This window comes from Streptomyces sp. NBC_01224 (assembly GCF_036002945.1).
Lineage (GTDB): Bacteria > Actinomycetota > Actinomycetes > Streptomycetales > Streptomycetaceae > Streptomyces.
This window is the reverse complement of the sequence record NZ_CP108529.1, coordinates 3904656-3961364: the sequence shown is the minus strand read 5'-3', so window position 1 is coordinate 3961364 and position 56709 is coordinate 3904656. Positions and strand designations below refer to the sequence as shown.

Sequence of the window (56709 nt, the reverse complement as noted above, 5' to 3'; positions counted from 1 at the left end):
TTCCTCGGAGTGCCGCGGGCGGGACGCGGTAACAGGTGCGTGGGATCAGTCGGTGTCGAGGCCGTCGATCAGGCGGTTGAGGAACCGGGTGAAAGTGGCTTCGGGGGTGAGGGTGCGTCCGGGGGCGGAAAGGGTCTCGGCGAGTTCCGGGTGGCAGCCGTCGGCAGCGACAGCGGCGAGGTAGCGGGCCTCGGCTGCGGCCCGGTCCGGGGATTGTGAGGCTGCGGCCTGCGCGATCTCGTGGGCGACGTGTCCGGCCACGAAAGCGGTGAGCTGGGCGAAAGCCTCCAGCTTCGCCGCACCGTCCAGTCCGGTGGGCCGCAGGACTGCGAGCGCGTGTTCCAGGAAGGCCAGCGTGTTGGGGCCCGGAACGCGACGGGTGGACAAGGCGGCGGGCAGCCAGGGGTGGCGCAGCATGTGTGCGCGCTGCAGGTGGGCGATGGTCTTCAGATCGGCACGCCAGTCGCCGCTGGGTGGGTCCGTGGCCGTCAGTTCGCCGCTGACGTGGTCGACCATCAGTTCCAGCAGTGTCCCCTTGTCAGGGGCGTAGCTGTAGAGCGACATGGCACCGGCTCCGACCTCGGCGGCCACCCGCCGCATGGTGACCGCTTCGAGCCCTTCGGCGTCCGCCAGGGTGACGGCTGCCACGGTGATCTCCTCCCGGCTGAAGGAGGGCCTGCGGCCCCTGCGGGGCTCGGTGGGACGCAGCCAGAGCTGTTCGGGGTCGACGCCTGCGGCGCCGGACCCCCCGTCACGGGACACGGTCTCGCGCTCCTTCACCTGTTTGTCGAGGCGGCTCTTGCGAAGGTCATCCAAGCATCCTCTATTCTCGTACACTGTACTGAATAGAGGAGGGGAACGATGCCACCACGCACGCCCGACGCTGTGGCCGGACCGGCCTGGGTGCCACCTGCCGGAAAACCGCCGCTGTCCTCACGGATGATGAGAGCGACCTGGCGGGGCCTGCCGGCGAAACGGCATGAGGTCGGATGGGAACCGGGGCTGGTGGTGCCGGCCGCCGACAGCAGCCCGTTGATCACTGATCACTACTTCCCGCGTGCGGAGGGCGACTTCCCAACCCTCCTGGTCCGCTCCCCTTATGGCCGCGGCCTGCCGTGGTCTCCCCAGTACGGCCTGCTCTTCGCCGAACAGGGCTTTCACGTGGTCCTGCAGAGCTGCCGCGGTACCGGCGGTTCGGGCGGTGCGTTCGACCTGTGGCGCAACGAGGCCGCCGACGGGCAGGCCACGGTGTCGTGGCTGCGCGAGCAGCCCTGGTTCAACGGAACGCTGGGGACCGTCGGCCCCAGTTACCTGGGCTACGTGCAATGGGCCCTTGCCCTGGACCCGCCGCCGGAACTGAAGGCAATGGTGGTGCAGGTGGGCCTGCACGATCCCTACGCCCTGTTCCACGCGGACGGTGCGCTACGCCTGGAGAACGCCCTCGCCGTCGGTATGGGCATGACCTACCAGCACCAGGGCATGGGACCGTTCCTGAGGGCGACGCTGCGTCTTCAGCGCCGCCTGCGTGACGTCACCACCGCGCAGCCCTTGCGCGGGGCGTACGTGTCCGCCCTCGGGGGCGAGGTGCCCTGGCTGGACGACGTCATGACGCACCCGGACCCCAAGGACGCGTACTGGCACGGCGCGTCGCTGGCGGAGCCGGCGGAGCGGCTCAGCGTGCCCACGAGTCTGATCACCGGATGGCATGACGCGCTGGTCGACCAGACCTTCGAGCAGCATGACCGGCTGCGTCAGGCCGACTGCGAGACCGCTCTGCTCGTCGGCCCCTGGACCCACACCTCCGCCCTGCAACAGGGGTGGCCCGAGGTGTTCGCCGAGAGCCTCGCGTGGCTGCGCGCGCACCTGTGCGCCGACCCCTCCGGCCTGCGCCCGACCGCGGTGCGCATGCACATCGGCGGCGAAAACGCCTGGCGGGACCTCGACGAGTGGCCGCCGGCCGCGGCTGCCACCTCGTGGTACCCCATCTCCGGCGGGCATCTCACCCAGCAGGCCTCCACGGACTCCGCACCCCTGACGTCATTGCGCTACGACCCGGCCGACCCCACCCCGTCCCTCGGCGGCCCACTGCTCTCCCGCACCGCCGGCCCACGCGACAACAGCACCCTGGAAGCTCGAGACGACGTCCTGACATTCACCAGCCCCCCACTGACCGAGCCCCTGGACATTCTGGGCCCAGTCTCCGCTCGGCTGAGCATCTCCACGGACACCGGCCACGCCGACGTCTTCACCCGCCTGTGCGACGTGGACCCACAAGGCCACTCCGTCAACATCTGTGACGGACTGGGCCGGCTTCGGACGACTGAACATGTGCAGTCGCAGGTCACCGTGCCGATGAGCTCCACCGCCCATCGCTTCGCCGTCGGTCACCGCATACGCTGGCAGATCAGCGGAGGCGCCCATCCGCGCTACGCCCGCAATCCCGGCACCGGGGAGCCGCCGGTGGACGCCACCACCTTCGCACCGGTGCGCATCGCACTCCACACGGACTCGGCATTGATGCTTCCCCGCAGCTCCGGGCTCACGTGATTCTCGGGCCTGCGGGAAACGGCTGACGGGCCGGGCCGCCAGGCCCGGCCCACTCCTCCGCGCCGTCCCCATCGCCCGTCCAGGTCAACGGCGTCCGGGTTGCCCAAGGGCCGCAGCCTCCGCCGGCGGGGAGAGAAGCGCGGAACCTGTGGCGGCCCACGTGGTTGAGGTTCGCGTGACGCAGCGGGGACTTCATCGCAGCACCGCCACGACCAGCGAGCCGCCGAGGACGCTGAGGCTGATGATGTACGCGATCTGCCGGGAGAGTTCGCTCACGTCCCGTCCTCCGGAGGCATGGCTTTGTGTTCCGGCGCGAAGCGAACGGGGAGGGGAGCGGTGTCGGCAGTCTCCGTCTGCTTCCGGTGCTCGGCGGCCAGCCGTCGCAGCATGCGGGCGAGGTCGCGCAGGTGCTGGTAGGCGCTGAAGACGAGGATGCCGTCTCCTGGTGCAGCCGCGAGGAGCTGGTCAACCTCCCATCGGGTGGCGCGCGTTGCAGTGGTCTGCTCGCGTTCGAGGGTCTCTTCGGCGAAGAGGCGGATGCGCCCTCGCAGCTCAGACGTCCACTCGTCGATCTCTTGACGGGTGGTGGTACCGAGCTGGAGTTTGAGGGCGCCATCGGCTGCTTGATGCGCGGTTTCGACGTCCAGGGGGACGTCGGTTGCGCTGGGACCAACGGCGTTCGCGGCCGGTCCCAATGGCCGACTGTTCATGAGGTCCTTCATGGGGGGCTCCTGGCCCTGGGGGCATGGGGGAGGGGTGTGCGCGCAGGGGTGGGCTGCGATTTGTCAGTCGCGCGGTGCTTTGGGCAGGCAACTGCTAGTAATCGTGACAGCGCTGCCGATACCGTGGAAGTGCTGCAGCGGTTTTCTGCGAGTGACTTTCTGCGCGAAGTCCTGTGCTGCAGCAGTGTGTTCATGCTCTCCAGTGGAGCCTTCTGCTGTGACGCAGAAGGCTCCTTGCGGCAGCGGGACATTTTCCATCACACTGGGTAACACGCCCTGGGAGGCAGAAGATGATCACGGATGTGGAGTCTGCGACGCCCGCCCTCTGTCGCCTTCAGTTAGGCCGCGAGCTCCGGCAGCTCCGGCAGGAAGCCGGACTCACGTCGACCCAGGTGGTTCGCACTCTGATCTGTAGCCCATCGAAGCTGACGAGGCTGGAGACGGGTGAGAACGCAGTGGTGGAGACAGCAGACGTAATGGCGCTCTGCGAGATCTATCAAGCAACCCCTGAGAAGCGGGCCTTGCTGCTCGGGTATGCGGCCGTGATCAAAACCAAGAAGGACTGGTGGCAGTCACCGGAGTACAGGCCGGCCATCGCGCCGACGTTCAAGGCGTACTTGGGACTGGAGGCCACGGCTGCGGCACTGCACAACTACGAGGGCGAGTTCGTTCCCGGTCTTCTCCAGACAGAGGACTACGTCCGAGCGATTCACCAGCGCGCACACGAGAGGCTTGCCGCCGACGAGATCGACAGACTCGTGGCGGTTCGGATGACGCGACAAGAGGCGCTTCACCGCGAATTGGGACCCCTCAAGTTTGCAGCGGTCATCAACGAGTCGGTTTTGTACCGTCAGGTTGGGGCACCGGCTGTCATGCGTGCTCAGATAGAGCACCTGGCAGAGGTGGCCACACAGCCGTCAGTGCGGGTTCAAGTCATCCCCTTCAGGGCGGGCGCCCATCCCGGTATGAACGGGGCCTTCACCTTGCTCCGATTCGACGATGCGCACCCCATCGTCTACCTGGAGAACCTTGGTGGTGCGTCGGTCACTCGGCGGCGCGCCGACGTGGGCCTGTACGAAGAGGCGTTCACCGACCTCCAGATTCTTGCTGTGGGACCTCAAGAGTCTCTTGGCATGATTAGAGAAGCGATCAAGGAGCACTGATTCACATGACCACTCACGCGCCGGCCGGTGCGCACTGGTTCAGGTCCAGCTACAGCAATGACCAGGGGGGGCAATGCGTTGAGGGCGCCCGGCTGGACGGATCAAGGATGGCCGTCCGCGACTCCAAGGACCCGGAGCAGGGGGTCTGCGTCTTCCCTGCCGCCGCCTGGCTCGCGTTCGTCGATGAGGTCAAAGTCAGCGACACCGTTGCCTGATGACGCCTGGCAAGAAGGCTCCTGTGGAAGGCTGGCAGGGGCCTTCGTTGCGTCAGGGGACCGGCAGGTGCCCAAAGTGAGTTCCTCGTCCGTGGAGTCCTCGATGCGGGTCATGCCGTACGCCGTGAACTGCTCGCGAGTGCGATGTTCGTAGGGTTCCTGCGGGGCCAGCGCTGTGACTGCATAGGTTCACTGGGTTCGGTGTTGCCCTGACCCGGTACTGAAGTCCCGGGTTTGTTGCTCGGGTCATCACTGGCGGTGATGGGTCTCTGGGCCGAGCTCGACCTCGTACCGTGACCGCCTCCACCGGGTCGCGGCAGTCACGACCCGGTGGCCCAAGACACGGCGGGCCGCGACGCGGTCGTGCACGACATCAAAAGATCCAAGAACCGGGGAAATCACCCTTCCCAACCCCACCCTGCCTCCCGTCACTCACACGGGTGAGGTTTGCCAACTCGACTGGATTCCGGACTGGTTGGCTGGCATAAGCTCGCCCCCACAACCACAGACATGCGACGGCCCCCGGCCAGGACAGCAATCCTGATCGAGGGCCTGACCACCGAGGAAGTAGGAGCTTCCCGATGGATACCCCGCAGATTAGCGCGCCCTCGCGCGCCCTGTCATCCGGTGTCGTACACATCAACACCCCGCACACCAGCCGCTTCACGGTCGTCGGCAACCACCTCACCCAACACGGTGAGCTGTCCCTCACTGCGATCGGGCTCGCCGCCCACATCCAGTCGCTGCCCGACGGATTCAGGATCGGCATCAGGTTCCTCGCCGACCGCTTTCCGGAGAGCGAGGCCCGGATCGCCGCCGCCCTGCGCGAACTGGAAGCCCACGGCTACCTGAAGCGCACCCGGGAGCGCATCCCCAGCGGCCGGGTCGTCACCCGCACGGTCTCCTACAACCAGCCCACCACCGATGCGAGCCCTGCCGCAGCGCCCGAACCTCGGCCCAGGCCCGTCCGCCCGGCCCCCGAGCCTCCGGCCCCGACGCCCGCACCGGCCCCTGCGCCCGTACCGGAGAAGGCCCCCGTGCCCCCGCCGGTTCGGAGAACACCCCCACACCCGTACCGCGCCCGTCGCTTCCCCAGCCGCAGGTCCCCGACCTCGACCGCCACCGCGCGGCCACCGACCTCCTCGCGGGCCTGCGCCGTCACGAGCCCCGACTGTTGCTGGCCGAGGGCGACGTCCGCCGACTGGCCCCCGCCGTCGCCGCCTGGCTCGAACGCGATGCCCACCCCGACGCCGTACGCCGCACTCTCGTCGCCGACCTGCCCGAGCCGCTGACCCACCCGGCGGGCCTCCTCGCCCACCGCCTCACCACCCTCCTGCCGCCCCCACTGCCCACCGCCCCGGTTCGGGAAGCCGCGCCACGCCCCGAGCCGCTTCAGAACTGTGACGGTTGCGACCGGGCCTTCCGAGCCCCGGAGCCGGGCCACTGCCGCGAGTGCCGATCCGACCTGAAGGAGGCCGCCTAGCATGAACGTGACGACCCTTGCCCCCGGGCACAGACGAGGAGCGCACGCCATGGTCAATGCCCCGGACGATGCCCAGCGGGACTCGATCCGCTACCGGGCCATGCGCGACATCGTCGAGCAGATGCAGGATGACGTTCCCGGAAAGTTCGAGATCACCAAAGAAGGGATCGTGCACGACATGATGGCCCCGGGGCGTCCCCATGAGCTGACCGCTGCCCGGGTGAGCCGTCGCCTGGAGAAGTCGATGCCGGACGAGATCGTGGCGCATACGGGGACGCCTGATGTCGAAGGGGCGCCGGAAGGCATCATGCGCCACCCCGACATCATGGTGATCGCCGAGGCCGACATGGAGGGGCAGGGATCCTTCGACCCCCGTACGCTCATCGCCGCCGTCGAAGTCGTCTCCCAGTCCAATCCGGACAACGACTGGGTGAGCAAGATGCGGGACTACCCACTGCTCGGTGTCCCCATCTACGCGATCTTCGATCCCCGCACGGGCACGGGTGCCGTCCTCTCCGAGATTCACCCGACGCCGGAAGGTCCGCGATACGCGATCCGCAAGGACTTCGTGTACGGCGAGGACGTCACCATCGGCGAGTGGACGATCTCGACCGACGCGCTCCCGCGTTACGCCTGACGCCCGCGCCGAGGCACCCGCCCGGCCCCGAACAGTCAGCCGGTGCGCGCCAGCCTCTTGGCGATCTTCTGTGCGTCCAGGGCCAGTTCGCGCAGCATGCCGCTGATCGGGTTGGTGAAGCCGGTGAAGTACAGGCCGGGTGCCTGCTTGGGCGTGCGGCCGCCGTGCACCACCGGGCGGCCCCGTGCGTCCAGTACGCCGAGGTGGCCGACCAGCCCCTCCAGGGCCCGCCGGTAGCCGGTTGCCGCGATCACCGCGTCCGGGGTGATCCCGTCCCCGTCGGCCAGCACCACCACGTCCTTGTCGAACGACTCGACGGCCGCCACCGGCACCACCCGGCCGCTCTTCACCGCGTCGATCAGCCCCACGTCCTGCACCGGAATAGCCCCGTCCTTGACCCGTGAGTACAGGCCGGTGTCCGGGCGTGGGAGGCCCTGGGTGGCGAGGTCCGGCACGGCGATCCTGGCCATCAGGCGCCCGGCCCGGTCGACCAGCCGGACCGGCAGCCTGCGGACCAGGATGCCGGTCGCCTGCGCGGGCCAGCCCGCCGTCGAGCGGCGCACGATGTGCGGCACGGTGCGCACGGCGATCCGAACCCGGGACGCCCCGCCCTCCACCAGGTCGGCGGCGATCTCGGCGCCCGTGTTGCCGATGCCGACGACAAGGACGTCCCTGCCCGCGTACGGGGCGGGATCGCGGTAGCCGGAGGCGTGCACCAGGTCGCCGGTGAAGGTGTCGCGGCCGGACCAGTCGGGGATGCGCGGGGTGTGGTTGTAGCCGGTGGCGACGACAACGGCCCGGCCGGTCAGCATCCGGCCGCCGGTCGCGGTCAGCTGCCAGCCGGCTCCGTCGGGGGCCCGGTCGATCCGGGACACCTCGACGCCCGTCACCACTTCCAGCTCGTGGTGCTCGACGTACTTCTCCAGATAGCACACCACATCGTCCCTGGCCACCCAGCGTCCGAACCGGCGTGGCATCGCGAGTCCCGGCAGCGCGGACCGGCGCCGGGTCGTGTGGAGGTGCAGCCGGTCGTAGTGGCGGCGCCAGGACGCGCCCACGTTCTCGGACTTCTCCAGCACCACCGCCCGTACCCCCTGCTCGCGCAGGGCCGCCGCGGCGGCGAGACCGCCCGGGCCACCACCGATGACGTACACGGGCCGGCCCTCGGTGAGGTCGATACGGGCCGGGGTGGGGCTACCGGCGGTAGGTGCGCTGTCGGGCATGAGTCGGAGCGTAATCGCGCGCTTACTTGATGGGTCTCGGACAAGACCGGAATCGGTTGCGAATTGATCACGGGTGTGTGGCTCTTGCATGCCTCCTGCGCGCCCCTTGCGCAAGTCTTCGCCATCAGGTGAACTGACGTACCGTCAGATTCAGGAGCGGGAGGCCCCATGCAGACGATCTGGCTCGGCAGCGCCGAGTGGCTCGCCGTCCTCCGGATAGGCCTCGGCCTGTGGTGGCTGGAGAGCTGGCGGCACAAGGACAAGAAGGGCTGGTTCGAGCGCGGTACGGGCATCGCCTGGGCCGCGGACGTGGCGGGCAAGCACCGGTGGACGGCCGTGCGTACCGGTTTCCAGCGGATCGTCGCTCCGCGCCCGAAGGTCATGGCCCATCTCGTCGTGTACGCCGAACTCGCCCTGGGTCTCGGCCTGGTAGCCGGATTTCTCACCCCTGTCGCGCTCGTCGCCGGACTCCTCCTCAACCTCCTCTACCTCGTGCTGATGATCCACGACTGGGCCGAGCAGGGGCAGAACGCGATGATGGCGCTCATCTCGCTCGTCGCGCTGCTCGCGATGTCCTGGCAGACCTGGTCCCTCGACGAAGCGATCGGACTCTTCCTGTGACCGTGGCCGCCGTACGTTTCGACCTCCCCGAGCCCGACGCCTTCACCCGCCCCTACTGGGATGCCGCCGCCCAGGGGCTGTTGCTGCTGCGCCGCTGCCGCGCCTGCGGGCGCGCGCACCACTACCCGCGCGAGTTCTGCCCGCACTGCTGGAGCGAGGACGTCACCTGGGAGCGGGCGAGCGGAGACGCCACGCTCTACACCTGGTCCGTCGTGCACCGCAACGACCTGCCGCCGTTCGGTGCCCGCGTCCCGTACACCGCTGCCGTCGTCGACCTGGCCGAGGGGCCGCGGATGATGACGGAGATCGTGGGATGTGAGGAATCCGGCCTCGCCATCGGCATGGCGCTGCGGGTGGCCTTCCGTCGGGAGGAGGGGGAAGAGGCCGTTCCGGTCTTCCACCCCGGAGACTGCTGAGGTTCCTGAGGCTGCTGAGTGCGTTTTGCGCGTGCTGGTCGCAGCCACTCGTCGGTGACTGCGACCAGCACATCGAGATCCACTTCTGGAACGCGCGAACGCGCGAACGCGCCCTAGTCCCGCTGTGCCGGCCCGAGGGTGGGTGGCTTCTGTTGGTCGCCGGCGGGGCTGACGTCGCCGCTCTTCCATCCGGGGTCGTAGGCGCAGGGCACGGTGGCGCCGCCGGTGAAGTACTCCCGGTCCGGGTACCAGGTGAAGGACATCCGCTCGGCCCCGTCGTCCCGCTGGACGAACAGGTCCCAGTCCTTGCCCTTCGCGCCCTCACGGTAGGACGTGACCTCCCAGCCGTTGTCCTTGAGGTGCCGGTGCAGTCGGCGGAGGCCGGAGACAGCCTGGCTCGCGGGCACGTGGTCCAGCGCCCAGCTGTGGCTCATCTGGTAGGCGCCGTCGACGGTCTTGTCCTCCAGCCCCAGCAGGCCCCCGTCGTAGCAGTAGTCGGAGCTGAACGTGTTCTCCGTGCTGACGCCGACGTCCTCGACTCCTGGTTCCACGGTGCGTTTGAACCCCACGAGGTCGTACGCCTCCTGGGAACGCTGGAAGGCGCGGCCGGCCATGTCCTCGGGCGTGACGCGGGGAAGGTCCGTCGACCCCGATGAGGCCCCAACGAGCACGGCGACCAGAACGAGAACGAGTACGACGACGAACGCGGCGCAGCCGCATCCGAGGGCCCCGAGGACGGAAGAGGGGGACCTGGACTCGGTCGGGGCGGGGGTGGCGTCGGTGGGTACGTTCTCCTCGGGCATACGGGGACGGTATGCCAACTGCGGAGCGCGGTGGATGGGTGCGATCACCCGGCAAGGAGTAGGTACGCGTACTCAGACCGACCGGCAAGTGGGGGCGGCGTCGCGGGGCTGGGCACGCGCGTCTGCCGCGTTTCGTCAGTCACCAACGCTCCGCGTCGACTCCTTCCTCCGCCTTGCAGCTGCACGCACCTAGCCCCGCTCCTTCACCCACCCCCCATTTGCCGGTCGGTCTCAGTTGATCCGCGTTCGTATGCTCGAAAGGCGACGGCTTGGGAAGCGGGGCCCGGCGCGAGTCGATGCGACTCAGGACTCGATGCTGCGCAGCTTGCGGCGTTCGCGGAAGTTCGGGTGGCGGACGACCACACCACCCATGCCGCAGGAGCCCGTCAGCCGGAGGAGCGGGGCGCCGGGCGTCCTCTCGTCCGTGGTCCTGTCCTTCAGGCCGCCGAGGCCGTGATCCAGGTTGCCGGTGTGCACGGTCCAGCCCTCCGGGATCACGATCTTCACCCCGGCCATCTCTCCGCGCACTTCCAGCGCGATCTCGCGCAGTCGGCACTCGGCGCGGGTGAAGTCGATCCGGACGCCGCCGATGCCGCCCTGGGCGCGTATCACCGGGGGGACCTTCCAGACGCCCGAGCGCGTCACGCCGTGCATGCCGCCCTTGAGGACCAGCGGCTCACCCGTCGCCACCTCGATGGGGACCAGATCCTCGGTGAGGGGCGCCAGTTCGGCGTAGGTCTTGGCGGACAGTGCCAGCCCGAGCCGGGTGTCCAGCTCGTCCATGTCGATGCGGCCCTCGGCCGCCGCCTCCCGCAACTGCTCGACCACCGCCTCGCGATCGGCATCCGAAGCGCGCATACGGTCGGCGGAACGGGAGGGCTCAGCAGTCATGGAAGCGATGATACGGGCGGGTGCGACGCCGGGCCCCTGCCATCGGCCCTCCCCGCGTCACAGCCCCGGCGCCCCCCACACCGGGAACCACCGGGCCAGATCCTTCTCCATCCGGAGGTCGTCCCCGAGCACCGCCCGGACCTGCAACTCCAGCTGGTTGTCGCGCTTCTCGGCGCCGCCCGGCACCGGGGCGAACGGATAGAACGTGCCGCGCTTGTAGAGATAGACCAGGGCCAGCGGACGGTCCCGCGCATCCCGGAAGCCGATCAGGGAGCAGAGCAGCTGTGGCCCGAAGCCGCCGTCCTGGAGCAGCGTGTTCACCGCGTGCAGGTCGTTGACCAGGGCGGCCGTGTCCTCGGCCGACTGCCGGGCGAGCAGCCAGGTGTAGCCGTACGTGTCCTGGCTGAACTCCACCGGAATGCCGCCCCGGTCGGTGTCGGCGTCGAGCAGTTCGCGTACGTCCTGCTGGATGCGGGCGAAGGTGCCGCCCTCGACGCCCGCGAAGCAGACCGAGCCGAGGCCGGTGGGGGCGAACCCCGCGCCGGCCTGGAGGGTGAGGGCGGCGGAGGGCACGGCGAAGAGCTGGTCGAGGTCGGGGCGGACCGGTTTGGTGCGGCCCAGGATGGTGTCGAGGAGACCCATGAACGTTCCTTACGGGCGGGCGAGGTCGGCGGAGATACGGGCCAGCTGGTCCAGGCGCTGCTCAAGGGTCGGGTGGGAGGAGAGCAGCCGGCTCAGGCTCTCCTTGGAGGAGAACGCGGGAACGAAGTAGAAGGCGTTGTACGGCTCCGCCTTCCGCAGGTCCTCGGTCGGGATGCGGGCCATCTGGCCGCTCACCTTCGTGAGGGCGGAGGCGAGCGCCGAGGGGCGGCCGGTGAGCAGGGCGGCGGTGCGGTCGGCGGAGAGCTCGCGGTAGCGCGAGAGCAGCCGGGTGAGCAGGAAGCTCAGGGCGTACACGACGGCGCTGACCAGCGGGATGAGCATGACCGCGATGCCGACGGGGTCATTGGCCCTGCTGTTGCGGGAGAGGCCGCCCCACAGGGCGACGCGGGTGACGATGCCGGCGAGCACACCGAGGAACGAGGCGATCGTCATGACGGCGACATCGCGGTGCGCGACGTGCGACATCTCGTGCGCGAGTACGCCCTCCAGCTCCTCCGGCTCCAGTCTGCGCAGCAGTCCGGTGGTGGCGCATACCAGGGCGGTCTTCTCGCTCCGGCCGGTGGCGAAGGCGTTCGGCACATCGCTCTGGGCGATCGCCACCCGGGGCTTGGGCATGTCGGCCAGGGCGCAGATGCGGTCGACGGTGCCGTGCAGCTCCGGCGCCTGCTCGGGGGTGACCTCCCGGGCGCCCATACTGAAGGCCGCGATGCGGTCGCTGAACCAGAACTGGGCGATGAAGAGGCCGCCGGTGAAGATCAGAATGATCGGCCAGGCGCCGCGCAGCACCGCGAGCAGCACGCCGACCAGCACCACGTACAGCAGACCGATCAGGAACATGGTGGTCACCATGCGCGTGGTCAGCCCGCGGTCGGGGGCGTAACGGGAACGGGTTCGGCTCATCGGTGCCTCCACTCCTCATCTTCTCTCCCATAGTGCCCCTTTACGGTTGAATCCGAATAAATCTGCGGACCGTGAGCGCCCCGCCTCCGGGCCGGGCGGCCCGCGGGCGCTGTCCCTACGGCCAGAGCAGTTCCCGCGTCCAGTGCGCACCGTCCCGGCGGTAGCGCAGCCGTACGTGTCGGCGCCCCGCGTCGCCCTGGAAGAACTCGACCTCCCGGGGCTCGACCACGTAACGCGTCCAGCCGGCTACCTCCGCGTCCGGCTCGGCCGACGCCCGTTCCCAGGCGGCGTCGGCGGTCCGGGCCAGTTCCTCCCGCGAGTCCAGCACCTCGCTCTGCGACCCGGTCAGCGCCGCTGCAAGTGCCCCGGTCGAGCGGGCGTGCAGATCGGCCAGGCTCTCCGCCCGGCTCGTCTCGGTGACCGGTCCCCGCACCCGCACCTGTCGCCCCTGCACCGGCCAGTAGAAGCCGAGCGCCGCGTGCGGGTGGGCGGCGAGCTGTCGGCCCTTCGTGCTGGTGCGGTGCGTGGCGAAGTGCCAGCCGCGCTCGTCCGCGTCGTGCAGCATCAGCGTCCGCACATCGGGCCGGCCCTCGGCGTCGACGGTGGCCAGCGACATCGTGTGCGGCTCGGCCTGCCCGGCGGCCACGGCCTCGGCGAACCAGGCGTGGAAGAGGGGGAGCGGGGCGGAGGGCGCGGTGTCCGGGTCGAAGGCGGGAAGGTCCACGTCCCAGACCCGCTGGGCGTGGAGCAGGTCCAGGAAGCTCTGCTGTGCGTCGGTCTTCTGTACGTCGCTCATGGCCCCATTGCAGCGCATGGCGCCCTCGCGCAGGGCACCGCTGCCCGCTACGGAAGCCCGGTGGCTCCGGTGTCGCCGGCCGGCGTGGTCGTCGGCCCTCACCCCCGCCCCAGCACCACCGTCCCCGACGAGCAGAACCAGCCGCCCGTCCCCGATGCCACCGCCAGCTCCGGCAGCCGTCCGCCCGCCCTGCGCACCTGGCGCCCACCCGCCTCGCCGCGCAGCTGCCGTACCGCCTCCACCAGCAGGAACAGTCCGCGCATCCCGGGGTGGCAGGCGGACAGGCCGCCCCCGTCCGTGTTGACCGGCAGCTCGCCCGTCAGACCGGTCCGGCCCTTCTCCACGAACGCGCCGCCCTCCCCCTTCGCACAGAACCCCAGGTCCTCCAGCGTCACCAGCGTCATATAGGTGAACGCGTCATAGATCTCGGCGAGATCGATGTCCGCGGGCCGCACCCCCGCCCGTTCGAACGCCAGGCGGCCCGAGACCGCCGCGGGGGAGACCGTGAAGTCGTCCCACTCGGACATGGTGGAGTGCGAGACGTGCTCACCCGTACCGAGGATCCACACCGGCTCCTTCGCCGTGTCCGGTACGTACTCCTCGGCGGCCAGCAGTACCGCGCAGCCGCCGTCGCTGCGGATGCAGCAGTGCAGCTTGGTGAACGGGTCCGCGATCACCGGCCCCGACATCACGTCGGCCACCGTGATCGGGTCACGGAACATCGCGTCCGGGTTGGCCGCCGCGTTCGCCCGCGCCTGGACCGCCACCTCGGCGAGCTGCTCCAGGGTCGTCCCGTACTCGTGCATATGGCGGCGGGCGGCCATTGCGTACTTGGCGATCAGTGAGTGCCCGTACGGCACCTCGAACTGGAGCGGGCCGCGCGCCCCGAAGGAGAGGTTGGACGTCCGGCGGCCCGCCTTGATGTCCGCGCGTGCCGTCGATCCGTACACCAGCAGAACGGCATTGGCGTGACCCGCCGCGATGGCGTCCGCCGCATGGGCCGCCATCACCTCCCAGGTCGAGCCGCCGACCGCGGTGGAGTCCACCCAGATGGGTTTCAGCCCCAGATACTCGGCGACCTCGACCGGGGCGAGCGTGCCGAGTCCGGCGGAGGCGAAACCGTCGACGACGGACCGGTCCAGGCCCGAATCGGCCAGTGCCCGGCGGGCGGCCTGGGCGTGCAGTGCGTACGGCGTGGCCTCGTCGATGCGCCCGCAGTCGGCGAGGGATATGCCGACGACAGCGACCTTGCGGTGGGAAGAAGGCATGGATCTGACGGTACATCAGATAGTGGGTGCGCGGACCGCCCGGTGGGACGGGATCTCCCCGGCCCCTCCCGGTGCGCGACTCTGGGAATCTCGTAGATTCACCCCTAGCATGACGGGCCGTCAGATCAGAGGCCGAAGGCCCCTGAGGGGAAGGAGCCCGACGATGGATGCCGCCTTCACCGCGGAACAGGACGAGATCCGCCGCACCCTGCGCGAACTGCTGGCCAAACGCAGTGGACCCGACGACGTCAGGAGTGCCGTACGGACCGCCGACGGGTACGACGAGACCCTGTGGCGACAGCTCGCCCAGGACCTCGGGCTGCCCGGGCTCGCCCTCCCCCAGGAGTACGGAGGTGTCGGCTGCGGCCTGGCCGAGCTCGCCGTCGCCTGTGAGGAGACCGGTCGCGCCCTGCTGCCGTCGCCCCTGATCGCCACCGCCGCACTCGCCGCGCCCCTGATCGCCGCCCTCGGCACCGAGGCCCAGCGCACCGCCCTGCTGCCGCGCATCGCCGCCGGCCAACTGACCGCGACCCTGGCCGTCCCCGGCGGCTCGCTCGCCACCGCACTCGGCCTCACCGGTGACCCCACCGGCGGCGCCTGGGCGGGTGGCGGCCGGGCGGGCGGAATACAGGCCAGGCCGGTCGGCGGCGCGGAGGGCTGGCGGTTGTACGGGGAGGCCGCCCAGGTCCTCGACGGGCACAGCGCGGGACTCCTCCTGGTGGCCGCCCACACCGGCGGCTTCCCGCGCAGTCGTACGCTCCTCTTCCTGGTCCGCCCGGACACGGCGGCCGGAATCGTCCGCGCCCGCCGGACCTCGCTGGACGAGACCCGCCCGTTGGCCCGCATCGAACTCCGTGACACCGAGGCCGAACTCCTCGGCGCGGACGACACCGTGGACGTCATCGACGCGCTCGCCCCGGCAGGACGCGGGGTCGCCGTACTGCTCGCCGCGGAGGCGGTGGGGGCGGCGGCGAGCGCACTGGATCGGACCGTCGAATACGTGAAGACGCGCGAACAGTTCGGCCGGGCGATCGGCTCCTTCCAGGCCGTGAAGCACCGCCTCGCGGATCTGTACGTACGGGTGCAGGCGGCTCGTTCCGCCGCGTACTACGCGGCCTGGGACCCGGCGGCCGGGGGCCTCGCACTCGCCCAGGCCCTGGAGGCGCTGCGGATCACCACGGCCGAGGCCGTCCAGCTGCACGGCGGGATCGGCTTCACCTGGGAACACGAGGCGCATCTGTACTTCAAGCGGGCCGCTGCCGACGAACTGCTCTTCGGCCCCGTCCACCGGCTCCGCGACCATGCGGCGCAGCAGGCCGGACTGTTCGGACCGTCGAACGGGCAGCCGTCCGCGTCCTCGGCATTCGCCGCCCCGGGATCGGCCGAGCAGGTGGCGGTCTGATGGCACTCGGCGTCCGGCTGGTCCAGAAGGTGTCCTCGACCCGCACGTTCGCGAGGATCGCCCCGCATGTCATCCCCGCCATGGACCGTACGGTGCACCGGCTCACGCGCGGCAAGGTGCTGCTCAGCGCCCGGATGCTGCCGGGGCTGATCCTGACGGTGCCGGGAGCGAGAAGCGGGCAGCTCAGGACCACTCCGCTGGCCTGCATGCCGGAGAACGGGACGGAGCAGAGCTGGATCCTGGTCGGCAGCAATTTCGGCCGTACGGGGCATCCGGCCTGGACCGCGAATCTGCTGGCCGGTCCCGGCAAGGCCGTCGTCAACTGGAGGGGCCGGGACATTCCGGTGCGCGCCACACTGCTGCAGGGCGCGGAACGGGATGCGGTGTGGCGGACGGCGCTGAAGTTCTGGCCGCCCTATGCGGCGTATCAGGCGCGGGTCGAGCGGGAGATCCGGCTCTTCAGGCTGGAACGGCGGAGTGACGCCGCGACCTGACGAGGCCGGACGCGGAAGCGGCGCGAGGCGACCGCGGGTGTTGGTGATGTGCGAAAACCGTGCTTGGGAACGGCCGTTGGAGCGATCCGTGGAACGGTCCGGGTGCACCGACGGCGGACCACATGCGTGGTCCGCCGTCGGTGAGACAGGACCTGGGGCGCCCGGAACTGCCGCGCGGTACCCAGTGGGGAAGGGGCCCGGTGCGGCGCTACTTGGTCGGCTTCTTGCCGGTGATGCCCAGATGCACCAACAGTGCGAGATTCGGCTTGAGTTCGGCCTGCTTCACGCCCCAGGTCGTAAAGCCCTTCTGGTGCGAGGCGACCGCGGCCAGCATCGCGACGAGCGAGCCCGCCATCGCGGCGGCGCTGACGTCCTTGTCGACCTTGCCCCTGGCCTGGAGCTCCTTCACCGAATCCGTAAGGGAGTTGGTGACCGAGTTCAGGATCTTCATACGGATCTTGTAGAACCGCTTGTCGCCCTCGGCCGCTCCGAGGTCGACCACACGCAGGATCGCGTCATGATGTCGCCAGAAGTCGAGGAATCCCTCGACGAGTTCTTCGGCGGTCTGCCAGCCGGCCTTGCCGACCCAGGAGCGGCCTGCGACCAGTTCGGTCAAACCGGCGCCCTCCTTGGCCATCTCTTCGGCGATTTCGAGGACGGCGCCCTCGACGTCGGGGAAGTATTGGTAGAAGGTCGCGGGTGAAGTCCCCGCCTTCCGGGCGACGTCGATGACTTTGACGTCCCGGTACGGCGAGGAACTGAGCATCTCGCTGAGGCAGTCGAGCAGCTTCTGCCGCGTTGCCTGTCCGCGTCGACCGGCCACGCGGCCGTCGACGGTGCGCACTTGTCCTGTCATGCCGTCAGCTTACCGAGGGGGGATCGGAGCGCGATTCGGCCGACTGCAAATGGGGAGCACCGCAGGCGGGGTGGGGGGAGTGGCCGGATATCGACGGATGCGCCCCACAGGGAGATAAGTCTTATCAACAGCCTGTGGATAACTTCCGTGGATAACTTTCCGTGATGCCGCGGGCGAGGAACTCCTCTGTCGAAAATTAGTTCGATGGGACGGGTCGGGGCGCGGTACGCGCCACCCACGGCTACGTTGGGTGTGACGAGCGTCACTGCCACGAACTGCGAACGGCCGCGAACGACCGCGGACAACTGCGAACAAGCCGCGAACGACCGCGACCGACCGCGACGGAAGGATCCGGGCCCATGGCCGCATTCGCGCAATCCGCGCCGTGCTGGGCGGATGTGCAGCTTCCCGACCTCGAAGCGGGCAAGCGCTTCTACGGTGAGCTGTTCGGCTGGACCTTCCGGGCCGGCGACGGCCCGTACGCGGACGCACTCAGCGACGGGAAGCTCGTCGCCGCACTCGCCGCCAAGCAGGACGGCCGGATGCCGACCGCCTGGGGCATCTACTTCGCCACCGACGACATCGTCGCGACGGTCGCCCGTATCAGGGAGGCGGGCGGCCAGGTGATCACCGACCCCGTGCGGGCGGGCGGGGCGGGAGTGCTCGCCCAGGCGGCCGATCCCGGCGGAGCGGTCTTCGGGCTCTGGCAGGCCGGTGACCGCGAAGGCTTCCAGAAGCAGAACGAACCAGGCTCCTTCTGCTGGACCGAGGTCCGCACCCGGCAGAAGGACCGTGTCGACGCCTTCTACGAGGAGGTCTTCGGCTTCCAGGGCACCGATCTCGACGCCTCCGGCGCGGGCGAATCCGGTACAGCCGGGTCCGGCGTCGACTTCCGCATGTGGTCCCCGGCCGGTACGGAACCCGGACCGGACACCGCGGTCGGCGGGCGCAGCGTCATCACCGATGCCTTCCCGGCCGAGATGCCCAGCTACTTCCTCAGCTACTTCGCCGTCGAGGACTGCAATTCCGCCGCCGGACACGCCGTACGCCTCGGCGGCCGCATCTCCGCGCCGCCCTTCGACCTCCCGTACGGGAGGACGGCGGTCCTCCAGGACGATCAGGGTGCCGTGTTCGCCGTACTTCAGCCCCCTGTGTCCGGGAAGAGGGCAGAGTGAGCTGTGACACCCCGGTCCGCCCCCGGGTTCGCAACCAGAGCCTCAGCCAGGAACAATCGGGGTGCGCACCGCCGGGTGGTGCCCAGTGGTGAGACGCCGTACAGGGCGGGTTTTCGCGGGCTTCTGTTCCTGAGGCCCGTACGGGGAGGTGGCAGGGCAAGTGGTGGAGCAGCTGACGCAGCACGACCCGAGACGGATCGGCCCGTTCGAGGTGCTGGGACGGCTCGGGGCCGGTGGCATGGGGCTGGTCTATCTCGCCCGCTCGGCTTCGGGCCGGCGGGTGGCGATCAAGACGGTCCGTACGGAGCTCGCCGAGGACCAGCTGTTCCGGGTCCGCTTCACGCGCGAGGTGGAGGCAGCCCGGGCGGTCAGCGGCTTCTACACGGCCGCGGTGGTGGACGCCGACCCGCGGGCCGCCGTGCCGTGGCTGGCCACCGCTTATGTGCCCGCCCCGTCGCTCGAGGAGATAGTGAATGAGTGCGGGCCCATGCCGGTCCAGGCGGTGCGCTGGCTGGCCGCCGGTATCGCCGAGGCGCTCCAGTCGATCCATGGTGCGGGGCTCGTCCACCGCGACATGAAGCCGTCGAACGTGCTCGTCGTCGAGGACGGCCCGCGGGTGATCGACTTCGGGATCGCGTCCGGAGTCTCCAACACCCGGCTGACCATGACGAATGTCGCCGTCGGCACGCCCGCCTACATGTCGCCCGAGCAGGCGCGGGACTCGCGCAGCGTCACGGGCGCCAGCGATGTCTTCTCGCTCGGCTCGACGCTCGTCTTCGCCGCCACCGGCCATGCGCCGTTCCACGGCGTCAACCCCGTCGAGACGGTCTTCATGCTGCTGCGCGAGGGCCCCGATCTGGAGGGCCTGCCCGACGAACTGCGGCCGCTGATCGATTCCTGCATGCAGATGGACGCCGGGCTGCGGCCCACCCCCGCCGACCTGCAGGCCCAGCTCGCTCCGCACCTCTTCGCCTCCGGCGGCGACGACAGCGGTACGGCTTCGGCATGGCTGCCGACCTCCGCCACCGCGATGATCGAGCAGCGCCGCGGCGGAGGCCGCAAGACCGCGGCTCCCGCGCCCGCTCCGGCCCCCATGCCGCCGCCCCAGCAGCTGCCCGGCGCGGACCGGGACACCGCCTGGCGCAGCGGCGTCGATCCGCGCTCCCCGGCCGCCGCGTCCGCGCAGCTGCCCGACGGGGGCGGTCCGGTGCGGCTGCCCGGTGCGAAGGTGCCGATCGGCGCCGGCCCGCGCGCCCAGGACGTACGGGCCACCGCCACGGCCACCGCGGACGCCGGCCCCGCGACCGGCTGGGTGCGCCCGCCCGTCGGGGTGAACGGCACAGCCCCCGCCGCGCCGGCCCCCCTGCCCGCGCCCGCGCACGCGCCCGAGACCGCGCCCCCGGGCCCGGACCGCTGGCGGCCCTGGCGGTTCCGGATGTCCAACGACGTCTGGGGGACGCCCGTCGTCGCCGGGGACCTCCTCTACGTCACGTCGTTCGAGGTGCACGCCCTGGACATCGGCAACGGGCGGCGCCAGTTCAAGACCCGGGACGTGGCCTGGGTGATGGCCGTCGAGGACGGCCGTATCCACGCCTCCGACGGGCCGTCGCTGTACGCCCTGGACGCGGCGACCGGCGCCGAGCGATGGCGGCTGCAGACAGATGCCTGGGTGTACTCCCTCAAGGCCGACCGCGGCACCGTCGTCACCGGCACCCGGGGCGGCGGCGTCCAGGCGTGGGAGGCGTCCACGGGAGAGAAGCTGTGGGAGAGCAGCGGCGTACAGACCGACTTCGAGACAGCGGAGGCCGGGCCCGCGATCCACGACGGCACGGTCTACCTGTGGCAGGACGCCCGGCTGCGCGCCGTCGACGCCCGTACCGGCATCGAACGCTGGTCGTACCCCATCGGCGACGCGGCCTCCTGCGGCGGTGTGCCGGTCCGGGTGACCGCGGCGCCGGACGGTTTCGTGTACGTCAGCGCGGGGGCCCGGGTCCTGGCTGTCGACACCGTGTCCGGTCATGTCCGCTGGCACTTCGAGTCGCCCGCGGTCTTCCTCTCCCCGCCCGCGTTCGCACCCGGGCCCGCCGTCACCGGCGGCGGCGTGTACCTCGCCGACTACCTCGGCACGGTGTACGCGATCGACGCCTCGACCGGCAAGGACCGCTGGCGCATCGCCACGGAGGCCCGCCAGTCGATCGAACCGGTCCTGGTCACGGCCGGGAACGTCCATGTCGGCAGCGGCAGCGCCCTGTACACGCTCGACGCGGTCACCGGCACCCCGAAGTGGCGGTTCGCGGCAGGCGGCGAGGTGGTGGGGGCCCCGGTGGTCGCCGACGGCCGGGTCCACTTCGGCTCGGCCGACCACGTTCTGTACACCCTGGACGCGGCGGGTGGCCAACTCCGATGGAAGCTGGCGACGGGCGGCGAGATCACGGGTTCGCCGGTGGCACGGGGCGGTGTCGTGTACGCGTGCAGCAAGGACCGCTGCGTTTACGCGCTGGACGCGCTGAAGGGAACGGGCACCGGCAACCGGCCCCGGACATAGCGTCTCGCCGGGCTCGCCCGGCGAGACGCTATGTCCGGACGGGCTTGATGGTGCCGACCGTGGTCCGTCATGCGCGCGGGGGCCGGTGGGAGTCGGGCCCCTCGTCCGGTACGACGGGGTGCGGCGCCGTGTCCTGGCCCTCCGGCCCGGTTACCGGGTGCGGTGCCGCGTCCCGGCCATCGCGGCGGGCCGCCGTAGTGGGCCCCGTGTACGGGTCCGGCTCGGGCTCAGGCAACGTACTCGTCTGCACGGAGGGCCCCGGCTCCTGCGTGGGCGGCCATGTATCCGGATTCTCCGATCCGGGCGCCGTATACGGCTGGTCACGGCCCCCGCGGGCAGGCCGGCGCCCACCGTGCCGCCCCGACATCACCACCGCACCCAGCAGCAACAGCACCCCTCCGCCCACCGCGTTCGCCACCCCCCACTGCAGCCCGGAACCGTCGCCCGCGACGGTCAGACTGCCGACCGACTCCCCCTGGCGCACCATCCACAGCACGGTGAACCCGAGCACCAACACACCTGCGGACGCCACCAGCAGACGCGACCGCAGCACCACTCCGACCACCGCCAGCAGGGCGGCGAAGAGAAAGGCCAGGAAGATCGAGCCCAGTGTTCCGGGCAGGCTGTCGGTGAGACCCGTGAACAGCTCGTCGATCCGGTAATGACGTCCCAGACGGCCGTCGTACCAGTCACGGAAGGGGCTCAGCACGGCGGCCGCCGCTCCTGCGAGAGCCAGGACCGAGCCGAGGATGTTGCGGACCATCATCGGCCTCCTGCGTGTGCGCGGACCGGCGTCACGGATCAGCACCGCTCTCGGCCTCGACGCTACGCCCGGCCCCTGCCCCCCGCACCTTGCGCTAGCGTGTCGCGCGGTCGTTCGACGGCAGCAACAGCACATTCGGCAGCACCAGCACAGACAACAACACAAGGGGGGCTGCATCGATGATGCGGCAGCACATAAAGCTTTCCGCGGTACTGGTCGTGGTGGTACTCGCACTCACCGGCTTCTCGACCTCCAGCCACGGCGGCCGAAGCGGCAAGAGCAAGGGGTCGAGCAGCAGCGGCGGCGGATGCTCCAACTCCAAGAAGAGCAACGGCAGCTACCACGACAACAACAACTACGACGACAACGACTACGACTCGTCGAGCAGCTCCTCCGGCAACACCGGTTATGAGACGCCGACCCCGAGCGCCACCGCCTCGGAAGCGCCCCAGGCGTACGTCTTCCGCTGCGCCCAGCCCCGCAAGGGCAAGCGCAAGGCCGTCACCACCTCCACCGTCCGGCTCACGGCGAACGCCGTCGGCTCGCACACCTATGAAGTCGATGTGACCTTCCTCGACGCACGGGGCAACACCGTCGACACCGGTGAGGCGAACGTGGACGTCGAGGGTGGCGAGACCAAGACCGTCTCCGTGCGGATGGACAGCCCGCGCAAGGTCTCCCAGGTGAAGAAGTGCCGGGTCGCGGCCGAGCTGAGCTACTGACCTCACCGCATCCGGAACCCATTGCCGCCCCGCCCCCGGAACAACTCGGCCTGCCGCTCCGGCGGCAGGTTCCCGAGCGCGATCAGGTGCGGGGCGTGGGCCATGGCCTGCGCCCTGGCCGCCTCCTTCGCGGACCACACCGCCCGAACCGTCCCCTGGACCGCCTGCGTCGGATACGAGGCGATCACCCCCGCCGCCCGCAGTGCCGCCGCCACCGCGCCGCCGGGTGCCGTCACCTCACTGACCAGCCCGGTCTCGTACGCCCGGCGGGCCGTGACCCGTTCGGCCGTACCCATCAGGGACATCCGGGCCACCTCGCCGAACGGCATCCGCTGCGCCATGGAGATCGCCTCGTACGCGCTGACCATGCCGTACGTCGTGTGCGGGTCGAAGAACGTCGCCTCCTCGGACGCGATGACGAACTCCGCCTCGCCCAGCAGATAGAACGCCCCTCCGCAGGCCATCCCCTCCACGGCCGCGATCACCGGCTTCCACAGGTCATTCGCCTTCGGCCCGATCGCGATCAGCGGATCGTCGATCGTGTACGGGGACGACGGCTGCGGCACCTCCACGCCCCGGTCGATCCCCGTACAGAAGGCCCGGCCGCCCGCACCGGTGACGACAACGGCCCGTACTCCGTCGTCGAACCGGAACGCCCGCCAGGCGGCGGTCAGTTCAGCGGCCGTCGCCAGATCGATCGCATTGAGCCTCTCGGGCCGGTCGAGGGTGACGAGCGCGACCCCGGACTCCTTGTCCGTCTCCGTCCGCAGCGCCATCACCGATCACCTCTCCAGCAGCCAACGCACCAGGGTCGCCCCGGAACCGGTTGGGCAGAACACCACCCGCACCGGCGCCCCGATCCGTAGCCGCCCCGGATCGACCGAGTCCAGCGGGGCGTCCGGACCGCTCACCACATTTCCGACCAGCCGGATGTCCGGGGCGTCGGCCAGCTCGACCACGACGGCGTTGTACGGGGCCTGCGCGGCGTACGCGGGCAGCAGCGGCGGATGCGGCAGCACGTACGACCAGATGCGGCCGCGTCCGCTCATCGGCCGCCACTCGCTCTCGAAGGACTGGCAGTGCGGGCAGCACGGCCGGGGCGGGAAGCGGAGCCTTCCGCACTCCGGCTCGGCGCAGGCCTGGACGCGGAGTTCGCCGCGGGCCGCGTACTCCCAGAAGGGTGCGCCGTCCTCGTCCACGACGGGCAGCAGCAGAGCATCCATCCCGGTCAACTCCTCAGCAGTACGGCAGATGTGGGCACGCCCTCACCGGCGGTGACCAGACACGTCCCGGCGTTCGGTACCTGGGCGGTGGAGACGCCGCGCAGCTGCTTCACGCCCTCGTTGATGAGGTTGAAGCCATGCACATACGCCTCGCTGAGCCCGCCGCCCCCGGTGTTGATGGGCAGCCGCCCGCCGCTCTCCAGCGCCCCGCCCTCGGTGAACGCCGCGCCCTCGCCGCGCCCGCAGAAGCCGTAGCCCTCCAGGGAGAGCGGAATGAGCGGGGTGAACGCGTCGTAGATCTGCGCGACATCCACATCGTCCGGGCCGAAGTCGGCCTGCTTCCACAGCTGCCGGGCGGCCGTCCAGGCGGGTCCGGTGAGCGGGTCGTCGTTCCAGTAATTGACCATGCCGTGGTGCTGGGCGGGCAGCCCCTGGGCGACGGAGTGGATGTAGACGGGCTTCTGCCGGCAGTCGTGGGCCCGCTCCGCCGAGACGATGACGCAGGCCAGCGCCCCGTCGGTCTCCAGGCAGTTGTCGAAGAGGCAGAGCGGCTCACTGATCCAGCGCGAGGTCATATACATGTCGCGGGTCAGCGGCCGCTCGTACATCACCGCGTCCGGGTTCTGGTTGGCGCGGTTGCGGCAGGCGAGCGCGACGTTGAAGAGATGGTCGCGGGTCGCCCCGTACTCGTGCATGTACCTGCGCGCCAGCATCCCGATCTCGTCGGCCGGCCGCAGCAGCCCGTACGGACGGGTCCACTGGGCGGGGGTGGGCAGTTGCACGGCGGTGTTCTTCCAGGGCCGGGGCCCCGACCCCCGCTTCCGCGACCGCCAGGCGACACCGACGCTCGCCTGCCCGGTCGCCACGGCGGCGGCGAGATGCGCGATCGTCGCGCACGAGCCCCCGCCCCCGTACCCCACCTTGCTGAAGAAGGTGACATCGCCCGCCCCGATGGCCTTGGCGATCTCGACCTCGTCGGTCTCCTCCATCGTGTACGAGGCGAAGGCATCCACCTCCGAGGCGGCGATGCCCGCGTCGTCGAGCGCCGCGACGATGGCCCGACAGGCCAATGTCTTCTCGGATTCGGGCAGTTGCTTCGCGAAGGCCGTCTGCCCTATGCCGGCTATCGCTGTCACGTCCTTGAGTGCCGCCACCGCCACCTCCGAGACCGTCATGACTGCTGACAGCGGCTGAGGCTACAGCTAATCTGACGGATAGTCAGCTACTGTGTCAGGGAGGGTGAGCGATGCGCGGCGACGAGGAATGGGGCAGCATCCCGAAGCTGATACGGGTGGCGGCGCGGCGGTACGGGGACCGGGAGGCGGTCGTCGAGGGCCGGGCCCGGATCTCGTACGCCGAACTCGGCGACCGAGTCGAACGGGCCGCCGCCGCGTGCATGGCCTCGGGCGTGGAGCCGGGGGACCGGGTCGCGGTCTGGGCCCCGAACACCCTGGACTGGATCGTCTCCGCGCTCGGCGCGGTCACGGCGGGGGCGGTCCTCGTCCCCCTCAACACCCGCTTCAAGGGCACCGAGGCGGCGTACATCCTGGAACGCAGCCGGGCGAAGCTGCTCTTCGTCACCGGCACCTTCCTCGGTACGTCGTACGTGGCGTCCCTGCGCCGGGCCGACGTGCAGCTCCCGCACCTGGAACGAGTGGTGGTGCTGGCGGACAGCGCCCCCGACGACTACGTCACCTGGAAGGACTTCCTGGCGACGGGGGAGGGGGTGTCCGGAGCGGAGGTGCGGTCCCGTGCCGACGCGATCGCCCCCTCGGCCCCCTCCGACATCATCTACACCTCGGGCACCACGGGCCGGCCCAAGGGCGCCGTCATCACCCATGCCCAGACCCTGCGCTGCTACGCGATCTGGAGCGAACTGGCCGATCTGCGCGAGGGCGACCGCTATCTGATCGTGAATCCCTTCTTCCACACCTTCGGCTACAAGGCAGGCATCATCGCGTGCCTGATGCGGGGCGCGACGATGGTCCCGCAACCGGTGTTCAACGTGGACACGGCCCTGGCCAACATCGCCGCCGAACGCATCTCGGTCCTGCCGGGCCCGCCCACCCTCCACCAGTCCCTCCTGGACCACCCGGCCCGGGGCGCCCACGACCTCTCCGCCCTCCGCCTGGTGGTGACGGGCGCGGCGGTGGTCCCCCTGCGACTGGTTGAACGCCTGCGCACGGAGCTCGGCATAGCGACGGTCCTCACCGCGTACGGCCTCTCCGAAGCGAGCGGCATCGTCACCATGTGCCGCCGCGGCGACCCGGTGGAGACGATCGCCTCGACGTCCGGCCGGGCGATCGACGACACGGAGATCCGCGTCCTGGCCGCCGCCGGCGCGCCCGGCGAGGTCCTGGTCCGCGGGTTCAACGTGATGCAGGGCTACTTCGAGGACCCGGAGACCACGGCCGCCACGATCACCGCCGACGGCTGGCTCCACACGGGCGACGTGGGTGTCCTCGACGAGGACGGCAACCTCCGGATCACCGACCGGATCAAGGACATGTTCATCGTCGGCGGCTTCAACGCGTACCCCGCCGAGATCGAACAGCTCCTCGGCCTGCACCCGGACGTGGCCGACGTGGCGGTGATCGGCGTCCCGGACCCCCGACTGGGCGAGGTGGGCAAGGCCTACGCGGTCCGCAGACCGGGCGCGACGGTGACGGCCGACGACCTGATCGCCTGGTCGAGGCGCGAGATGGCGAACTACAAGGTCCCGAGGGCGGTGGAGTTCGTGACCGAGCTGCCGCGCAATGCGAGCGGCAAGGTGGTGAAGGGGGAGCTGCGGGGGCGGGAGGTCTGACTCGTCAGGCTGCTCCGGGGCTCTCGACCGGCAGCCCCAGCGACTGTGCGGATTCGACGAGCCGTTTGTCGTACACGACGAAGGCGATGAGTGCCTGTCCCAGTTCTTGCGCCGCGGCGAGGTGCAGCGCGTCGAGCGAGCGGAGCCGGTTGCCGGGGGCAGCTGCCCTGCGCGGTCGAAGTGGGGCCCGAGCCGATGGCTCGGGCCCCACTTGCGTGCGGGTGACTCAGCTGGCGTGCGAGTCCTGCGGGGTTACCACGCTGGCGTGCGAGTCCTGGGTAGTAACGGGGGTGTCGCCGCTTGCATGGGAATCGGCCAGGGCCGGGGTGGCCGCCCCCAGGCCGAGGGCCACAGCGAACGCGGCTGCGACGAGCGTCTTCTTCGTGCGGGTCGTTCCAACTCCTGTGATGGGAGCGATTGTCCGGACGTGGAATGACGCCAGTGACAGGGGGAGGCGATGGCGGTACCCATCTGACGAGAACCGGTCGAACGGTGGCGCGATTGCGCTGACCGAACGCAGACATGCAGCGGCCGCGACGGCTCCCCCTCCGCGCCGCCGCGGCCGCTCCCCGTGCGGGTAAAGGTCTTAGTTGGGCTTCGGTGCCGACGCGTGGGCGTCCAGGGTGGTGATCTCCTCGCCCGATGCGTGCGCATCCGCCGGCTTGAGAGGTTCGCTCGACGCGTGAGCGTCCTGCGTGGTGATCTCCTCGCCAGATGCGTGGGCGTCGGTCGGCTTGAGGATGCTGTTGTTGTCGGCCATGAAGGTCAACTCCTGAAAGTGTGGACGTAGTGGGTGGTGTGCCCGTCCGGCGGTTCCCCCGTGGATCGCCGGACGGGCATTCCAGGGCCGTTCACCCTAGCGGTGAGGCCACACGCCGACCCGTCTGCCCCCCGACGCGACGGTTCGATGAGTAAGAGAATGCCGGGGAGCGATAAACGAATGATGAACGCGGCAGACGAACCTCAGATCACTGTGACCGGATGCAGAAGGGCGCGCACATGGTCGGCTTCGGTCGCCCCTAGGTCTTCGAAGACCGTGAGCGCCTCACGCCAACAGGCCTGCGCCCGATCGGTCTGACCGAGAGGGGTGAGACTGAGGCCGAGCACGGTGAGAATGTTGGCACGTCTCCACTCGCCGCCGATTCCGTGCAGTACGGCGAGGGCTTGCTCTGCCTGTGCGGCGGCTTGCGCAGGTTTGTGGTCGGCCAGGTCCGCCTCTGCCAGCCGAAACAGTGTCATGCCATGCCAGAATTGCTGCCGGCTGTCCCGAAAGACGTTCAGGGCTTCGGTGAGTACCTGCCGTGCCTGGGATGTCTGGCCCGCACCGGTGAAGGCGAGGCCGAGAGCGTACTTACCGTTGGCCAGGCGGAGGGCCTGCTCTCTGCCGTCCGATTCGTAAAGAGAGATGCCTTGCTGGGCCAGGCTCACCGCGCTCATCTTCCGGTCCGTGGCCAGGTGGACCCTGGACATATTGCAGAGCGCCGATGCTTCACCCGACTTGTTGTTGTCCGCCCGGAAGGCAGCCAGAGCTTGGGTGAAATGCGCCTCTGCGTCGGTGTGGCGGTTCTCGTAGAGGGCGATGATTCCGAGTTGGTTGGGCGCCTGACTGGATGAGACCGGGTCTCCGGCGGCCAGCCCCAATTCCAAGGCCCGCCGTGCGTCGTTCTCCGCATCGGCGAACCGGCCCGAGATACTGTGCACATGGGTCAGCATGGTGCGCGCGCGACCCTCCGCCTGAACGTCCCCCGCGGTCCGGGCCGCCTCCGAGACCGCAGTCGCTGCCTGGGTGAACTGGTGCGAATTGGCTCCCGATTCGCCCAGATCCACGGCGGCCATAAGGAGATCAGCGGCTTTGCGGAGCATGCCTTGCGCCGCAGACTGTCGGGCGCATGCAAGCAGTCCGCTGGACTCGTTGAAGAGCCAGTCCAGCGCCGCTGCAGGGGTCGAGAACGACAGCCCCGGGCAGAGCGTTGGTTCGAAGTGATCGAGTACGCGCTCCCCCGGCCGCTCCAGCGCATACACCCCCGCTGCCGTGGCCAGATAGAAGTCCAGCAACCGCGACAGCGCCAACTCACGCTCGTGTGGCTGCTCTTCGTCCCGTTCCGCGCAGGAACGCGCGTAGAGGCGCACCAGGTCGTGGTAGCGGTAGCGGCCCGGTGCCGCCGACTCCAGGAGGCTGGTGTCCACCAGGGCCTCCAGCAGGTCTTCCGCCACGTGGGCTTCCAGGTCGAGCAGGGCTGCCGCCGCCGCCAGAGAGATGTCGGGGCCGTCCGCCAGGCCCAGGAGGCGGAAGGCGCGGGCCTGGGCGGGTTCCAGTTGGCCGTAGCCGAGTTCGAAGGTGGCCTTCACCGCGAGGTCGCCGGCCTGGAGTTCGTCCAGGCGGCGGCGTTCGTCGGCGAGTTTGGCGGCCAGGACGGAGACCGTCCAGGTGCGGCGTGCGGCCAGGCGGGAGGCGGCGATGCGGATGGCCAGGGGGAGGAAGCCGCAGGCGGCGACCACGTCGAGGGCGGCCTCGCGTTCGGAGTTGATGCGCTCCTCGCCCACGATGCGGGTGAAGAGCTGGAGCGCCTCCTCCGGGGACATCACGTCCAGGTCGACCAGGTGCGCGCCGGCCAGGTCGACCATGCGGACGCGGCTGGTGACCAGGGCTGCGCAGCCCGCGGTGCCGGGGAGGAGGGGGCGGATCTGGGCCGCGTCATGGGCGTTGTCGAGGAGGATCAGTATGCGGCGGCCGTCGAGCGTGGAGCGGTAGAGCGCGGCGCGTTCGTCCAGGGAGTCGGGGATCGCCGAGTCCGCCGTGCCGAGGGCGCGCAGGAAGGCGCCGAGGACCGTCTCCGGTTCGGCGGCGCGGGCGCCGGCGCCCTGGAGGTCCACGTACAACTGGCCGTCCGGGAAGTGCTGGCGCGCCTGGTGGGCGACGTGCACGGCGAGGGTCGTCTTGCCGACGCCGCCGATGCCGGCCAGTGCCGAGACAGCCATGACCGAACCCTCGGCGGTCGCCAGCCGGTCGCCCAGATCCCGTACGAAGGAGGCGCGGCCGGTGAAGTCCGGGACGGTGGCCGGGAGCTGGGCCGGGCGCACCGGCGCGGGCGCCGGCGCCGGTTCGTCGGCAGGGCGGGCCAGTTCCTCGTCGGCCTGCAGGATGCGCTGCTGGAGCTGGGAGAGCTCGGGGCGCGGGTCGACGCCCAGTTCGTCGGCGAGCAGCCGACGGGTGTCGGCGTACACCGCGAGCGCCTCGGCCTGGCGGCCGCTGCGGTACAGGGCGACCATGAGGAGTTCGCGCAGCCGTTCGCGCAGCGGGTGTGCGGCGGTGAGCGCGGTCAGTTCGGAGACCGCCTCCGCGTGGGAGCCGACCTCCAGGTCCAGGTCGAGGCGGGTTTCGGTGAGCTGGAGCCGCCATTCCTCCAGACGGGTGCGCTGATTCTCGGCGTACGGTCCGGGCACGGAAGCCAGGGCCTCGCCGTCCCACAGGCCGAGCGCCTTGTTGAAGAGGGCGCGGGCCTGGCAGCGGTCGCCACCGGCCCGGGCCTTCTCCGCCTCGGCCGCGAGCTCCTGAGCCACGGTCAGGTCGAGGGCGTCGTGGCTGGTCCGGATCGCGTATCCACCGGCGTCGCTGACCAGCGCCTGCGGGTCGAGGAACTTGCGGAGCCGGGAGGCATACGTGCGTACGGCGGCGAGCGCCTGTGAGGGCGGGTCCTCGCCCCAGATGGCGTCGATGAGTTCGGAGGCAGTGGCCGTGCGACCGCCGCGCAGAAGCAGTGCGGTCAGCAGGGCGCGCTGCTGAGGTGAACCGGACGGCAGCGCCTCGCCGCCCCGCCATGCCCGTACCGGGCCGAGCACGGAAAAGCGCAGGTCGGCGCCGTCGGCCGATCGCTGCCCAGGAGCGCGCTGCTCCGGAACACGCGCGCGCGGCTCGTTGTCACGGTCCATTGCTGCCCCCTGCCCTGCTCGCCCCGCCGGTCCTGCCGATCGTGCTGGTGCTGTCTGTTTCGGATCGCCCGCCCATGTGCCGGTCCGGTACGGGTGGATCCGGATTGCTCGCTACCGCTGGTATCGCGCTCAACAGTCTGCCTTGTTATGGGCGGACACGTCAGCAGTGGGTGACTCTCTGCACAAGCCCTCGACAACGATTGTGGAACGGGGCTCGGCACAAAGAGCTGACGGTTTGTCAGATAAACGCTACCGTGGTAGGCATGGAGACCTTCCCGAAGATCATCTCGGTGGACGACCACACGGTGGAGCCCGCTCATGTCTGGCGGGACCGGCTCCCGTCCAAGTACCTCGACCGCGGCCCGCGCATCGTTCGCGCGCCGCTCAAGGAAATGACCTTCATGGGCGGCAAGTTCGCGCCTGTGATGGGTGCGAAGGGCGACGACGGGCCGATCGGCGACTGGTGGGTGTACGAGGATCTGCACCGCCCGCTCACCCGGCTCGACACCGCGGTCGGCTACGACCGGGACGAGATCAGGCTTGAGGTCATCACGTACGAGCAGATGCGCCCGGGTTCGTTCTCGGTCCCCGACCGGCTCGCCGACATGGATGTCAACCATGTCCAGTCCGCGCTCTGTTTCCCCACCTTCCCCCGCTTCTGCGGCCAGACCTTCACTGAAGCGAAGGATCGCGAACTGGGGCTGCTCGGGGTGCGGGCGTACAACGACTGGATGGTGGAGGAGTGGTGCGGGCCCGAGGCGCGGGGCCGGCTCATCCCGCTCACCCTGATCCCGCTCTGGGACGCGCAGTTGGCAGCGGAGGAGGTCCGGCGGAACGCGGCGCGAGGTGTGCGCGCGGTGGCGTTCTCCGAAATACCTCCGCATCTCGGGCTGCCGTCCATTCATACGGACGAGTGGGATCCGTTCCTGCGGGCCTGTGACGAGACGGGGACGGTGATCGCGATGCACATCGGCTCCTCCTCGAAGATGCCGTCCACCTCGGCCGACGCCCCGCCCGCCGTCGGTTCCACCATTACCTTCGCCAACTGCTGCTTCTCGATGGTCGACTGGCTGATGAGCGGCAAGTTCGAACGATTCCCGAACCTGCGGATCATGTACGCGGAGGGTCAGATCGGCTGGATCCCGTACATCCTGGAACGCGCCGACGTGGTCTGGGAGGAGAACCGGGCCTGGGGCGGCGTCGCCGACAAGGTCCACCGTCCGCCGTCGGAGCTGTTCGCCGAGCACGTCTACGGCTGCTTCTTCGATGATGCCTTCGGGCTGAAGAACCTCGACTCGATCGGCGTCGGGAACGTTCTGTACGAGACGGACTACCCGCACTCCGACTCCACCTGGCCCAAGTCGCGCGAGGTCGGTGAGGCGCAGATGGGGCATCTGGACGCCGATGTCGTGGACCGGATCGTGCGCCGCAACGCGATCGACCTGCTGGGGCTGACGGACGACGGGCTGTGGGCGGGGCCCGGAGGACGGTAGAGGGCGCCGAGGAACGTGGTACCCGGAGGGTGCCACGTTCCTTTCGGCCTACGGGCGTCCGGAGGGAGTCAGGCCGTGGTGACCGGCTCCTGGAGTTCCGTCACCCACTTGTCCTGGTCCTCGGGGCACTCCAGGCTGATCTCGCGGGCGTATCCCGCGGACCGGTAGCCGTTGGCGTCGATCCAGCGGGCCAGGGCCTGGGCCGTCGGCAGTACGCCGTCCATCGAACCCCGGTGGACAATGGTCGCCGCTTCGAATGGGGGCAGCTCGACCACCGTGATCCCGGTGTCGCCGAGCGGGCCCACCGGGGCGGAGACCGTCACCCCGGCGTGGACGACGACCGCGCCGCCACCCTCCGGGGCGTCCTCGTAGTGTGCGATCCCGGGGCCGCTCGGGCTGACACCCACCGTGCCCAGCAGCGGGAAGAGCCGGTCGTACAGCGGGCCGATCACCGGAGTGATGTCCTCCGGTTCGTAGCCCGCCGCGGTGCCGGTCAGCTCGGCCACCCGTACCGCGGCAACACTCTTGACCACCACATCGTCCGCAGACATGCGTCCCTCGCTCTCGATCGACCGGAGCCTCGCCTCGACCTGCGCCAGCCGTGCGGCCGCAGCCGCCATGGCCTCCTCCAGCTCCGCCCGCCGCAGCCGCAGCATCCCGCGCAGTTCCTCCGATCCCACCTGCTCGTCGAGGATGGCCTGCACCTGCTGGAGCGTGAAGCCGAGATCCTTGAGGGCGATGATGCGGTTGAGGCGTGCGAGCTGGGCGGCCCCGTAGAAGCGGTAGCCGGTGGCGGGGTCGGTGCGGTCGGGGTGCAGGAGCCCGATGGCGTCGTAGTGGCGCAGCATCCGGGCCGACACCCGTCCGTACCGGGCGAAGTCTCCGATGGTGAACATGATGTCTCCCACTGCACTGCTTCACACGGTGTCAAGGTCAAGCATCGCAGCGCCCCGATGCCGCCGAGAGGGGAGAAGGCGGGAGGAAAGGCAGGAGCCCCGTTCCCCCGCCGAGGCGGAGGAGCGGGGCTCCTTGGGTACTACTAGCCGGCCGCGATCGGCCGACCCGGGCAACTAGGCCGGGGTGACGTTCTCAGCCTGCGGACCCTTGGGTCCCTGAGTGACGTCGAAGTTCACGACCTGGTTCTCCTCGAGGGAGCGGAACCCGGACGCGTTGATCGCGGAGTAGTGAACGAAGACATCCGGGCCGCCGCCGTCCTGGGCGATGAAGCCGAAGCCCTTTTCAGCGTTGAACCACTTGACGGTTCCGGTAGCCATAAGCCCTCCTTGGGCCAAAGGGTTGCCCTGCTCCAGAACCTGCAAAGAAGTCTGAAAACTACAAAAGCCTGCGGGTTACATGCTCCGCAGGCTCTGTACTGCAAGGGAAACCAAACTGCAACTTGCGTCGAGCCTAGCACGCAGTGTGTACGGAAGGGTAGAGGGAAAGATCACTTCACTCGGATGTTTGATAGCGGCGCCGATGAGCTGACGAAGCGGGTGTCCCGGAGGGTGTTGTGGAGGCACCTTCAGGCGGTACGGGGGAAGGCTTTGGCGCGCTCCTCCGGGGCGGTATCGGTGCGCCCCGGGCCGTGGGATCGGGTGACGCCCCGCGCACCCGGTGCCGTCCGGGCGGCGCCACGGGTCTAGCCTCGCGATGTGGACAATTCAACCGTCTCAATCGTCGCAGGCGACGACCGTCGCAGTCGGCCGCGCGTCGGCCACATCCAGTTCCTGAACTGCCTCCCCCTGTACTGGGGACTGGCGAGAACCGGAACCCTGCTCGACCTGGAGCTCTCGAAGGACACCCCGGAGAAGCTCAGTGAGCAGCTGATCAGGGGCGATCTAGACATCGGCCCTGTCACGCTGGTGGAGTTCCTCCGCAACGCCGACGAACTGGTGGCCTTCCCGGACATCGCGGTGGGCTGCGACGGGTCCGTCATGTCGTGCGTGATCGTGTCGCAGGTGCCGCTCGACCAGCTGGACCGGGCCCGGGTGGCGCTCGGTTCGACCTCGCGCACCTCCGTGCGTCTGGCCCAGCTGCTGCTCGCCGAGCGGTACGGGGTCAGTCCGGACTACTACACCTGCCCGCCGGACCTCGGCGTGATGATGCAGGAGGCGGACGCCGCCGTGCTGATCGGCGATGCTGCGCTGCGCGCCAACCTGCACGACGCACCCCGGCTCGGTCTCCAGGTCCACGACCTGGGCCGGATGTGGAAGGACTGGACCGGGCTGCCGTTCGTCTTCGCGGTCTGGGCGGCCCGCAAGGACTATCTGGCGGCCGAGCCCCACCACGTGAGCAAGGTGCACGAGGCCTTCCTGGCCTCGCGGGACGTCTCCCTGGAGGAAGTCACCAAGGTCGCGGAACAGGCGGCACGCTGGGAGGCCTTCGACGCGGAGGTGCTGGAGCGGTACTTCACGACCCTGGACTTCCGCTTCGGCCCGGACCAGCTGGCGGGCGTACGGGAGTTCGCGCGCCGGGTCGGTCCGACGACCGGCTTCCCGGCGGACGTGAAGGTCGAGCTGCTCGGCGGCTGACCGGGCGGCGGGGCGGGGCGGGACGCCGGCCGTGCGCCGAGTACGCCGTGCGCGGAATGGTCAGGGCTATAGGGGAATCCTGTACCCCTGCGGTTGATATCTCTTCCCGCGCCCGCTCTCACCCCTTCTCCCGGTCCGGCTATCGATTCGGGTTAATACGCGTCGAATAGTCGATTCCCGGATGGTGTCGGGGGAGAGTCCCGGTCGTGTTCCGGAATCGCTCGGGTGAACGACGCATTCACGCCTTTTGTTGTGTCGAAAGCCGTTGTTCGTTCCCTTAGGGGTGAAATCGGCGGATGGTTTCCTCTGTGACCCGATGACCTTCGCCCCTAGGCTTCGGTCGGAGGTCCGGCCGGTCCACAGGGGGAGTCCATATGCAGCCGCTCGAAGCCGGCGAACCGCTGACCATCGGTGCCTACCGACTGCTCGGCAGGCTCGGTGCGGGCGGCATGGGCCGGGTCTATCTGGGGCGCAGCGCGGGCGGACGTACCGTCGCGGTCAAGGTCGTGCACCCCCACTTCGCTCTCGACGAGCAGTTCCGGGCCCGCTTCCGGCGGGAGGTGGACGCGGCACGGCGGATCGGTGCGCAGTGGACGGCGCCCGTCCTGGACGCCGACCCGGACGCCCCCATTCCCTGGGTGGCCACCGGCTATGTGGCCGGGCCCCCGCTGTCCACCGCGGTCGCCGAGCACGGGCCGCTGCCCGAGCACGCGGTGCGGACGCTGGGTGCCGGACTCGGGGAGGCGCTGGCCGCGGTGCACGAGCAGGGCCTCATCCACCGCGATGTGAAGCCGTCCAACGTGCTGCTCGCCCTCGACGGCCCCCGGCTGATCGACTTCGGGATCGCCCACGCCATCGGTGCCACCGCCTCGCTCACCTCCACCGGGGTCTCGGTCGGCTCGCCGGGCTACATGGCACCGGAGCAGATCCGGGGCGTGGACATCTCGGGCGCGGCCGATGTCTTCTCGCTCGGCGCGGTGCTCGCGTACGCGGCGACCGGTACCGCCCCCTTTCTCGGCGACTCCTCGGCCGTGTTGCTCTACAAGGTGGTGCACGAGGAGCCCGAGCTGGGGGAGCTGGAGGGGGAGCTGCGGGACGTCGTCGCCGGCTGTCTGGCGAAGGACCCGGAGGACCGGCCGACCCCCACGGAGCTGGCCCGGCAGCTGGCACCGGGCGGGGCGGCGGCGCTGGTGGCGGCGGGCTGGCTGCCGGGCCCTCTGGTGCGCGAGGTCAGCCGGGCGGCGGTCGCACTGCTGGACCTGGAACCGCAGGACGCGCCGGTGCAGTCGGGGCCGGTGCCGTTCAGCAGTGCGGCGTGGGGCGCCAACGGCGCAGGTGGTGCGGGCGGTGGGTTCGGTCCGCCGATCGAGCCGTTCCCGTCGCATGAACCGACTCGGCCGCCCCGGCCGAACGGGCCGCCCTCGTGGCCGGCGACCGCCGGTACGGCCGAGTCGGCCGGGACGTCGCGGCCGACCGGGTCGTCCGGGCTGCCCGGGCAACGTACGCCCGACCGTTTCTCCGTCACCGTCAGCGCGGACTCGGCCCGCCCCGATGCGCACCGTGGCCGGAGGCTGAGCTGCACTGTCGCCCTCGCCGTGGCGGGCGCCCTCGCCGCCGTGACCGTGGGCAGTGCGTACATCTTCGATCTGATGCCGGGCGGCGGCGGCCGGGACACCGCCGAACACGGCGATGTCGGCCACACCCCGACGGCCGCCACGCCCTCCGGGCGGCCGTCGCAGCCATCGGACTCGGGCACGGGTGGCCAGGAGCAGATCAGCGAACTCCCGAAGGCGTTCATCGGCACGTGGAAGGGCCCGATCACCGAGAAGAGCTCCGGGCAGTCGCACGGCACGCTCACCGCCGTGTTCACCGAGGGGAAGAAAGGCGCGGACGTGGTCCGTATGACCACGGAGGTCAGCGCTCTCGGACTGACCGTCCGCTGCAACAGCGTCGCCAGCCTCTCGTCCGGCACCGACAAGGAACTGACGCTCCGGGAGCGCGCCGACCCCGAACGCCCCGGCGACCCGACCTTCTGCACCTCCACCACCACCGACGTCCACTTCACGCGCGCCGCCGACGGCACCCTCCGTTTCCGGTCCGAGGAGAGCGGCGCGGGACGTCCGTACGGCACGCTCACCCGGTCCGGCAGCTGACCCCGACAGGCGCTGGCGTAGGCTGAACCGGTCCGTAGATCCCTTGAAAAACCGCCGAAAGGTGACAGCCCGGTGACCGAGAAGGCCGACCTTCAGCCCATCCTCGACCGAGCCGCCGAGGGCGGTCGGATCACCCCGGAGGAGGCCCTCGACCTCTACCGGTCGGCGCCGCTGCACGCACTGGGTGCGGCCGCCGATGCCGTACGCCGACGCCGTTACGCCGGTACGGAGCACATCGCGACGTACATCATCGAGCGCAACATCAACTACACGAACGTGTGCGTCACGGCCTGCAGGTTCTGCGCCTTCTACGCCGCGCCCAAGGACACCGCCAAGGGCTGGTCCCGCGACCTCGACGACATCCTGCGCCGCTGCGCGGAGACCGTCGAACTCGGCGGCACGCAGATCATGTTCCAGGGCGGGCACCACCCGGACTACGGCGTCGAGTACTACGAGGAGCACTTCTCCGCCATCAAGAAGGCGTTCCCGCAGCTCGTCATCCACTCGCTCGGCGCCTCCGAGGTCGAGCACATGGCCCGGATCTCCAAGGTCTCCGTCGAGGAGGCCATCCAGCGCATCCACGCCGCCGGTCTCGACTCCTTCGCGGGAGCGGGCGCCGAGCTGCTGCCGGCCAGGCCGCGCAAGGCGATCGCCCCGCTCAAGGAGTCCGGTGAGCGCTGGCTGGAGATCATGGAGGCCGCGCACCGCCTCGGTGTCGAGTCCACCTCCACCATGCTGATGGGCACCGGCGAGACCAACGCCGAGCGCATCGAGCACCTGCGGATGATCCGCGACGTACAGGACCGGACGGGTGGCTTCCGCGCGTTCATCCCGTACACGTACCAGCCGGAGAACAACCACCTGAAGGGCCAGACGCAGGCGACGCTCTTCGAGTACCTGCGGATGATCGCCATCGCCCGGATCTTCCTCGACAACGTCGCGCACATCCAGGGCTCCTGGCTGACCACCGGCAAGGAGGTCGGCCAGCTGTCGCTGCACTACGGCGCCGACGACCTCGGCTCGATCATGCTGGAGGAGAACGTCGTCTCCTCGGCCGGCGCCAAGCACCGCTCCAACCGGCTGGAGATCATCGACCTGATCCGCAAGGCGGGCCGCGTACCGGCGCAGCGCGCCACGACGTACGAGCACCTCGTCGTCCACGACGACCCGGCGAACGACCCGGTCGACGAGCGGGTGGTCTCGCACATCTCGTCCACGGCGATCGAGGGCGGCACGGCACACCCGGAGCTGAAGCTCCTCAACGCCAACTGAGGCCGCTTTGCTGACCGTTCATGCCGCCGACGCGGTGCACGGCGCCCCGGACGGGGCGGACTCCGTGGCCGTGGACGGCAGTGTGGTCGTCGCCATCGGTACGTACGGGGAGCTGACCGCCGCCCGTCCGCAGGCCCGGATCCGGCGGTGGTCCGGTCTGATCACCCCGGGGCTGCTGAACGCGGGGGCACCGGCGCTGCTGGAGGCCGCCTACCACCCGGATCCGCGCGAGGCGGACGAGCTCGGCGGCGACCCGCTCACCGGTGACGCGCTCACCGCGCTCGGCATGGACGACGCCCGCTGGGGCGCGAGTGCCCGGCGCGGACTGCAACGGATGCTGCGGCACGGCACGACCGCCGTCCGGGGCCCCTTCACCCGCCCCGCCGTGCGCACGGCGGTCGCCCGCTCGGGACTGCGCGTCCATCCTCCGGGACCGGCTCCCGAGCCCGTCTCCCTCGACCCGTTGGCGTCCGTACCGGAGCCGGCCGACGCGTTCGCGGCGGTACTGGCCGTCGGCGCGCCCGCGGATCTTGCGGTGTTCGGCGTACGGGACCTGGCGGCGCTGCGCGCCGAGGGCGCCGGGAGCTGCACGGCGACGGTGCTCGGCGGACGGCTGGTCTTCCGCCGCAGCTGAGGTCTGTCCGGCGTTCAGGGGCGGGCCCGTCACGGTACCGACGGGCCGCCCAGGTAATGCCCCTTGGCGTCGTACGGCCAGGGGTTCGAGACGCACCCCTTCAGCCCGTAGATCTGCTGCATCATCGCGGGGGCGGGGCGGCCCTTGCCCGGGCAGGTCTTGTGGCCGTGGCCCAGCCAGTGTCCGACCTCGTGGTTGATGATGAGCGCCCGGTAGTCGGCGAGCGGGCCGTGGAATTCGGGTGATCCCTGCTGCCAGCGCTTGAGGTTGACCATGACGTCGGCGCCGACCCGGCAGTTGACCTCGCCGTGGGTGTCGAGGCCGCTCCGCCCGCAGATGGCGTCGGTGGTCTTGGGGGTGGCGATACGGATGACCAGTCCCGCCGGACCGCCGGTCACCTGGCGGAAGGTGTGCTCGCCGTGGTGCGACCAGCCCCGTGGCGCGGCCAGGATGCGGGCGATCTCGGCGGCGGCACGGTCGGGGTCGACGCCCGAACCGTCCTCCACCTCGACCCGGTAGGCGTTGCCCTTGCGAGTGTCCGAGGTGTCCGAGGCGCCCGCGCGAGCGACGGTGAACCTCCCGATGTGCGACGCGCTCCCGGACGCGGTCGGCGCGGCCGCCTTCCCGTCGCCACCGGCGCTCCACCGCGGCCCCACCACTGCGGCGGCGCAGATCAGCGCCGCCGGGACGACGGTGGCGACGATCAGCCGGCTGCGGCGGCGCGCACCTTGTGCGGACATCTGGGCCCCCTGGCTCCTGGTGACTCGGTGCTCCCCTCTGTACTGACTGCCGATGGACCCAATTGGTTCAGTCCACCCGGGGCCGACTCGCGACCGGCGCGGAGCACCGCAGACCGGGCTGCTTGAATGGGTGGGTGACCCGAGCCTCCTTGGACAAGCAGCCGCACGAAGTCGCCACGATGTTCGACGACGTGGCGGCGAACTACGACCTCACCAACGATGTGCTGTCGCTCGGCCAGGCCCGGCTGTGGCGCAAGGAGGTCGCGAAGGCGGTGCACGCCCGACCCGCGGAGAAGGTCCTCGACCTGGCCGCGGGCACGGCGACGTCCTCGCTGCCCTTCGCCGCGACGGGCGCGTACGTCGTGCCCTGCGACTTCTCCCTCGGCATGCTGCAGGAGGGCAAGAAGCGCAACTCCTGGCTCCCCTTCACCGCGGGCGACGCCACCAGGCTGCCGTTCCGCGACGAGACCTTCGACGCGGTGACGATCTCCTTCGGGCTGCGCAACGTCCAGGACACGGATGCGGCGCTGCGCGAGCTGTACCGGGTGACGAAGCCGGGCGGCCGGGTGGTGATCTGCGAGTTCTCGCAGCCGACCTGGGCGCCGTTCCGCACGGTGTACACCGAGTACCTGATGCGGGCGCTGCCGCCGGTCGCGCGCGCGGTGTCGTCCAACCCCGACGCGTACGTCTATCTCGCCGAGTCCATCCGCGCCTGGCCCGACCAGGCCGGGCTCGCGGCCAAGCTCCAGCGGGCCGGCTGGTCGAAGGTCGCCTGGCGCAATCTCACCGGTGGTGTGGTGGCGCTGCACCGGGGCGTACGCCCCTGAAGCAACGCTCCGGTGACTCCCGTTGACGGGAACCGGGCGGTTTCGGCATCGCCCCGTCCGTCCGGTCCCTCAACGACATCGACCGGCCCCCGCCGTCACGGAGTCAGCCCCAGCCGGAAGCAGACCACTTCCTGGCCCTGCCGCGGAGTCGTGAAACTCTCCGCCCGCTCCATCCCCAGCCGCCGGGCCACGGCGATCGACCGCTCGTTGCGCGGGTCGATCGTCGCCACCACCCCCTCCACCCCGGCGGCGCGCAGCCGTTCCAGGGTGAGGCGCGCGGCGGCGGTGGCGTAACCCCTGCCCCAGGCCGAGCGGGCCAGCCGCCAGCCGATCTCGATCTCGCCCACCGGGCCGTACTCGGTCTGCGGCCAGGGCTGGGCGCCGGTGAAACCGGCCACGTCGCCGTCCTCGCCGAGCACCGTCCACAGGCAGTAGCCCAGCTCGGCGTCGAGTCGGCGCTGGCGGGCGGTCCACTCCTCGTACATCGAAATCTCCTCCGACGTCCCGCCGAAGAACTCCATCACCTCGGGGTCGTCGAACGCGCGGTGCCAGGACAGCGCGTCCTCGTCGGTGGGGACGCGCAACTGTACGGAGGGAGCGGCGGAAGGCACGGTCGACATCGGGGAGCCCTTCGGAAGATCGATCAGCAGGCCCCCATAGACTGCACGGGACAGGTGCCGCGCGGCACGCGATTTCGAGTCTTCGGGAGATCCGACCGTGACCGAGCAGCCCCTCTCCGAACACAGCGCGGATGTGATCGTCGTCGGGGCAGGCCCGGCCGGCTCCACGACCGCCTACTACCTCGCCAAGGCCGGACTGGACGTTCTGCTCCTGGAGAAGACGGCCTTCCCCCGGGAGAAGGTCTGTGGCGACGGACTCACCCCGCGCGCCACCAAGCAGCTCGTCTCCATGGGCATCGACATCTCCGAAGAGGCCGGCTGGCTGCGCAACAAGGGCCTGCGCATCATCGGCGGCGGCGTCCGCCTCCAGCTGGACTGGCCCGATCTCGCCTCGTACCCGGACTACGGACTGGTCCGCAAGCGCGACGACTTCGACGAGCAACTGGCCCGCCAGGCGCAGAAGGCCGGCGCGCGGCTGTACGAGCGCTGCAATGTCGGCGCCCCGATCGTCGACGACCGTACCGGCCGCATCACCGGCGTCAACGCGAAGCTCGGCGAGGAGAAGACCCCGGTCACCTTCCACGCCCCGCTCGTCGTCGCCGCCGACGGCAACTCCACCCGGCTGTCGCTCGCCATGGGCCTGCACCGCCGCGAGGACCGCCCGATGGGCGTGGCCGTGCGTACGTACTTCACCTCGCCCCGCCACGACGACGACTACCTGGAGTCCTGGCTGGAGCTGTGGGACCGCCGAGGCCCCCAGGACCGGCTGCTGCCCGGCTACGGCTGGATCTTCGGTATGGGCGACGGCACGTCCAACGTCGGCCTCGGCATCCTCAACTCCTCCTCCGCATTCAAGGAGCTGGACTGGCGCGAGGTCCTCAAGGCGTGGTGCGCGTCGATGCCGGAGGACTGGGGCTACACCCCGGAGAACATGACGACGCCGATCCGCGGTGCCGCCCTCCCGATGGCCTTCAACCGCCAGCCGCACTACACCAAGGGCCTGCTGCTGGTCGGTGACGCGGGCGGCATGGTCAACCCGTTCAACGGCGAAGGCATCGCGTACGCCATGGAGTCGGGCCAGATCGCCGCGGACGTCATCGTCCAGGCCCACGCCCGCGCGACCCCGGCCCAGCGTGAACTGGCGCTGAACAACTACCCGAAGGTGCTCAAGGAGACCTACGGCGGCTACTACACGATGGGCCGCGCCTTCGTGAAGCTGATCGGCAACCCGAAGGTCATGAAGGTCGCCACCCAGCGCGGCCTGACGCACCCCCTGCTGATGAAGTTCACCCTGAAGATGCTCGCCAACCTCACCGACCCCACGGGCGGCGACGCGATGGACCGCATCATCAACGGCCTCTCGAAGGTGGCCCCGAAGGCCTGAACCGCCCCCGGACCGGCCACGGCCGCGCTCAGTCGGTGAGTGCGGCCGTGGCCGGTCCTTTTGATGTACGTATGCCCATGGAGGAGCAGTTGTTGCTCCGTGGGCGTCGGCGGTCGCCGTGGTGATTCGGCGCCGACGCAGCGCCCATCCGCAAACCGCACCACTGGCATCCGGTCAACTTCCTTACAACAAAGCCGCGTTCATCCCGCGGGTGCCGCAAGGACCTGCCGGCCTGCACGGCACCGACGCGCATGGCGCACGGTGACGGCTTCGAGCCACGTGCCCGAGCGGCCGGCGAGCCGGGCTCGATGACGGTGCGCGTAGGTACGGATACTCAGGGCCGGTTTGAGTGATCGTGCGGACACGACGCAGCGCACCCCGTGCGTAACGTCTGTGTCGGCAATCTCAGCGAGCACAACAGACGCAACTGGGGCGCTTACCCGGGCGTCGCCCGGGTCACGGGGGAGGGCACGCGCATGGCGTGGGACGAGTGGGAACAGCTCAAGGCGCAGGCCGTCGAGCGGCACACCACCCATACGCAGATCAACAGCGTTCGGGGGGAAGGTGGTTACGCCGAGCCGTCCGGCAGCGGGGGCGGTACCGGCACGCTCAAGCACAAGGGCGGCCCGTGGACGCAGGCGGCCGGCACGGCGGATGGTCTCCAGACCAGCACGATCAGCGCAAAGGTTGACCTGCGCAGAGCTCACGACGGCACTGTCGGCGGTCTGGCCGGGCTGTCCAGCCTGGGAGCACTCAAGTCTGTGCTCACCTCCTGGGACGAACGCCTCGGTCGTGTCCGTGAGGAGTGCAGTTCTCTGGAGCCGAAGCTGCGGCAGGTGGCCGTGGAGCTCGCCGAAGTGGATGCCGAGGTGGGGGCCAGGGCGAAGGCGGTCGCGGTGCCGGGCACGAGGAGGGGCGAGTAGACCATGGCCACAGCATCCGGGCTGACATGGCAGCGGCTCCGCGACCTCGAACTGTCAGAACTGACCGATGCCGCCGACGGCTGGCGCGCCGCTTCCGCGTTCGCCGATGCTGCTCGCGAACGCGTCGACGGCGACATGAGCGGCAAGCTCACCAAGACCCAGGACAGCGAGTCCGCCCGAGCAGCCGTCAAGCGGTTGAAGCGACTGAGCGAGAACTACCACTACGTCCGCACCGAGACCGGCCTCGTCCGAGGCGCCCTCGACGGGCTCGCCAGTGAACTCGGCACCCCACAGCGTCGGCTGCGCGATGCCCTCGGCGACGCCGCTTCTCTCGGATACGCCGTCAACGACAACGGCAGCATCGACTACCCGGCCGGTGGTAAGAACGAGATGACGGGCGACACGATCCCCGGCGGCTCCGTCATGGGCAACAACGGCCTCATCGGCGCCGGGAACCCGGGGCTGTACCGCGATGCCAACGGCATGTTGGACCCCGCTCTGGGCCCGGGTGGCCCCGTGCTGAAGAGTCCCAATCCGCACCGTGCCAAGGCCCAGGACGTCGCCGACCGCCTCGCCCATGCCTTGCGGGAAGCACGCGAGATCGATGAGCGGTACAGCTCGGCACTCAACAAGCTCAAGGCAGCCCCGGGCCTCACGGTCGACACCAAGACGTGGGCGGACGTGGCCTCGGACGCCGATGCGGTGAGCCAAGCCGCCCACAACTACTTGGAGAAGCGCCTTCCGCTCGACAAGTCGCCCGCGGAACGCAAGGAGTGGTGGGACCACCTCGGCAAGGAGCAGCGTGAAGAGTACATCTCCGCGTTTCCGGAGCTGATCGGGAACTTGGACGGGATTCCGGCGCCGGCACGCGATGAGGCAAACCGCGAAAATCTTCAGCTGCTCATCGGGCAACTCGACGTGAAGCACGATGACGCTTCCCGAGACATGCTGGGTGGTCTGAAGAAGATCCAGGAGAGGCTGGAGAAAGGCGGCAAGTTGCCGATGTACCTGCTGGGCATCGGCGACGAGGGAAACGGCCGCGCGATCATCGCGTATGGCAACCCCGACACCGCCGACAACGTCTCGGCATATGTCCCGGGACTCGGAACCAAGTTGGATGCGGAGTTCGCCGACGGAACGGTCAACCGAGCGCTGCAGACAGCCCGCGGTGCGCAAAGCGCCGACCCGTCCAGCAGAACCTCGTCGATCGTGTGGCTCGGATACGACGCGCCGCAGACGACACCGAGTGATCTGGCCAGCGGTAAAAGCGTGATGTTCACGAACGAGGCCAAGGCGGGAGCCCCTGACTACAACGCGTTCATGGAGGGGATCTCCGCAACGCACGAGGGCGGCGACCCGCACGTCACCGCCATTGGACACTCCTACGGCTCCCTCACGGTCGGGCTCGCAGCTCAGGAGAACGGCGGCATCCCCGGCGCCGATGACATCATCCTGGTCGGAAGTCCCGGCACCGGCGCGGGCAACGCCCAGGACCTCAACGTCGGTAAGGGCCACGTGTTCGTGGGCGCAGCCGACAACGACATCGTCACCAAACTCCCGAACCATGATGAAGCATCTGGCATGGCCTCCGGCGCGGTCGGCGGAGGGTCGGCCGGATTTGTTCTGGGAGCCGGCATGGCCGGCCCGCCGGGAGCGGTTATCGGTGGCGGTGCCGGGGCCATCGTTGGAGGCATCGGCGGCTACATGGCCCAAGACGCACAGACCGACCCAAGTGAGCGTTGGTTCGGTACCGACCCGGCAAGTAAGGATTTCGGAGCCACACGGTTCATGGTGGACGACGGGGCAACCATCGTGGAAGACCGCGGAGAGATGTCGGCGCATTCGAATTACTTCAACCCGGTGAAAGACCAGGCATCGGCTGACAATATTGCCAATATTGTGGTTGGTAATTCCGACAGGATCACCTTGGAGACGCCTCGATGAGGATTTTGGGAGCCGTGGTGCTGGTGGTTGGAGCGCTGCTCCTGACCGGATGCGGCGCATCAGGCGACTCGACTGGGCGGGAGGTAAAGATGAACATGCAGGAGGCGGCGGTTCGGGCGGACGAAATCCTCGACGGGACATTCGCCGCCATCAAGCCGCCGGTGCATTGGACGCACGATGAGTCGGTTGAAGGGGGATGTGACGTACAAAGGAGTCGAGCGGTCATGACGATTATCTCGGAGGAACGTCGGGGGAGCTTCCTGGGGGTGATCGAGCGCTACTGGGAGAGTCAGGGATACAAGCAGCTCGCAGTGAACAACTCGAAGAGTCCGGCCATATACTACAGGACGCCCGACGGATTCAATGTGCGCGTTCTTGTCGGTAGTAACGGGCAAGCCTTTTTTGAAGTTGCGACGCCTTGTGTGAATGCTTCCAAGGTGTCGCCGCCGAAGGCGGAGACGGTTGGCCCGAACTATGCCGGAAAGGAGATCCCTTTCCCTGACGTCAGGTCGGATTTCTGGTCCGTGAAGAGCTCTCCCTCTTCTCGTACGTGACTCTTCGGCGGGGTATCGGCTTCCGTATGTGACATCCCAGCCCATGCATGCTCAGAGGCGCGTTGTAGTCGGTCGCGCCGCTCCGGGCGACGCCTGTCAGCGGCAGCTTGCTTGTGTGTAGTGCCGGGCCAGTGTGTGGTTCGAATTATTTCAACCCGGGGAAAGATCAGGCCTCGGTCGGCAATATTGCCAAGATTGTGGTTGGGGAGTCTGAAAAGATCACCTTGGAGACGCCTTGATGAGGGTTTTGAGGGCGGTGGTGCTGGTGGCTGGGGCGCTGCTCCTGGCTGGATGCAGCGTTTCAGGAGATCCGACTGGGCGGGAGGTAAAGATGAACATGCAGGAGGCGGCGGTGCGAGCGGATGAGATCCTCGACGGGACATTCGTCGCCATCAAGCCACCGGTGCATTGGACGCATGGGCAGTCGACCCAAGGTGGATGTGATGTACAAAGGCGCCGGGCGGTCATGACGATTATCTCGGAGGAACGTCGGGGGAGCTTCCTGGGGGTGATCGAGCGTTACTGGGAGAGCCAGGGATACAAGCAACTCTCGGTGAATAATTCGGATATGCCGGCCATGTACTACAGGACGCCCGACGGATTCAATGTGCGCGTCCTTGTCGGCAGTAACGGGCAAGCATTTTTTGAAGTTGCGACGCCTTGTGTGAACGCTTCCAAGGTGTCTCCGCCGAAGGCGGAGACGGTTGGCCCGAACTATGCCGGAAAGGAGACCCCCGTTCCTGATGTCAGGTCGGATTTCTGGTCCGTGAAGAGCTCTCCCTCTTCTCGTGCGTGACTCTTCGGCGGGGTATCGGCTTCCGTATGTGACATCTCGGCCCATACATGCTCAGAGGCACGTTGTAGTCGGTCGCGCTGCTCCGGACGACGCCCGTCAGCGGCGACCCGCGCGTCCGTAGCACCGAGCCAGGGCGTGAAAGGCCTGCTTCGGTTCCCAGTGCCAGTCGGACTCCGGGTCGTCGAACCGGTCCTTGATCGGCTTCACCACGGCGTAGCTCGCCATGTCCAGGTCGTAGCGCGGGACGGGTGAGTGCGGGGCATCGGAGGTGACGAACTCGAAGGCCATCGCGGCGTACAGGCCCATCTCCTCGAATACGCCGAGGAGCTCGGTGAGATAGGCGGCCTGGGTGCGCTCGCTCGATCGAGGTGACGGGTGACGGCGTCGACCGCGATCGTGTAGCAGACGCCTCGATGTGTCAGGCCCTTGCTGTTCCCGCGCCCGCCCCGCCGGCCGGTCGTGGCCGCTGAGGCGGGAGCGCCGGCCGGGAACGGTCCGGTGGCCGCCGCGGCCCCGATCGCCCCCGCCCCGGCCAGGAATCTCGCCCGGCTGATTCCTCCACTGTGCTCGTCGCGATGCACCCTGACTCCCCGGTTGGTCGGCGGTTCGCGTGTCGCCGCCAGTCTGCCGAGCGGGTGCGGGGGCGAGCGTCCCCCGAAAGTCTGCGGGTGCGCGACCAAGGGGTGAACCGGGCGCAGGGAGCGGCTACTTAGGTCGCGGCGCCCGGCGAGCAGAGCACCGTGGTCACCTGGTCGGCACCCGGCGTTCCTCGCCGGCCTCGGTGCGCTTCCCGCCCGTGGCGACCACGCGGCCCCGGGGCCTGCGCGGCAGCAGTCGGCGGGTGAGGCCGGATTCGTAGCGGGGCTGGAGCAGCAGGATCAGGCCCACCGCGCAGACGAACGCGACCCCGAAGAGCATCCAGGACTTGGCGCCCCGCGCCGAGTAGGCCACGATCCCGAACGAGAACAGCGCCGACCAGAAGTACATGAGCAGCACGGCCCGGCGGTGCGAGTGGCCGAGCTGGAGCAGGCGGTGGTGGAGGTGGCCCTTGTCGGCGGCGAAAGGGGACATTCCGTTCCACGTACGCCTTATGACGGCGAGCACGAGGTCCGCGACGGGCAGTGCGATGACGGACAGCGGCAGCATCAGCGGAATGTAGACCGGCACCATCGCGGCCGACCCGGACCTGCCGTCCACCGACTGGCTGAGAAGGCTCGGGTCGACCTCACCCGTCACGGAGACCGCGCATCCGGCGATGAGCAGGCCGAGCAGCATCGAGCCCGAGTCACCCATGAAGATCCGGGCCGGATGCGAGTTGTGGACCAGGAAGCCGAGGCACATGCCCGCCAGGATCGCGGAGATCAGCGTGGTGGACGCGGCGGCCTCGATCCCGTAGCCGTACCAGAGCCGGTACGCGTACAGGAAGAACGCCGTCGCCGCGATGCCCACCGTGCCGGCGGCCAGCCCGTCGAGCCCGTCGACGAAGTTGACCGCGTTGATCGAGACGACGATCAGCCCCACGGTCAGCAGCGTGCCCTGCCAGTCGGAGAGGTAGATCCCGTCGGTGCCCGGCACCGGAAGCCAGAGAATCGTCAGTCCCTGGAACGCCATCACCCCGGCGGCGAGCACCTGGCCGCCGAGCTTGACCAGCGAGTCGACCCCCCATTTGTCGTCCAGGACACCCAGGATCCAGATGAGCGCGGCGCCGGACAGCAGCGCCCGCGGCGTCGAGCTCTGGGTGAAGATCTCCTCCAGGTGCGGCAGGTGGGAGGCGACCAGCAGTCCGGCCACCAGCCCGCCGAACATGGCCACGCCGCCGAGGCGCGGAGTGGGCTCACGATGGACGTCCCGCGCCCGGATCTCGGGCATCGCGCCGACGGAGATCGCGAACTTCCGTACGGGGCCGGTCAGGAGATGGGTCACGGCCGCCGTGATGAACAGCATGAGCAAGTAGTCCCGCACGGGCGGCCTCACATTCCGGCCCAGCGGGCCGATACCTGAGCCCGATCGATGCCCTCGCTGTGCCCCGGCGAGCCTAACTCATACGGATTTCTGTGCGACGGGGAGCGGGGCGGGACGGTGGTGGGTGCGGGGCGCGGTTGCCGCACTCGAAGACGGGGTGGTTCACCCTCGCTGCCCCCGGACGCTGAGGCGCCCCGCCCCGCACGCAGGGTGCGAGGCCCTCATCCGCTGCCCTGCCGGGAGAGAACCCGGGCACCTTCATGGCGCACAGCCAGCTGAACGGGCACGGTGCGAGAGCCTTGCGCGACAACGGCCCTCGGGGAGTTCTTCTCCCGTACGACGAGCAGCCCTGCCAGCACCAGCAGTACCCAGAGCACCGGACCGAGCGGGTTTCCGGGGGAAACGAACCCCTGCGCGGCAAGTCCGAGGAGGCCGCCTGCGGAAAGCACGGCTGCGAGAACGACCTTGCCGAGGCTCATATCCGACGCCGCACCGGAACGGCGACGGAATTCGAACCGGCCGAAAATTCTGGTGAAGCACACCAGGAAGATTCCCGAAACGCCGACCCATAGCGGTGCCACCGCGAACCACATCGGGCTACCGGGCGTCGGTGTCGCGAAGCCGAGTCCGACCATTGCGATTCCCGCTGTCATCACGAGCGCGGGCATGTGCCAGAGGTACAGGGTCATGAAGCGGGTTCCGCACCACTGCAGGAAGGCGGTGGCCAGTGGACGTTCGGCGAACCGCGTTATTGCCGGCTTGAGCGTCAGCCAGAGTCCGAGCTGGCCGATCGTCAGCGACATCATCACCGCGGTCGGAGGGCTCATGTTGGAGACCGGGGCCCCGGGCATTCCGATCATGGATGCCGGGTAGGGCCCGAAGAACACAGCGGCCGCGGTGAGTCCGAAGCCGACAGCGGCCAGACCCGACGATGCCCGCGCGTTCCGCATGCGTAGGCCGCCGTCGGCGTAGTGGAAGCCGAACTGGTGGGCTGCCAGCCAGACGAACAGGGCGTTCAGGAAGCCGATCGCGGGGCTGACCTCGAAGCGCAGTACATCGACGACCAGGGCACAGATGGCGAGTACGCCGATCACACGCCATCCGTACCGGCGGAACCACCTGAACATCACGGGCGTGAGCGCGACCACGAGCACGTAGACGGCGAGGAACCAGAGCAGCTGCCCGGCTATCCTGCCCGCCATCAGCACCGGTTGCTGAGGCACCCCCGCGCCGATCAACGCGTGGGGCAGCAGCAGCCACACGGCTGTCAGGGGTATGACCGGCACCAGGAGACGCGCAATTCTGCTCCGGAGCCAGGTACGCACCGATTTCGCCGATCGGAACGAGAAGAAATTGGCGGCTCCGCCGGCGAAGAACACCATGGGCATGACCTGCGTCAGCCATGTGACAATCCACCAGCCGGGACTCGCAAGAGCGTTTCCGGTGCTCAAATGCCCATTCTCATAAGCCAGTACGGGCATGAGCCAGTGCTGGGAAATCACGGCCAGCACGCATAGTGCTCTGATGACGTCTATGAATGAATCGCGACCGCGATCGGGCGAATGAGCGTGCGTTTGCTGCATGCAATCATCATGCAGTCAGCAGGCGATACGGACAGTGAAGTGGCCCCCCGAATTCATTGGGGGGCCAGCACTGCGTGCCATGGTGGGGTTCTCCCCACCGGGCCACGCTGTGGTTCACCCTCTCCGCCCCCGGACGCCGAGGCGTCCCGAACCTGTCCCCGTCACGACCGTCACGACCACCCCAAGAGCCGCGGTCGCTCCGCCGAGCAGCATGACCGCCGAGACGGACATGTGGTCGAGGACGGCCCCGCCCGCCAGGGCGCCGATGGCGAGGGTCGCCTGGAAGGACGTGGTGAAGAGGACGGACGCCGCTTCGGGCGCGTCGGGGGCGGCCCTGGCGAACCTCGCCTGCGAGCAGACCGGTACCGCACCGTAGGCGACCCCCCAGACGACCAGCAGCGCGACGGCTCCGGCCTCCCACCTGCCCAGGACCGGGAGCAGCGCGGTCGCAGCGGCGATCATTCCCGCGGCGAGGCAGACCGCGGTGCGCGGACGGCGTGACACAAGTGAGCCGCCGACGAAGTTGCCGACGATGCCGGCGGTGCCGTAGACGAGCAGGAACACCGTGATCAGCGCCGGTTCGGCGCGGGTGACCTGTTCCAGAAAGGGGGCTACGTAGGTATACGTGGAGAAGTGGGACAGGACGATGAGGAAGGTGAGGAGCAGTGCGAACCGGGTGTCCGTCCGGCCGAGCACGGTACGCAGCACGCTCACGCGGGTGACCTGCGTCGGGGGCAGGGCCGGAATCACCAGGAGCATCAGGGCCAGTACGCCCACGGTCAGCACCCCCATGACCACGAATGCCGTTCGCCAGCCGGCCAGGCCGCCGATGAACGTACCGGCGGGGACGCCGAGCACGGAGCCCAGCGGGACCGCCGAGAAGATCACCGCTGTTGCCCGGCCGGCCGATGCCGGCGGGACCAGCCGCCCGGCCAGTCCGGCCCCGATGGACCAGAAGCCGCCGATGGTGACCCCGACCATCACCCGGGAGACCAGGACGAGGCGGTAGTCCGTCGCGGCGGCGGTGAGGAAGTCGGCCAGGGCCAGCAGGAGCATGAAGGCGCAGAGCATCACACGCCGGTCGACGCGGGCCGTAGCCATGGTGACCAAGGGGGCCGAGACCGCTGCGAGGAGTCCGGGCATGGTCATCATCAGGCCCGCCGTGCCGTCCGAGACGGCGAAGTCGGACCCGATCGACGTCAGCAGACCGATGGGCAGGATCTCGGTGGTGACGATCGAGAAGATGCCCAGCATCACGGAGACGACGGCGAGCCGGCCGCGCAAGGGGGCGGGGGGTGGGGCGGCGGCTTGTTCGGGGGGAGTGGTGGCTGCGGCCGTCATGGCGGGTGCCGTCCTGTGCTCGGTGACGAAAGGGCTGTTCGCCCCAGTTCACAAGCGGCGGTGGACGGTGTCCGGCAGGTTCGCGACGTCAACGACGCCCGCCGGGGGTGATGTCGCATTTCAGCGGGTCCGTGGCGGTCCGGGGCCGGAAACGGCGAAGGGCCGTCACTCCCGAGCGGGGGAGTGACGGCCCTTCGCCGCGCGCCGCGAAGGCGCTTGTGAATCCGAGAACTCGCCGGACCCGGTGGACTTGGCGGATTCCGCGGAATTAGAGAACGCGGACCGCGCCCGACGGCGGGTCGTAGGAGAGCGGACGCTGCACCACACCGGTGCTGGAGTTCTGCGCGCCGACGAACTGGCCGCCGCCCACGTAGATCCCGACGTGGTACGCGCTGCCCGCGCCGCCCCAGTACAGGATGTCGCCCGGCTGGAGGTTGCTCAGGGAGACCTGGGTGCCCGCGGTCGACTGGGCCTGCGAGACGCGCGGCAGGTCGACGCCGACGGAACGGAACGCGGCCTGGACGAGGCCGGAGCAGTCCCACGAGTTGGGGCCGGTGCCGCCGGACACGTACGCGTCGCCGACCTGGGCCTGCGCGAAGGCGATGACGGACGCGGCGGAGCCGGTCGCGCTCGACGACGAGGAGGAGGAGGCCGAGGCCACGGCGGTGGAGCCGGAGGTCGCGCTGAGCGTCGTACGGGCGGTGGAGCGGGAAGCGCGCTCGGCGGCCTCCGCCTTGGCCTTGGCGGCCGCCTCCGCCTTCTTCTTGGCCTCTGCCTTGCGGACTGCCTCGGCCTTGGCCTTCTTGGCGGTCTTGGCAGCGGTGGCGGCTGCGGCGTCCTCCTGGGCCTGCGTCTGCAGGTCCTGGGCGACCTGCTGCGTGGCCTGAGCGGACGCGGCGACGGCGGTGGAGAGCCCGGCGGTGATGGTGGGCATCTCGATGGTCTGGGTCACCGGCTCGGCCTGGGCCGGACCGGCAGCGCCTGCGACCGCGATGGTGCTGAGGACGCCACCGGCAACTCCGGCCCGCAGCGCCGTCTTCGGCGCGTTTCGGCGGGGCTTCCGGTGGCTGGGTATGTGAGCGGTGTGGGACATGAGTACTAGCGCTATCAGGGCTCCGGGGCTCCCATCAAGAAACGTGTGTTGCGACACAGTTACGTCCGGAATCTGTGAATCCGCTTTCCGGCGGCCCTTATTGACGCCGTAACGGGCAAACCGGGCAGGCTTGATTACCGCTGTGATCACGGACTTTCGGCAATACGCCCGAATTGCCCGTCGCTTACCATCCGTTCACGCCGATGGCCAAGCCCGCTTTTATTGAAGCCTGAATGGAGTGACGCAGGTCACAGCGTGGCTGCGGTGTGGGGGATGTGGGGGCGCCTGGCGTCCGAGGCGGCTCCGGATCCCGGGTGGCCGTCCATTCATCCGGAAGATCGTGAATGCGTGCACACGTCCACTTCGCTCCCCGGGGGCCCCTCGCGCGGGTGAGCCCAGAGTGGGGCAGATCCCCTTATCACTCTCAGGCCGTCCATTGCCAATTTGCCTGAGCGGGTATCTGATTGTTAGTGCAACACCTCCCTGACCAGCGCAGACAACATCGAATGTCACGTCTCGTGATCGCTCGGCCGCTTTGCGTACGAAGATCACCGCTCAGGTGGCTTCGTAACCCTTCGCCGGGTGGTGGAGATCACAAACTCGTTGTAGTACCCCGTGTCGCAGATCACAGGATGGCGGGCATAGGATGCGGGGCAGTCGGGCTTGTGAACTGCCTCACATGTGCACGATCTTGGTGGGGTGGCGAGCCGAATCGCCCGATGCGGTCCAACGGTCAAGGACGACTGGAAGGAGCGAGGAGCGTGAATGCCTACGCGCCCATCCTCGTGCTCGGCGCCCTCGGGGCAGGGTTTGCGATCTTCTCCGTGGTCATGGCCACGCTTATCGGCCCGAAGCGGTACAACCGAGCAAAGCTCGAAGCGTACGAGTGCGGTATCGAACCCACCCCCACTCCAGCCGGAGGCGGCCGCTTCCCCATCAAGTACTACCTGACGGCGATGCTCTTCATCGTCTTCGACATCGAGATCGTCTTCCTCTATCCCTGGGCGGTCACCTTCGACGCCCTGGGGATCTTCGGGCTCGTGGAGATGCTGCTCTTCGTGCTCACCGTCTTCGTCGCCTACGCGTATGTATGGCGTCGCGGCGGCCTGGAATGGGACTGAGGGGCTGAGGGGCACACCATGGGACTCGAAGAGAAGCTGCCCAGCGGCTTCGTGCTGACCACTGTCGAGCAGGCCGCCGGCTGGGTGCGGAAGTCCTCCGTCTTCCCTGCCACCTTCGGCCTCGCCTGCTGCGCCATCGAGATGATGACGACCGGAGCCGGGCGTTATGACCTGGCCCGTTTCGGGATGGAGGTCTTCCGCGGATCGCCGCGACAGGCGGATCTGATGATCGTGGCAGGGCGGGTCAGCCAGAAGATGGCGCCCGTCCTGCGGCAGGTCTATGACCAGATGCCGAACCCCAAGTGGGTCATCTCCATGGGGGTTTGCGCATCATCGGGCGGGATGTTCAACAATTACGCCATTGTTCAAGGTGTTGATCATATTGTCCCGGTTGATATCTATTTGCCGGGCTGCCCGCCGCGGCCCGAGATGCTGATGGACGCGATCCTCAAGCTCCACCAGAAGATCCAGAGCTCCAAGCTCGGGGTCAACGCGGAGGAGGCCGCCCGCGAGGCGGAGGACGCGGCGCTCAAGGCACTGCCCCTGATCGAGATGAAGGGGCTCCTGCGGTGAGTGAGAACCAGAACCACGACGAGCAGAACAACAGCGGCGTGCCCGCGCCGCGCGACGAGACCGGCGAGGTCATCGGCGTACGCAAGGGCATGTTCGGCGCCAACAACGGCGGCGACACCTCCGGCTACGGCGGCCTCGTCCGCACGGTGGCGCTGCCGGGCGCCACGTCCCGCCCGTACGGCGGCTGGTTCGACGAGGTGGCCGACGAGCTCGAAGGGGCCCTGGAGGAACAGGACCTGCTTCCCGGGAACGCCATCGAGAAGACCGTCGTCGACCGCGCGGAACTCACCTTCCACATCGCCCGGGAGCACCTCGTCCGGGTCGCCCGGACCCTGCGCGACGACCCGGCGCTGCGCTTCGAGCTCTGTACGGGGGTGAGCGGCGTCCACTTCCTCGGCGACAAGGGCCGGGAACTGCACGCCGTCTACCACCTGCGCTCGATCACGCACGGCCGGCTGATCCGCCTGGAGGTGTCGGCCCCGGACGACGATCCGCACATCCCGTCCCTCGTCGAGGTCTACCCGACCAACGACTGGCACGAGCGTGAGGCATACGACTTCTTCGGGCTCATCTTCGACGGGCACCCCGCCCTCACCCGGATCATGATGCCGGACGACTGGCAGGGCTTCCCGCAGCGCAAGGACTACCCGCTCGGTGGCATCGCCGTCGAGTACAAGGGCGCCCAGATCCCGGCTCCGGACCAGCGGAGGTCGTACTCCTGATGACTACTCCCCATGCAACGCCCAGGGCGACGACCGAGGGGACTGTATATACAGTCACCGGCGGTGACTGGGACGAGGTCGTCGAGTCGGCGGTCAAGTCCGACGACGAGCGCATCATCGTCAACATGGGCCCCCAGCACCCGTCCACGCACGGGGTGCTGCGGCTGATCCTGGAGATCGACGGCGAGACCGTCACCGAGGCCCGCTGCGGCATCGGCTACCTCCACACCGGCATCGAGAAGAACCTCGAATTCCGGAACTGGACCCAGGGCACCACCTTTGTCACGCGCATGGATTACCTGACGCCGTTCTTCAACGAGGCGGCGTACTGCCTGGGTGTCGAGAAGCTCCTCGGCATCGAGGACCAGATCCCCGACCGGGCCACCGTCCTGCGCGTGCTCCTGATGGAGCTCAACCGGATCTCCTCGCACCTGGTGTGCATCGCCACCGGCGGCATGGAGCTCGGCGCCACCACGATCATGATCTACGGCTTCCGTGATCGTGAACTCGTTCTCGACCTCTTCGAGCTGATCACCGGCCTGCGGATGAACCATGCGTTCATCCGGCCCGGCGGACTCGCCCAGGACCTGCCGCCCGGCGCGATCGACCAGCTGCGCGAGTTCGTGAAGACCATGAAGAAGAACCTGCCGGAGTACGACAAGCTCGCCACCGGCAACCCGATCTTCAAGGCCCGTATGCAGGACGTCGGCTATCTCGACCTGACCGGCTGCATGGCACTCGGCGCCACCGGCCCGATCCTGCGCTCCGCCGGACTCCCGCACGACCTGCGCAAGACGGACCCCTACTGCGGATACGAGAACTACGAGTTCGACGTCCCCACCGCCGACAGCTGCGACGCCTACGGCCGCTTCCTCATCCGGCTCGAGGAGATGCGCCAGTCGCTGCGGATCGTCGAGCAGTGCATCGACCGGCTCGCCCCCGGACCGGTGATGGTCGCCGACAAGAAGATCGCCTGGCCGGCGCAGCTGGCGCTCGGTCCGGACGGACTCGGCAACTCGCTCGACCACATCAAGAAGATCATGGGCACCTCCATGGAGGCCCTGATCCACCACTTCAAGCTGGTGACCGAGGGCTTCCGCGTCCCGGCCGGACAGACGTACACCGCCGTCGAGTCGCCCAAGGGCGAGCTCGGCGTCCATGTCGTCTCGGACGGCGGCACCCGCCCCTACCGGGTCCACTTCCGCGACCCGTCCTTCACCAATCTGCAGGCCATGGCGGCGATGTGCGAGGGCGGCCAGGTCGCCGACGTCATCGTCGCCGTCGCGTCCATCGACCCCGTGATGGGAGGCGTCGACCGGTGACCGAAACACGTCAGGAAGTCAGTCTGGGGATGCCGCAGCTCCCCGCCCCCGCCTACCCGGACGAGGTGCGCGCCAGGCTCGAAGCGGACGCGAAGGAGGTGATCGCCCGCTACCCCGGCAGCCGCTCCGCGCTGCTTCCGCTGCTGCACCTGGTGCAGTCCGAGGAGGGCTACGTCTCCCGTACGGGCATGGCGTTCTGCGCCGACCTGCTCGGCCTCACCACCGCCGAGGTCACCGCGGTCGCCACCTTCTACACGATGTACCGGCGCAAGCCGAGCGGTGACTACCAGGTCGGTGTCTGCACCAACACGCTGTGCGCGGTGATGGGCGGCGACGCCATCTTCGACCGGCTCAAGGAGCACCTCGGCGTCGGCAACGACGGGCCCGATATGACAACTGAGGACGGCAAGGTCACCCTCGAACACATCGAGTGCAACGCGGCCTGCGACTTCGCTCCCGTGGTGATGGTCAACTGGGAGTTCTTCGACAACCAGACGCCCGAAAGTGCGACGCGGCTGGTCGACGACCTGATCGCCGGGCGCACCGTCGAACCCACCCGTGGCGCGCCCCTTTGCTCGTACAAGGAGACGTCCCGGATTCTCGCCGGCTTCCCCGACGAGCGCCCCGGCGCCGTCGAGGCGTCCGGCGGCGCGGGCCCCGCCTCGCTGATCGGCCTCCGGCTCGCCAGGGGCGAGGACCCGCACCCGAGGGTCGTCGCCCCGCGGGGCGAGTCGGGGAACGCCGATGCCCCGCAGGACCCGGAGCACTTGTCCGGCCCGACAGGCGAGGAGGGAGAGTGATGACGTTGGCAACCGAAATCAACGACAACGGCAGCGGGGGCAGCCCCGAGAAGCTGC

Annotated in this window: 54 protein-coding genes and 2 pseudogenes (1 of these 56 cut by a window edge); 30 read left to right on the top strand and 26 right to left on the bottom strand. The window is 69.3% G+C overall.

Going from position 1 to position 56709, the window contains the following annotated elements:
• Positions 1–45: 45 nt before the first annotated feature.
• The gene (locus tag OG609_RS17270) at positions 46–762 is read right to left on the bottom strand and encodes a TetR/AcrR family transcriptional regulator (protein ID WP_327278086.1); all 717 of its coding nucleotides are present in this window, start codon (positions 760–762) and stop codon (positions 46–48) included.
• Between the two features lie 99 nt (positions 763–861).
• On the opposite strand from OG609_RS17270, the gene OG609_RS17265 reads away from it, so the two are divergent.
• Entirely contained in the window at positions 862–2547 is a 1686-nt protein-coding gene (locus OG609_RS17265) for a CocE/NonD family hydrolase (protein WP_442817972.1), read from the top strand.
• A 272-nt stretch (positions 2548–2819) separates the two neighbouring features.
• On the opposite strand, the gene OG609_RS17260 is transcribed toward OG609_RS17265, so the two are convergent.
• The gene (locus OG609_RS17260) at positions 2820–3269 is read right to left on the bottom strand and encodes a DUF6415 family natural product biosynthesis protein (RefSeq protein ID WP_327273632.1); all 450 of its coding nucleotides are present in this window, start codon (positions 3267–3269) and stop codon (positions 2820–2822) included.
• A 290-nt stretch (positions 3270–3559) separates the two neighbouring features.
• On the opposite strand from OG609_RS17260, the gene OG609_RS17255 reads away from it, so the two are divergent.
• From OG609_RS17255 to OG609_RS17240, 4 genes and pseudogenes are all read left to right on the top strand, one after another.
• On the top strand, positions 3560–4432 hold the full coding sequence (locus OG609_RS17255; protein WP_327273631.1) for a helix-turn-helix domain-containing protein: 873 nt from the start codon (positions 3560–3562) through the stop codon (positions 4430–4432).
• Between the two features lie 5 nt (positions 4433–4437).
• Complete coding sequence (locus OG609_RS17250) at positions 4438–4647, top strand: DUF397 domain-containing protein (protein WP_327273630.1); 210 nt, start codon at positions 4438–4440, stop codon at positions 4645–4647.
• Between the two features lie 581 nt (positions 4648–5228).
• Positions 5229–6130, top strand: a pseudogene (locus tag OG609_RS17245) (helix-turn-helix domain-containing protein).
• A 49-nt stretch (positions 6131–6179) separates the two neighbouring features.
• The gene (locus tag OG609_RS17240) at positions 6180–6767 is read left to right on the top strand and encodes a Uma2 family endonuclease (protein ID WP_327278084.1); all 588 of its coding nucleotides are present in this window, start codon (positions 6180–6182) and stop codon (positions 6765–6767) included.
• Positions 6768–6802: 35 nt separating this feature from the next.
• Here OG609_RS17240 and OG609_RS17235 read toward each other — a convergent pair whose 3' ends face one another.
• Positions 6803–7990 (bottom strand): flavin-containing monooxygenase, encoded by a 1188-nt coding sequence (locus tag OG609_RS17235; protein ID WP_327273629.1) that lies wholly within the window; start codon positions 7988–7990, stop codon positions 6803–6805.
• 168 nt (positions 7991–8158) lie between these two features.
• Here OG609_RS17235 and OG609_RS17230 point away from each other — a divergent pair, with 168 nt between their 5' ends.
• Entirely contained in the window at positions 8159–8611 is a 453-nt protein-coding gene (locus tag OG609_RS17230) for a DoxX family protein (protein WP_327273628.1), read from the top strand.
• A gap of 2 nt (positions 8612–8613) precedes the next feature.
• A complete protein-coding gene (locus tag OG609_RS17225) occupies positions 8614–9027 on the top strand; it encodes a Zn-ribbon domain-containing OB-fold protein (RefSeq protein WP_327273627.1) in 414 nt (137 codons plus the stop codon).
• 113 nt (positions 9028–9140) lie between these two features.
• Here the strand turns inward: OG609_RS17225 and OG609_RS17220 are convergent, their stop codons facing one another.
• The 6 genes from OG609_RS17220 to OG609_RS17195 all read right to left on the bottom strand — a co-directional run bounded on the left by OG609_RS17220 (position 9141) and on the right by OG609_RS17195 (position 14348).
• Positions 9141–9830 carry a hypothetical protein gene (locus OG609_RS17220; protein ID WP_327273626.1) on the bottom strand — a complete coding sequence of 230 codons (690 nt, stop codon included), beginning with the start codon at positions 9828–9830 and terminating at the stop codon, positions 9141–9143.
• Positions 9831–10133: 303 nt separating this feature from the next.
• The gene (locus OG609_RS17215; protein WP_327273625.1) at positions 10134–10721 is read right to left on the bottom strand and encodes a DUF1707 SHOCT-like domain-containing protein; all 588 of its coding nucleotides are present in this window, start codon (positions 10719–10721) and stop codon (positions 10134–10136) included.
• Positions 10722–10778: 57 nt separating this feature from the next.
• Entirely contained in the window at positions 10779–11363 is a 585-nt protein-coding gene (gene pspAB, locus OG609_RS17210; RefSeq protein ID WP_327273624.1) for a PspA-associated protein PspAB, read from the bottom strand.
• 9 nt (positions 11364–11372) lie between these two features.
• Positions 11373–12284 (bottom strand): zinc metalloprotease HtpX, encoded by a 912-nt coding sequence (gene htpX / locus OG609_RS17205; protein WP_327273623.1) that lies wholly within the window; start codon positions 12282–12284, stop codon positions 11373–11375.
• Between the two features lie 115 nt (positions 12285–12399).
• On the bottom strand, positions 12400–13098 hold the full coding sequence (locus tag OG609_RS17200; RefSeq protein WP_382901096.1) for a pyridoxine/pyridoxamine 5'-phosphate oxidase: 699 nt from the start codon (positions 13096–13098) through the stop codon (positions 12400–12402).
• A gap of 80 nt (positions 13099–13178) precedes the next feature.
• Positions 13179–14348: a thiolase C-terminal domain-containing protein gene (locus OG609_RS17195; RefSeq protein WP_327273621.1), complete on the bottom strand. Its 1170-nt coding sequence runs from the start codon at positions 14346–14348 to the stop codon at positions 13179–13181.
• Between the two features lie 163 nt (positions 14349–14511).
• On the opposite strand from OG609_RS17195, the gene OG609_RS17190 reads away from it, so the two are divergent.
• On the top strand, positions 14512–15750 hold the full coding sequence (locus tag OG609_RS17190; protein WP_327273620.1) for an acyl-CoA dehydrogenase family protein: 1239 nt from the start codon (positions 14512–14514) through the stop codon (positions 15748–15750).
• Positions 15750–16244, top strand: coding sequence for a nitroreductase family deazaflavin-dependent oxidoreductase (locus OG609_RS17185; protein WP_327273619.1), 495 nt, complete (start codon positions 15750–15752; stop codon positions 16242–16244). The genes OG609_RS17190 and OG609_RS17185 overlap by 1 nt, the downstream gene beginning before the upstream one ends.
• 208 nt (positions 16245–16452) lie before the next feature.
• Here the strand turns inward: OG609_RS17185 and OG609_RS17180 are convergent, their stop codons facing one another.
• Complete coding sequence (locus tag OG609_RS17180) at positions 16453–17100, bottom strand: TetR family transcriptional regulator (protein WP_327273618.1); 648 nt, start codon at positions 17098–17100, stop codon at positions 16453–16455.
• A gap of 359 nt (positions 17101–17459) precedes the next feature.
• On the opposite strand from OG609_RS17180, the gene OG609_RS17175 reads away from it, so the two are divergent.
• A complete protein-coding gene (locus OG609_RS17175) occupies positions 17460–18275 on the top strand; it encodes a VOC family protein (protein ID WP_327273617.1) in 816 nt (271 codons plus the stop codon).
• A gap of 160 nt (positions 18276–18435) precedes the next feature.
• Positions 18436–20820, top strand: coding sequence for a serine/threonine-protein kinase (locus OG609_RS17170; protein ID WP_327273616.1), 2385 nt, complete (start codon positions 18436–18438; stop codon positions 20818–20820).
• Between the two features lie 67 nt (positions 20821–20887).
• On the opposite strand, the gene OG609_RS17165 is transcribed toward OG609_RS17170, so the two are convergent.
• On the bottom strand, positions 20888–21583 hold the full coding sequence (locus OG609_RS17165; protein ID WP_327273615.1) for a hypothetical protein: 696 nt from the start codon (positions 21581–21583) through the stop codon (positions 20888–20890).
• Positions 21584–21762: 179 nt separating this feature from the next.
• Here OG609_RS17165 and OG609_RS17160 point away from each other — a divergent pair, with 179 nt between their 5' ends.
• Positions 21763–22305, top strand: a complete 543-nt coding sequence (locus tag OG609_RS17160) for a hypothetical protein (RefSeq protein WP_327273614.1) — start codon at positions 21763–21765, stop codon at positions 22303–22305.
• A 2-nt stretch (positions 22306–22307) separates the two neighbouring features.
• On the opposite strand, the gene OG609_RS17155 is transcribed toward OG609_RS17160, so the two are convergent.
• The 3 genes from OG609_RS17155 to OG609_RS17145 are packed head-to-tail and all read right to left on the bottom strand — an operon-like array spanning position 22308 to position 24682.
• The gene (locus OG609_RS17155; RefSeq protein WP_327273613.1) at positions 22308–23081 is read right to left on the bottom strand and encodes an enoyl-CoA hydratase/isomerase family protein; all 774 of its coding nucleotides are present in this window, start codon (positions 23079–23081) and stop codon (positions 22308–22310) included.
• A 6-nt stretch (positions 23082–23087) separates the two neighbouring features.
• Positions 23088–23528: a Zn-ribbon domain-containing OB-fold protein gene (locus OG609_RS17150; protein ID WP_327273612.1), complete on the bottom strand. Its 441-nt coding sequence runs from the start codon at positions 23526–23528 to the stop codon at positions 23088–23090.
• 5 nt (positions 23529–23533) lie between these two features.
• The gene (locus OG609_RS17145; RefSeq protein ID WP_327278083.1) at positions 23534–24682 is read right to left on the bottom strand and encodes a lipid-transfer protein; all 1149 of its coding nucleotides are present in this window, start codon (positions 24680–24682) and stop codon (positions 23534–23536) included.
• Positions 24683–24774: 92 nt separating this feature from the next.
• Between OG609_RS17145 and OG609_RS17140 the strand changes: the two genes are divergently transcribed.
• Positions 24775–26334, top strand: a complete 1560-nt coding sequence (locus tag OG609_RS17140) for a FadD3 family acyl-CoA ligase (RefSeq protein ID WP_327273611.1) — start codon at positions 24775–24777, stop codon at positions 26332–26334.
• 4 nt (positions 26335–26338) lie between these two features.
• On the opposite strand, the gene OG609_RS17135 is transcribed toward OG609_RS17140, so the two are convergent.
• From OG609_RS17135 to OG609_RS17125, 3 genes are all read right to left on the bottom strand, one after another.
• The gene (locus tag OG609_RS17135; RefSeq protein WP_327273610.1) at positions 26339–26545 is read right to left on the bottom strand and encodes a hypothetical protein; all 207 of its coding nucleotides are present in this window, start codon (positions 26543–26545) and stop codon (positions 26339–26341) included.
• Positions 26546–26920: 375 nt separating this feature from the next.
• Positions 26921–27094, bottom strand: a complete 174-nt coding sequence (locus OG609_RS17130; RefSeq protein WP_327273609.1) for a hypothetical protein — start codon at positions 27092–27094, stop codon at positions 26921–26923.
• Positions 27095–27297: 203 nt separating this feature from the next.
• On the bottom strand, positions 27298–30264 hold the full coding sequence (locus tag OG609_RS17125) for an AfsR/SARP family transcriptional regulator (protein ID WP_327273608.1): 2967 nt from the start codon (positions 30262–30264) through the stop codon (positions 27298–27300).
• A 263-nt stretch (positions 30265–30527) separates the two neighbouring features.
• Between OG609_RS17125 and OG609_RS17120 the strand changes: the two genes are divergently transcribed.
• Positions 30528–31757, top strand: a complete 1230-nt coding sequence (locus OG609_RS17120; protein WP_327273607.1) for an amidohydrolase family protein — start codon at positions 30528–30530, stop codon at positions 31755–31757.
• Positions 31758–31825: 68 nt separating this feature from the next.
• Here OG609_RS17120 and OG609_RS17115 read toward each other — a convergent pair whose 3' ends face one another.
• On the bottom strand, positions 31826–32653 hold the full coding sequence (locus OG609_RS17115) for a MerR family transcriptional regulator (RefSeq protein ID WP_327273606.1): 828 nt from the start codon (positions 32651–32653) through the stop codon (positions 31826–31828).
• A 174-nt stretch (positions 32654–32827) separates the two neighbouring features.
• Positions 32828–33031 carry a cold-shock protein gene (locus tag OG609_RS17110; protein ID WP_003967102.1) on the bottom strand — a complete coding sequence of 68 codons (204 nt, stop codon included), beginning with the start codon at positions 33029–33031 and terminating at the stop codon, positions 32828–32830.
• A gap of 378 nt (positions 33032–33409) precedes the next feature.
• Here OG609_RS17110 and OG609_RS17105 point away from each other — a divergent pair, with 378 nt between their 5' ends.
• From OG609_RS17105 to OG609_RS17090, 4 genes are all read left to right on the top strand, one after another.
• Positions 33410–34288 (top strand): menaquinone biosynthetic enzyme MqnA/MqnD family protein, encoded by an 879-nt coding sequence (locus OG609_RS17105; protein ID WP_327273605.1) that lies wholly within the window; start codon positions 33410–33412, stop codon positions 34286–34288.
• A 374-nt stretch (positions 34289–34662) separates the two neighbouring features.
• Complete coding sequence (locus OG609_RS17100; protein ID WP_327273604.1) at positions 34663–36441, top strand: serine/threonine-protein kinase; 1779 nt, start codon at positions 34663–34665, stop codon at positions 36439–36441.
• Positions 36442–36513: 72 nt separating this feature from the next.
• Complete coding sequence (gene mqnC, locus OG609_RS17095) at positions 36514–37713, top strand: cyclic dehypoxanthinyl futalosine synthase (protein WP_114246010.1); 1200 nt, start codon at positions 36514–36516, stop codon at positions 37711–37713.
• 7 nt (positions 37714–37720) lie between these two features.
• A complete protein-coding gene (locus OG609_RS17090; RefSeq protein WP_327273603.1) occupies positions 37721–38347 on the top strand; it encodes a hypothetical protein in 627 nt (208 codons plus the stop codon).
• A 29-nt stretch (positions 38348–38376) separates the two neighbouring features.
• On the opposite strand, the gene OG609_RS17085 is transcribed toward OG609_RS17090, so the two are convergent.
• Positions 38377–39087, bottom strand: a complete 711-nt coding sequence (locus OG609_RS17085; protein ID WP_327273602.1) for a DUF3152 domain-containing protein — start codon at positions 39085–39087, stop codon at positions 38377–38379.
• Positions 39088–39221: 134 nt separating this feature from the next.
• Between OG609_RS17085 and OG609_RS17080 the strand changes: the two genes are divergently transcribed.
• The gene (locus OG609_RS17080; RefSeq protein WP_327273601.1) at positions 39222–39914 is read left to right on the top strand and encodes a demethylmenaquinone methyltransferase; all 693 of its coding nucleotides are present in this window, start codon (positions 39222–39224) and stop codon (positions 39912–39914) included.
• A 95-nt stretch (positions 39915–40009) separates the two neighbouring features.
• Here the strand turns inward: OG609_RS17080 and OG609_RS17075 are convergent, their stop codons facing one another.
• Entirely contained in the window at positions 40010–40534 is a 525-nt protein-coding gene (locus OG609_RS17075) for a GNAT family N-acetyltransferase (protein ID WP_327273600.1), read from the bottom strand.
• Between the two features lie 97 nt (positions 40535–40631).
• Here OG609_RS17075 and OG609_RS17070 point away from each other — a divergent pair, with 97 nt between their 5' ends.
• The 5 genes from OG609_RS17070 (at position 40632) to OG609_RS17050 (ending at position 46135) form a co-directional block, all read left to right on the top strand.
• On the top strand, positions 40632–41918 hold the full coding sequence (locus OG609_RS17070; RefSeq protein ID WP_072485638.1) for a geranylgeranyl reductase family protein: 1287 nt from the start codon (positions 40632–40634) through the stop codon (positions 41916–41918).
• 476 nt (positions 41919–42394) lie between these two features.
• Positions 42395–42841, top strand: coding sequence for an amino acid ABC transporter permease (locus OG609_RS17065; protein WP_327273599.1), 447 nt, complete (start codon positions 42395–42397; stop codon positions 42839–42841).
• Positions 42842–42844: 3 nt separating this feature from the next.
• Positions 42845–44785 (top strand): alpha/beta hydrolase, encoded by a 1941-nt coding sequence (locus tag OG609_RS17060; RefSeq protein ID WP_327273598.1) that lies wholly within the window; start codon positions 42845–42847, stop codon positions 44783–44785.
• A 14-nt stretch (positions 44786–44799) separates the two neighbouring features.
• The gene (locus tag OG609_RS17055; protein ID WP_327273597.1) at positions 44800–45339 is read left to right on the top strand and encodes a hypothetical protein; all 540 of its coding nucleotides are present in this window, start codon (positions 44800–44802) and stop codon (positions 45337–45339) included.
• 331 nt (positions 45340–45670) lie between these two features.
• Positions 45671–46135, top strand: coding sequence for a hypothetical protein (locus OG609_RS17050; protein WP_327273596.1), 465 nt, complete (start codon positions 45671–45673; stop codon positions 46133–46135).
• Positions 46136–46231: 96 nt separating this feature from the next.
• Here the strand turns inward: OG609_RS17050 and OG609_RS17045 are convergent.
• The 5 genes and pseudogenes from OG609_RS17045 to OG609_RS17025 all read right to left on the bottom strand — a co-directional run.
• Positions 46232–46495: pseudogene (locus OG609_RS17045) on the bottom strand (abortive phage infection protein); the annotation flags it as partial.
• 384 nt (positions 46496–46879) lie between these two features.
• On the bottom strand, positions 46880–48097 hold the full coding sequence (locus tag OG609_RS17040) for an MraY family glycosyltransferase (protein WP_382900976.1): 1218 nt from the start codon (positions 48095–48097) through the stop codon (positions 46880–46882).
• Between the two features lie 221 nt (positions 48098–48318).
• Positions 48319–49680: an acyltransferase family protein gene (locus tag OG609_RS17035; RefSeq protein WP_327273594.1), complete on the bottom strand. Its 1362-nt coding sequence runs from the start codon at positions 49678–49680 to the stop codon at positions 48319–48321.
• A 114-nt stretch (positions 49681–49794) separates the two neighbouring features.
• A complete protein-coding gene (locus tag OG609_RS17030) occupies positions 49795–51021 on the bottom strand; it encodes an MFS transporter (protein ID WP_327273593.1) in 1227 nt (408 codons plus the stop codon).
• A gap of 268 nt (positions 51022–51289) precedes the next feature.
• The gene (locus tag OG609_RS17025; protein ID WP_327273592.1) at positions 51290–52114 is read right to left on the bottom strand and encodes a C40 family peptidase; all 825 of its coding nucleotides are present in this window, start codon (positions 52112–52114) and stop codon (positions 51290–51292) included.
• A 761-nt stretch (positions 52115–52875) separates the two neighbouring features.
• Here OG609_RS17025 and OG609_RS17020 point away from each other — a divergent pair.
• The 6 genes in view from OG609_RS17020 to nuoF are tightly spaced (at most 29 nt apart) and all read left to right on the top strand, a layout consistent with a single transcriptional unit that may run on beyond the window.
• Entirely contained in the window at positions 52876–53235 is a 360-nt protein-coding gene (locus OG609_RS17020) for an NADH-quinone oxidoreductase subunit A (RefSeq protein WP_003992243.1), read from the top strand.
• Positions 53236–53253: 18 nt separating this feature from the next.
• A complete protein-coding gene (locus OG609_RS17015) occupies positions 53254–53808 on the top strand; it encodes a NuoB/complex I 20 kDa subunit family protein (RefSeq protein ID WP_030975705.1) in 555 nt (184 codons plus the stop codon).
• On the top strand, positions 53805–54530 hold the full coding sequence (locus OG609_RS17010; RefSeq protein ID WP_327273591.1) for an NADH-quinone oxidoreductase subunit C: 726 nt from the start codon (positions 53805–53807) through the stop codon (positions 54528–54530). Before OG609_RS17015 ends, OG609_RS17010 begins: the two co-directional genes overlap by 4 nt.
• Positions 54530–55852 (top strand): NADH-quinone oxidoreductase subunit D, encoded by a 1323-nt coding sequence (locus tag OG609_RS17005; protein WP_327273590.1) that lies wholly within the window; start codon positions 54530–54532, stop codon positions 55850–55852. The genes OG609_RS17010 and OG609_RS17005 overlap by 1 nt, the downstream gene beginning before the upstream one ends.
• A gap of 29 nt (positions 55853–55881) precedes the next feature.
• Complete coding sequence (gene nuoE / locus OG609_RS17000) at positions 55882–56652, top strand: NADH-quinone oxidoreductase subunit NuoE (protein WP_327278082.1); 771 nt, start codon at positions 55882–55884, stop codon at positions 56650–56652.
• A protein-coding gene (nuoF, locus tag OG609_RS16995; protein WP_327273589.1) for an NADH-quinone oxidoreductase subunit NuoF crosses the window boundary here: on the top strand, positions 56652–56709 show its 5' portion. It continues 1313 nt past the right edge of the window; 58 of the gene's 1371 nt are visible here — the first part of the coding sequence; its start codon is at positions 56652–56654; its stop codon lies off the right edge, out of view. The genes nuoE and nuoF overlap by 1 nt, the downstream gene beginning before the upstream one ends.

Coding starts and splice junctions, on each gene's coding strand:
- OG609_RS17195 (WP_327273621.1), bottom strand. CDS start 14,348: ATGCCTTCTTCCCACCGCAAGGTCGCTGTCGTCGGCATATCCCTCGCC.
- OG609_RS17120 (WP_327273607.1), top strand. CDS start 30,528: ATGGAGACCTTCCCGAAGATCATCTCGGTGGACGACCACACGGTGGAG.
- OG609_RS17050 (WP_327273596.1), top strand. CDS start 45,671: ATGAACATGCAGGAGGCGGCGGTGCGAGCGGATGAGATCCTCGACGGG.
- OG609_RS17180 (WP_327273618.1), bottom strand. CDS start 17,100: ATGACAGGACAAGTGCGCACCGTCGACGGCCGCGTGGCCGGTCGACGC.
- OG609_RS17065 (WP_327273599.1), top strand. CDS start 42,395: ATGGCGTGGGACGAGTGGGAACAGCTCAAGGCGCAGGCCGTCGAGCGG.
- OG609_RS17155 (WP_327273613.1), bottom strand. CDS start 23,081: ATGGCGCTGCGGACGGAGACGGACAAGGAGTCCGGGGTCGCGCTCGTC.
- OG609_RS17100 (WP_327273604.1), top strand. CDS start 34,663: ATGCAGCCGCTCGAAGCCGGCGAACCGCTGACCATCGGTGCCTACCGA.
- OG609_RS17165 (WP_327273615.1), bottom strand. CDS start 21,583: ATGGTCCGCAACATCCTCGGCTCGGTCCTGGCTCTCGCAGGAGCGGCG.
- nuoE (WP_327278082.1), top strand. CDS start 55,882: ATGCCGCAGCTCCCCGCCCCCGCCTACCCGGACGAGGTGCGCGCCAGG.
- OG609_RS17235 (WP_327273629.1), bottom strand. CDS start 7,990: ATGCCCGACAGCGCACCTACCGCCGGTAGCCCCACCCCGGCCCGTATC.
- OG609_RS17250 (WP_327273630.1), top strand. CDS start 4,438: ATGACCACTCACGCGCCGGCCGGTGCGCACTGGTTCAGGTCCAGCTAC.
- OG609_RS17160 (WP_327273614.1), top strand. CDS start 21,763: ATGATGCGGCAGCACATAAAGCTTTCCGCGGTACTGGTCGTGGTGGTA.
- OG609_RS17030 (WP_327273593.1), bottom strand. CDS start 51,021: ATGACGGCCGCAGCCACCACTCCCCCCGAACAAGCCGCCGCCCCACCC.
- OG609_RS17175 (WP_327273617.1), top strand. CDS start 17,460: ATGGCCGCATTCGCGCAATCCGCGCCGTGCTGGGCGGATGTGCAGCTT.
- OG609_RS17110 (WP_003967102.1), bottom strand. CDS start 33,031: ATGGCTACCGGAACCGTCAAGTGGTTCAACGCTGAAAAGGGCTTCGGC.
- OG609_RS17190 (WP_327273620.1), top strand. CDS start 14,512: ATGGATGCCGCCTTCACCGCGGAACAGGACGAGATCCGCCGCACCCTG.
- OG609_RS17200 (WP_382901096.1), bottom strand. CDS start 13,098: ATGCGCTGCAATGGGGCCATGAGCGACGTACAGAAGACCGACGCACAG.
- OG609_RS17255 (WP_327273631.1), top strand. CDS start 3,560: ATGATCACGGATGTGGAGTCTGCGACGCCCGCCCTCTGTCGCCTTCAG.
- OG609_RS17230 (WP_327273628.1), top strand. CDS start 8,159: ATGCAGACGATCTGGCTCGGCAGCGCCGAGTGGCTCGCCGTCCTCCGG.
- OG609_RS17220 (WP_327273626.1), bottom strand. CDS start 9,830: ATGCCCGAGGAGAACGTACCCACCGACGCCACCCCCGCCCCGACCGAG.
- OG609_RS17240 (WP_327278084.1), top strand. CDS start 6,180: ATGGTCAATGCCCCGGACGATGCCCAGCGGGACTCGATCCGCTACCGG.
- OG609_RS17015 (WP_030975705.1), top strand. CDS start 53,254: ATGGGACTCGAAGAGAAGCTGCCCAGCGGCTTCGTGCTGACCACTGTC.
- OG609_RS17115 (WP_327273606.1), bottom strand. CDS start 32,653: ATGTTCACCATCGGAGACTTCGCCCGGTACGGACGGGTGTCGGCCCGG.
- OG609_RS17130 (WP_327273609.1), bottom strand. CDS start 27,094: ATGGCCGACAACAACAGCATCCTCAAGCCGACCGACGCCCACGCATCT.
- OG609_RS17185 (WP_327273619.1), top strand. CDS start 15,750: ATGGCACTCGGCGTCCGGCTGGTCCAGAAGGTGTCCTCGACCCGCACG.
- OG609_RS17125 (WP_327273608.1), bottom strand. CDS start 30,264: ATGGACCGTGACAACGAGCCGCGCGCGCGTGTTCCGGAGCAGCGCGCT.
- OG609_RS17150 (WP_327273612.1), bottom strand. CDS start 23,528: ATGGATGCTCTGCTGCTGCCCGTCGTGGACGAGGACGGCGCACCCTTC.
- OG609_RS17060 (WP_327273598.1), top strand. CDS start 42,845: ATGGCCACAGCATCCGGGCTGACATGGCAGCGGCTCCGCGACCTCGAA.
- OG609_RS17005 (WP_327273590.1), top strand. CDS start 54,530: ATGACTACTCCCCATGCAACGCCCAGGGCGACGACCGAGGGGACTGTA.
- OG609_RS17085 (WP_327273602.1), bottom strand. CDS start 39,087: ATGTCCGCACAAGGTGCGCGCCGCCGCAGCCGGCTGATCGTCGCCACC.
- OG609_RS17035 (WP_327273594.1), bottom strand. CDS start 49,680: ATGCAGCAAACGCACGCTCATTCGCCCGATCGCGGTCGCGATTCATTC.
- OG609_RS17260 (WP_327273632.1), bottom strand. CDS start 3,269: ATGAAGGACCTCATGAACAGTCGGCCATTGGGACCGGCCGCGAACGCC.
- OG609_RS17025 (WP_327273592.1), bottom strand. CDS start 52,114: ATGTCCCACACCGCTCACATACCCAGCCACCGGAAGCCCCGCCGAAAC.
- OG609_RS17265 (WP_442817972.1), top strand. CDS start 862: ATGCCACCACGCACGCCCGACGCTGTGGCCGGACCGGCCTGGGTGCCA.
- htpX (WP_327273623.1), bottom strand. CDS start 12,284: ATGAGCCGAACCCGTTCCCGTTACGCCCCCGACCGCGGGCTGACCACG.
- OG609_RS17215 (WP_327273625.1), bottom strand. CDS start 10,721: ATGACTGCTGAGCCCTCCCGTTCCGCCGACCGTATGCGCGCTTCGGAT.
- OG609_RS17140 (WP_327273611.1), top strand. CDS start 24,775: ATGCGCGGCGACGAGGAATGGGGCAGCATCCCGAAGCTGATACGGGTG.
- pspAB (WP_327273624.1), bottom strand. CDS start 11,363: ATGGGTCTCCTCGACACCATCCTGGGCCGCACCAAACCGGTCCGCCCC.
- OG609_RS17075 (WP_327273600.1), bottom strand. CDS start 40,534: ATGTCGACCGTGCCTTCCGCCGCTCCCTCCGTACAGTTGCGCGTCCCC.